The 57,671-nt window shown below is 65.2% G+C and carries 44 protein-coding genes (1 of these 44 running past the window's edge); 19 read left to right on the plus strand and 25 right to left on the minus strand.

The genetic code is table 11. The features are described from left to right. Nucleotides 1–230 precede the first annotated feature (230 nt). Genes G4Z14_RS04120 through G4Z14_RS04135 form a run of 4 tightly spaced genes read right to left on the minus strand, consistent with a single transcriptional unit; the run spans nucleotide 231 to nucleotide 6,297 of the window. Entirely contained in the window at nucleotides 231–3,620 is a 3,390-nt protein-coding gene (locus tag G4Z14_RS04120; RefSeq protein WP_164623522.1) for an error-prone DNA polymerase, read from the minus strand. Beyond that, nucleotides 3,617–5,107: a Y-family DNA polymerase gene (locus G4Z14_RS04125; protein WP_164623523.1), complete on the minus strand. Its 1,491-nt coding sequence runs from the start codon at nucleotides 5,105–5,107 to the stop codon at nucleotides 3,617–3,619. The genes G4Z14_RS04120 and G4Z14_RS04125 overlap by 4 nt, the downstream gene beginning before the upstream one ends. Beyond that, entirely contained in the window at nucleotides 5,034–5,630 is a 597-nt protein-coding gene (locus G4Z14_RS04130) for an ImuA family protein (protein WP_164623524.1), read from the minus strand. Before G4Z14_RS04130 ends, G4Z14_RS04125 begins: the two co-directional genes overlap by 74 nt. Continuing rightward, on the minus strand, nucleotides 5,620–6,297 hold the full coding sequence (locus G4Z14_RS04135) for an SOS response-associated peptidase (protein ID WP_164623525.1): 678 nt from the start codon (nucleotides 6,295–6,297) through the stop codon (nucleotides 5,620–5,622). The genes G4Z14_RS04130 and G4Z14_RS04135 overlap by 11 nt, the downstream gene beginning before the upstream one ends. A gap of 277 nt (nucleotides 6,298–6,574) precedes the next feature. Here G4Z14_RS04135 and G4Z14_RS04140 point away from each other — a divergent pair, with 277 nt between their 5' ends. From G4Z14_RS04140 to G4Z14_RS04175, 8 genes are all read left to right on the plus strand, one after another. Continuing rightward, the gene (locus G4Z14_RS04140) at nucleotides 6,575–6,808 is read left to right on the plus strand and encodes a hypothetical protein (RefSeq protein ID WP_164623526.1); all 234 of its coding nucleotides are present in this window, start codon (nucleotides 6,575–6,577) and stop codon (nucleotides 6,806–6,808) included. A gap of 227 nt (nucleotides 6,809–7,035) precedes the next feature. After that, nucleotides 7,036–8,205 carry a PAS domain-containing protein gene (locus G4Z14_RS04145; RefSeq protein WP_164623527.1) on the plus strand — a complete coding sequence of 390 codons (1,170 nt, stop codon included), beginning with the start codon at nucleotides 7,036–7,038 and terminating at the stop codon, nucleotides 8,203–8,205. After that, on the plus strand, nucleotides 8,202–9,596 hold the full coding sequence (locus tag G4Z14_RS04150; protein WP_164623528.1) for a sigma 54-interacting transcriptional regulator: 1,395 nt from the start codon (nucleotides 8,202–8,204) through the stop codon (nucleotides 9,594–9,596). The genes G4Z14_RS04145 and G4Z14_RS04150 overlap by 4 nt, the downstream gene beginning before the upstream one ends. Next, a complete protein-coding gene (locus tag G4Z14_RS04155) occupies nucleotides 9,593–10,642 on the plus strand; it encodes an ABC transporter substrate-binding protein (RefSeq protein ID WP_227751530.1) in 1,050 nt (349 codons plus the stop codon). The genes G4Z14_RS04150 and G4Z14_RS04155 overlap by 4 nt, the downstream gene beginning before the upstream one ends. 64 nt (nucleotides 10,643–10,706) lie before the next feature. Next, entirely contained in the window at nucleotides 10,707–11,813 is a 1,107-nt protein-coding gene (locus G4Z14_RS04160; protein ID WP_164623529.1) for an ABC transporter ATP-binding protein, read from the plus strand. Continuing rightward, entirely contained in the window at nucleotides 11,810–12,691 is an 882-nt protein-coding gene (locus G4Z14_RS04165; protein ID WP_164623530.1) for an ABC transporter permease, read from the plus strand. The genes G4Z14_RS04160 and G4Z14_RS04165 overlap by 4 nt, the downstream gene beginning before the upstream one ends. A 9-nt stretch (nucleotides 12,692–12,700) precedes the next feature. Next, a complete protein-coding gene (locus G4Z14_RS04170) occupies nucleotides 12,701–13,489 on the plus strand; it encodes an ABC transporter permease (protein WP_164623531.1) in 789 nt (262 codons plus the stop codon). Between the two features lie 22 nt (nucleotides 13,490–13,511). Then, entirely contained in the window at nucleotides 13,512–15,011 is a 1,500-nt protein-coding gene (locus tag G4Z14_RS04175) for an aldehyde dehydrogenase (RefSeq protein ID WP_164623532.1), read from the plus strand. Nucleotides 15,012–15,079: 68 nt separating this feature from the next. On the opposite strand, the gene G4Z14_RS04180 is transcribed toward G4Z14_RS04175, so the two are convergent. Then, a complete protein-coding gene (locus tag G4Z14_RS04180) occupies nucleotides 15,080–15,658 on the minus strand; it encodes a cupin domain-containing protein (protein WP_164623533.1) in 579 nt (192 codons plus the stop codon). 145 nt (nucleotides 15,659–15,803) lie between these two features. Between G4Z14_RS04180 and gabT the strand changes: the two genes are divergently transcribed. The 7 genes from gabT (at nucleotide 15,804) to G4Z14_RS04215 (ending at nucleotide 28,442) form a co-directional block, all read left to right on the plus strand. Then, nucleotides 15,804–17,090 carry a 4-aminobutyrate--2-oxoglutarate transaminase gene (gabT, locus tag G4Z14_RS04185; RefSeq protein WP_164623534.1) on the plus strand — a complete coding sequence of 429 codons (1,287 nt, stop codon included), beginning with the start codon at nucleotides 15,804–15,806 and terminating at the stop codon, nucleotides 17,088–17,090. Between the two features lie 71 nt (nucleotides 17,091–17,161). Further along, nucleotides 17,162–18,601 (plus strand): aldehyde dehydrogenase family protein, encoded by a 1,440-nt coding sequence (locus tag G4Z14_RS04190; RefSeq protein WP_164623535.1) that lies wholly within the window; start codon nucleotides 17,162–17,164, stop codon nucleotides 18,599–18,601. Nucleotides 18,602–18,604: 3 nt separating this feature from the next. After that, nucleotides 18,605–19,714, plus strand: a complete 1,110-nt coding sequence (gene buk, locus G4Z14_RS04195; protein ID WP_164623536.1) for a butyrate kinase — start codon at nucleotides 18,605–18,607, stop codon at nucleotides 19,712–19,714. After that, complete coding sequence (locus tag G4Z14_RS04200) at nucleotides 19,708–20,628, plus strand: phosphate acyltransferase (protein WP_164623537.1); 921 nt, start codon at nucleotides 19,708–19,710, stop codon at nucleotides 20,626–20,628. The genes buk and G4Z14_RS04200 overlap by 7 nt, the downstream gene beginning before the upstream one ends. Before the next feature lie 610 nt (nucleotides 20,629–21,238). Next, on the plus strand, nucleotides 21,239–25,126 hold the full coding sequence (locus G4Z14_RS04205) for a DUF5801 repeats-in-toxin domain-containing protein (RefSeq protein WP_164623538.1): 3,888 nt from the start codon (nucleotides 21,239–21,241) through the stop codon (nucleotides 25,124–25,126). 69 nt (nucleotides 25,127–25,195) lie between these two features. Next, on the plus strand, nucleotides 25,196–26,959 hold the full coding sequence (locus tag G4Z14_RS04210; RefSeq protein ID WP_164623539.1) for a type I secretion system permease/ATPase: 1,764 nt from the start codon (nucleotides 25,196–25,198) through the stop codon (nucleotides 26,957–26,959). Nucleotides 26,960–26,963: 4 nt separating this feature from the next. Continuing rightward, a complete protein-coding gene (locus G4Z14_RS04215) occupies nucleotides 26,964–28,442 on the plus strand; it encodes an HlyD family type I secretion periplasmic adaptor subunit (RefSeq protein ID WP_227751531.1) in 1,479 nt (492 codons plus the stop codon). Nucleotides 28,443–28,519: 77 nt separating this feature from the next. Here the strand turns inward: G4Z14_RS04215 and G4Z14_RS04220 are convergent, their stop codons facing one another. Continuing rightward, nucleotides 28,520–28,981 (minus strand): universal stress protein, encoded by a 462-nt coding sequence (locus G4Z14_RS04220; protein ID WP_164623541.1) that lies wholly within the window; start codon nucleotides 28,979–28,981, stop codon nucleotides 28,520–28,522. A 344-nt stretch (nucleotides 28,982–29,325) separates the two neighbouring features. Between G4Z14_RS04220 and G4Z14_RS04225 the strand changes: the two genes are divergently transcribed. Beyond that, nucleotides 29,326–30,879, plus strand: coding sequence for a FumA C-terminus/TtdB family hydratase beta subunit (locus tag G4Z14_RS04225; RefSeq protein WP_164623542.1), 1,554 nt, complete (start codon nucleotides 29,326–29,328; stop codon nucleotides 30,877–30,879). Between the two features lie 57 nt (nucleotides 30,880–30,936). Further along, complete coding sequence (locus G4Z14_RS04230) at nucleotides 30,937–31,884, plus strand: LysR family transcriptional regulator (protein ID WP_164623543.1); 948 nt, start codon at nucleotides 30,937–30,939, stop codon at nucleotides 31,882–31,884. Here G4Z14_RS04230 and G4Z14_RS04235 read toward each other — a convergent pair. The 5 genes from G4Z14_RS04235 to glmS are packed head-to-tail and all read right to left on the minus strand — an operon-like array spanning nucleotide 31,841 to nucleotide 37,037. After that, the gene (locus tag G4Z14_RS04235) at nucleotides 31,841–32,695 is read right to left on the minus strand and encodes an HpcH/HpaI aldolase/citrate lyase family protein (RefSeq protein WP_164623544.1); all 855 of its coding nucleotides are present in this window, start codon (nucleotides 32,693–32,695) and stop codon (nucleotides 31,841–31,843) included. The genes G4Z14_RS04230 and G4Z14_RS04235 overlap by 44 nt on opposite strands. After that, nucleotides 32,695–33,834: a CaiB/BaiF CoA transferase family protein gene (locus G4Z14_RS04240; protein ID WP_164623545.1), complete on the minus strand. Its 1,140-nt coding sequence runs from the start codon at nucleotides 33,832–33,834 to the stop codon at nucleotides 32,695–32,697. Before G4Z14_RS04240 ends, G4Z14_RS04235 begins: the two co-directional genes overlap by 1 nt. After that, complete coding sequence (locus G4Z14_RS04245) at nucleotides 33,834–35,078, minus strand: methylaspartate ammonia-lyase (protein WP_164623546.1); 1,245 nt, start codon at nucleotides 35,076–35,078, stop codon at nucleotides 33,834–33,836. Before G4Z14_RS04245 ends, G4Z14_RS04240 begins: the two co-directional genes overlap by 1 nt. Nucleotides 35,079–35,098: 20 nt before the next feature. Beyond that, entirely contained in the window at nucleotides 35,099–36,547 is a 1,449-nt protein-coding gene (locus tag G4Z14_RS04250; RefSeq protein ID WP_164623547.1) for a methylaspartate mutase subunit E, read from the minus strand. 10 nt (nucleotides 36,548–36,557) lie between these two features. Then, nucleotides 36,558–37,037 carry a methylaspartate mutase subunit S gene (gene glmS, locus G4Z14_RS04255; RefSeq protein WP_164623548.1) on the minus strand — a complete coding sequence of 160 codons (480 nt, stop codon included), beginning with the start codon at nucleotides 37,035–37,037 and terminating at the stop codon, nucleotides 36,558–36,560. 150 nt (nucleotides 37,038–37,187) lie between these two features. Between glmS and G4Z14_RS04260 the strand changes: the two genes are divergently transcribed. Continuing rightward, complete coding sequence (locus tag G4Z14_RS04260) at nucleotides 37,188–37,613, plus strand: carboxymuconolactone decarboxylase family protein (RefSeq protein ID WP_164623549.1); 426 nt, start codon at nucleotides 37,188–37,190, stop codon at nucleotides 37,611–37,613. A gap of 51 nt (nucleotides 37,614–37,664) precedes the next feature. On the opposite strand, the gene G4Z14_RS04265 is transcribed toward G4Z14_RS04260, so the two are convergent. The 12 genes from G4Z14_RS04265 to G4Z14_RS04320 form a co-directional block, all read right to left on the minus strand. After that, on the minus strand, nucleotides 37,665–38,798 hold the full coding sequence (locus tag G4Z14_RS04265) for a GlxA family transcriptional regulator (RefSeq protein WP_164623550.1): 1,134 nt from the start codon (nucleotides 38,796–38,798) through the stop codon (nucleotides 37,665–37,667). Nucleotides 38,799–38,928: 130 nt separating this feature from the next. After that, a complete protein-coding gene (locus G4Z14_RS04270; protein WP_164623551.1) occupies nucleotides 38,929–40,296 on the minus strand; it encodes a tryptophanase in 1,368 nt (455 codons plus the stop codon). Between the two features lie 212 nt (nucleotides 40,297–40,508). Continuing rightward, entirely contained in the window at nucleotides 40,509–41,024 is a 516-nt protein-coding gene (locus G4Z14_RS04275) for a hypothetical protein (protein ID WP_164623552.1), read from the minus strand. Further along, nucleotides 41,017–43,827 carry a 2Fe-2S iron-sulfur cluster-binding protein gene (locus G4Z14_RS04280; protein ID WP_164623553.1) on the minus strand — a complete coding sequence of 937 codons (2,811 nt, stop codon included), beginning with the start codon at nucleotides 43,825–43,827 and terminating at the stop codon, nucleotides 41,017–41,019. Before G4Z14_RS04280 ends, G4Z14_RS04275 begins: the two co-directional genes overlap by 8 nt. Further along, on the minus strand, nucleotides 43,824–44,081 hold the full coding sequence (locus G4Z14_RS04285; RefSeq protein ID WP_164623554.1) for a sarcosine oxidase subunit delta: 258 nt from the start codon (nucleotides 44,079–44,081) through the stop codon (nucleotides 43,824–43,826). The genes G4Z14_RS04280 and G4Z14_RS04285 overlap by 4 nt, the downstream gene beginning before the upstream one ends. Nucleotides 44,082–44,088: 7 nt before the next feature. Further along, nucleotides 44,089–45,342, minus strand: a complete 1,254-nt coding sequence (locus G4Z14_RS04290; RefSeq protein WP_164623555.1) for a sarcosine oxidase subunit beta family protein — start codon at nucleotides 45,340–45,342, stop codon at nucleotides 44,089–44,091. Beyond that, on the minus strand, nucleotides 45,339–47,741 hold the full coding sequence (locus G4Z14_RS04295) for a GcvT family protein (RefSeq protein WP_164623556.1): 2,403 nt from the start codon (nucleotides 47,739–47,741) through the stop codon (nucleotides 45,339–45,341). The genes G4Z14_RS04290 and G4Z14_RS04295 overlap by 4 nt, the downstream gene beginning before the upstream one ends. A 74-nt stretch (nucleotides 47,742–47,815) precedes the next feature. After that, nucleotides 47,816–49,390, minus strand: a complete 1,575-nt coding sequence (locus tag G4Z14_RS04300; protein ID WP_164623557.1) for an ABC transporter ATP-binding protein — start codon at nucleotides 49,388–49,390, stop codon at nucleotides 47,816–47,818. Continuing rightward, on the minus strand, nucleotides 49,390–50,196 hold the full coding sequence (locus tag G4Z14_RS04305) for an ABC transporter permease (RefSeq protein ID WP_164623558.1): 807 nt from the start codon (nucleotides 50,194–50,196) through the stop codon (nucleotides 49,390–49,392). Before G4Z14_RS04305 ends, G4Z14_RS04300 begins: the two co-directional genes overlap by 1 nt. 3 nt (nucleotides 50,197–50,199) lie before the next feature. Beyond that, a complete protein-coding gene (locus tag G4Z14_RS04310; RefSeq protein WP_321573002.1) occupies nucleotides 50,200–51,156 on the minus strand; it encodes an ABC transporter permease in 957 nt (318 codons plus the stop codon). A 35-nt stretch (nucleotides 51,157–51,191) separates the two neighbouring features. Continuing rightward, the gene (locus G4Z14_RS04315; protein ID WP_164623560.1) at nucleotides 51,192–52,727 is read right to left on the minus strand and encodes an ABC transporter substrate-binding protein; all 1,536 of its coding nucleotides are present in this window, start codon (nucleotides 52,725–52,727) and stop codon (nucleotides 51,192–51,194) included. A gap of 183 nt (nucleotides 52,728–52,910) precedes the next feature. Continuing rightward, entirely contained in the window at nucleotides 52,911–54,476 is a 1,566-nt protein-coding gene (locus G4Z14_RS04320; protein WP_321573003.1) for a trimethylamine methyltransferase family protein, read from the minus strand. Nucleotides 54,477–54,627: 151 nt separating this feature from the next. On the opposite strand from G4Z14_RS04320, the gene G4Z14_RS04325 reads away from it, so the two are divergent. Next, entirely contained in the window at nucleotides 54,628–55,260 is a 633-nt protein-coding gene (locus tag G4Z14_RS04325) for a TetR/AcrR family transcriptional regulator (protein ID WP_164623562.1), read from the plus strand. A 173-nt stretch (nucleotides 55,261–55,433) separates the two neighbouring features. On the opposite strand, the gene G4Z14_RS04330 is transcribed toward G4Z14_RS04325, so the two are convergent. Together G4Z14_RS04330 and G4Z14_RS04335 are read right to left on the minus strand one after the other, a co-directional pair. Continuing rightward, nucleotides 55,434–57,470, minus strand: a complete 2,037-nt coding sequence (locus G4Z14_RS04330; RefSeq protein WP_227751533.1) for an ABC transporter permease — start codon at nucleotides 57,468–57,470, stop codon at nucleotides 55,434–55,436. Between the two features lie 26 nt (nucleotides 57,471–57,496). Continuing rightward, nucleotides 57,497–57,671, minus strand: the 3' portion of a protein-coding gene (locus G4Z14_RS04335) for a quaternary amine ABC transporter ATP-binding protein (protein WP_164623564.1). The gene runs 887 nt beyond the window's last position; the window shows 175 of its 1,062 coding nt (coding positions 888–1,062); its start codon lies beyond the right edge, outside the window; the stop codon is at nucleotides 57,497–57,499.

Raw genomic sequence — 57,671 nt, forward strand, 5'->3', positions numbered from 1 at the left:
GGGAAGAAGGGCTGCAGCCGCGCTATCTGCGCCTCGCTCAGCCAGAAAAGGTTGCTCATTGATCGGTCTCCTTCCGGAGGCTGAATCACGGCACGAGCGGATAATCAATGGGTCCTGACCCTAGGGCCCAATCTTCTAAACCTGCCGGTTGGTCAGCGGTCGCGAACCAGCCAACCGCATCCGCCGTAGCGGACTTCTGCCGTCCTCCGCTTCGGCGCTATGTTTCTCCCTCAATGAAAATCCCGGCTCGGAAACAGCCGCTTCGCCTGTTCCCTCGGGTGATGGGCAGTGGTTCGCATACTTCCACCTGCCGGGCGTCTGGTCTCGTCCGCGCGACCATCATTTGCCTCGATCAGGACGGGACGGCCGAGGGTGGATAGCAGGAGGGAGACATCCTCGACCTTTTCCGCGATCAGATGGACAACCGGGCCATCGCGTTCGATGCGGCCTGTGACCCGCACAAGCCGCCCGGCGATCACGGCCTTGCGGAAGACTTCATAGACCCTGCGCCAGATCACGACGTTCGACACACCCGTTTCATCCTCCAGCGTCAGGAAGATCACGCCCGAGGCGGTGCCGGGGCGTTGGCGGGTGATGACGAGGCCGGTGACGGTGATGCGGCCTTTGGCTTGGGGCAGCCGGTCATGCGGCAGGCTTTCCGGCAGGCAGGGGCGCAGGAGTTCCATCGGATGGGCGCGCAGGGAGAGGCGCAGCGACAGATAATCCTCGATCACCTCCTGACCCAGGGTCATCTGCGGCAGGTGAACTGCGGGTTCCTCGCTGCCCTCGCCATCGGTTCCGAACAGGGGCAACGGTGCCGGGCCGCGCAGGGCCTTGGCGGCCCAGAGCGCCTCGCGGCGGCTCAGGCCCAAGGGGGTGAAGGCATCCGCCTCGGCCAGTCGTTCCAGAGTGTCGGGCTTGATCCCGGCTCGTCGCCACAGGCTTTCGACATCGGGATAGCCGTTGCCCCGCGCCGCCTTGATCCAGTCGGCGTCGTCCTCGCGCATCCCCTTGATCTGGCGGAAGCCCAGCCGCAGGGCCAGTTGTCCATCCGTGTGGGGTTCAAGGGTGCAGTCCCATTCGGAGTGATTGACCGAGACGGGGCGGACCTCGACCCCGCAATCCCGGGCGTCACGAACCAGCTGGGCGGGGGCATAGAAACCCATTGGTTGGGAGTTCAGGAGCGCGCAGGTGAAGACCGCCTGATGATGGCATTTGAGCCAGGCCGAGATATAGACCAGCCGGGCGAAGCTCGCGGCATGGCTTTCGGGGAAGCCGTAGGAGCCGAAGCCCTCGATCTGTGCAAAGCAGCGGGCGGCGAAATCCGCGTCATAGCCGCGTGCCAGCATGCCAGAGACGAAACGGTCCCGGAAATCGCCGATGGTTCCCATCCGCTTGAAAGTGGCGAGGGATCGGCGCAGGCGGTCAGCCTCGGAAGGCGTGAAGCCGGCGGCGACAACGGCAATCTGCATGGCCTGTTCCTGAAACAGCGGCACGCCATAGGTGCGGCCCAGCACCTCCATCATGGCGGGGCCGAGGTCTTCGACTGGTTCCAACCCCTGACGGCGCTTGATGAAGGGGTTCACCATACCGCCCTGGATCGGGCCGGGACGCACGATGGCCACTTCGCACACCAGATCGTAGGATTCCCGAGGGCGCATCTTTGGCAGGAAATTCATCTGCGCCCGGCTTTCAACTTGGAAGATGCCCACAGCATCGGCCCGGCAGAGCATGTCATAGACTTGTTCCCGCTGGATATATTCGGGGTTGTCCTGCGTCTCCTGCCCATGATCCGGCTTCAGTGTCGCCAGATCCATCCTGATCCCGCGATGATCCTGCAAAAGACCAAAAGCCTTGCGGATGCAGGTCAGCATCCCGAGGGCCAGAACATCGACCTTCAGCAGGCCAAGCGCGTCGATGTCGTCCTTGTCCCATTCGATGATGGTGCGGTCCTCCATCGCGGCGTTTTCGATGGGGCAAAGCTCATCCAGCCGCCCGCGCGTGATGACAAAGCCGCCGACATGCTGCGACAGATGGCGCGGAAAGCCGATGATCTGGCCGATGAGTTCCGTGGCGAGGCCGACCCGCCGGTCGGTCGGGTCCAGCCCGGCATCGCGCAGGCGGTCCGCACCGGGAGCGGAGGAGGACCAGCCCCAGATCTGACCGGCAAGGCGCGCGATCACGTCCTGGCTCAGGCCCATGACTTTGCCGACCTCACGGATGGCGGCGCGGCTGCGGAAATGGATCACCGTGGCGGTCAACCCGGCGCGTTCGCGGGTATAGCGTTTATAGATCCACTGGATGACTTCTTCCCGACGCTCATGCTCGAAATCGACGTCTATATCCGGCGGTTCGCCGCGTTCCTTGCTGATGAAACGTTCGAAGATCAGGGTGATGCTTTCCGGGGGCACTTCGGTGATGCCCAGCAGATAGCAGACCACCGAATTGGCGGCCGATCCCCGGCCCTGACAGAGAATACCCTCCCCTCGGGCAAAGGTGACGATGTCATGCACGGTCAGGAAATAGGGCGCGTAGTCGACCTCCCGGATCAGGGCCAGCTCCTTCTCGACGCGGTGGATGATCTTCGGCGGTGGTCCGTCGGGATAGCGCCAGTGCAGGCCGTCGCGGGTCAGCCGTTCCAGCCGGTCTTGCGCGGGTTCGCCGTCCTTTGCCTCGTCGGGATATTGATAGCGCAGGTCGGAAAGTTGGAAGGTACAGGCATTGGCGATCTCGATGCTCCGCCGGAGGGCAGCCGGATAGCGGTGGAAGAGCCGGGCCATCTCGGCGCCCGACTTCAACCGGCGCTCGCCATTGGTCAGACGATGCCTGCCGATATTGTCGATGGTGACGCCAAGGCGCAGGCAGGTCAGCACATCGGCCAGCGGGCGACGGGCGGCGCGGTGCATCAGCACATCGCCGAGGGCGACCAGCGGCAGGCCGGTGGATTGGGAGAGGGCAGAGAGCCGGTCCAGGCGCGGTTGATCGCGTCCGTCATATTGCGGGGCAGCGCCAAGGAAGCAGTCGCCGGGGAAGCGACGGGACAGTGCCAGCAGATCGGGTCGGGGGGAAGGACCGGGTTCCATCGGGTCTGGCGGCAAAGCGATGAGCATCATCCCCGCCCCCCATTCGACCAGATCGGCACGGGTCAGGTGGCAGTCGCCTTTCGGTGCCCGGCGCTTGCCAAGCGACAAGAGCCGGGTCAGCCGCGACCAAGCGGCAAGGTCGCGGGGCAGAGCCAGCCATTCGATGGGGCTGTCGGTCAGCACCAGCCGCGCGCCGGGAATCAGCCGGGGCAAGGGGGCAGGGTTCATCATCGGGGTAACTGTCTCGCCCGTGAAATGCGGCACTGTCTGTCGGCTGGAATGATCGGTCACCCGTTGGGAGCGGATCACCGGACCGTCCGGCACGGCCTGAGCCGTGGCGAGTGCCGCTTCCCGTATGCGCGTCAGTTCTTTCAGCGCGGAAAACGCCCGCACCACCCCGGCCACCGAATTGCGGTCGGTGATCGCAATGGCAGACAGGCCCAGTTCCGCAGCGCGGGTGACCAGTTCCTCAGGGTGGGACGCCCCGGTCAGAAAGGTAAAGTTCGATGTCACACAAAGTTCGGCATAGGGGGTCATGCGAACTCTCCTTGCGCGAACCAGTCGCCTATCATGGTCAGCCCACCAGCTTGCGGCGTGTGAAAGAGCCACAGACGTGGACCTTCACGCGTCTCGATCCGCCAGTAATCGCGCAGACCCGTGCGCCAGGCCGGATCATCAAACCACCATTCCGGGGTGATCCGCTCGGGACCGGTGGCGCGCAGGCTGGTCAGGGTCATCCGCCGCCAGCGAAAAAGGGCGGGGGGATTGCCCGCGCCTACCTGCACGGGTTCGGGCGGAAACAGGATCGCGGGGCGCATCGGACCGCCCCGCGGCGGTGATGGCATGGGCGCGGTATAGGCGACGGGCACCATGAGCGAGCTGCGCTCGGGAATGCAACTCTCGGCCGGGTGCAGACGCAGCACCCGGTCAAAGCCGATCCGGTTGCCAAGGCGCGAGACCAGATCAGCCATCGCATCCTCGCCCCGCTGCACCGGCCCCGCCCCCATCTGTTCCGGGGCCAGAGGTTCCGTGACAGGTGCCGTCAGACGCAGGGCGTCGATGCCAAAGCCAGCGTCGATCTCCTCCACGCCCCGCGCAAACAGGGCCGCGATCCGCGCCGCATCCCGCATGGGGCGCGCCAGACCGATCTCGACTTGGGCCGTGCCTCGGTCCACCCGGCACAGTTCAAGCCGAACCCGCCTTGCCCCCTGATGGTGCAGCGCCAGATGGGCACAAAGCCGATCCAGCAGGCGTCCCAGCCCCGCCATTACATCGGACTGCAAGCCAATCGGTTCCGGCAGGGTTATCCGCACCCCGAAATGCGGGGCCTCGGCTTCTGGCGACACGGGTTCCGGCTGCACGCCAAGCGCCTGATCCAGACGCAGGATCAGACCCTGACCAAAGCGCCTTGCCAAGGGCGCGCGGGGCAAGGGCAGCAGGTCAGCGATCCGGTTCAGGCCAACCCGCGCCAGCCCCTCCGCCGTCTCATGATCAATCCGCAGGGAGGCCACCGGCAACTGCCCGATGCCCTGCGTCAGTGCCCCGTCCGCGACAATGCCGCCGCCGTGCCGGGCAAGTGCATGAGCCGCCCCCCTGGTGCCCGCGATGGCGCTGGTGGCGGCCAAACCCGCCCGCTCCAGCCTTGCATGCAGATCGGCGCGCATCTCGGCCTCCCCCCCGAACAGATGTGCGACCCCGGAAATATCTGCGATCAGCCCGTCACTGCCATCGCAAGCCACTATCGGCGCATAGCGCAGCGCCCAACGGCGCAGGGCCGACAGTGCTGCCGCTTCCCCCGCCAGATCTGCAGGACGGGTCGCAATGTCGGGGCAGATCGCCCGCGCATCGGCCAAGGACATCCCCCGGTGCAGGCCCCGCGCCAGCGCGCCCGTATTCACACAATGCAGATGATCGGAATTGCCCGACCGCAGGGTCAGGGCAAAGGCCCCCTCAACGGGGCGTCTCCTGAGGCTGGTGTCGCTCGCCAGCCGCAGAAACCAGATGGAAAGCAGCCGACGCGCCATTCCAGTCGATCATCCAATCGCCAGTAGTTCCCTTTTTGTTCTTATTAAGGGACCACTGGTGCAGAGTCGAGTCCGGCGGGCCGCAAGCCGGTTCACAATGCCACCGGGTCTCGGTCGCAGCACAGCCTGTCCCGTCACGGATCAGCATCAATCCGACGGTCTGCCCCGCCTCGGCGGCCAGTTGCAATCGGCGGCCCTCGGTCAGCGACAGAGCCTCCCGAGGCTCGGCAATCACCAGACCAACGGGCATCGTGCGCAAGGCTTCCTCGACCGACCAGAGAAGATCGGTCTGACCTTTTGGCGTCAGCAGGATCAGCCTCTCCCCCAGGCCTTCCGGAAGCCCGGCAAGCAGCGGCCGTTCGGGAACATGGTCCGGCAGGATCCAGACCACCGGCCCGGCATGGCGCATCGCCTGAAACAGCGCAAAGGCCCGACACCCCCGCCCACCCGCCTCATGCATCCGGCGCGGGGCAAGGGTCAGCGGGTCAACACCCACGGGTCTATGGCGCAGGTCATGCAGCATCTTCACGCGCGCCTTCCGAGACGATCTCCAGCTCGCCATTCGGCAGGGGGCGCTGCAGGGTCAGGGCTTCCGCCATTGGTGCGATCAACCAGCGCCGCCAGTCCTCGGGCCGGGTCAGGATCACCGGCATCGCCTTGGGGTGGATGCGTTCCACCTCGCGGTTCGGCGCGCAGGTCAGGAAGCCGAACAGCGTTGCCGTCACCGGCCCTTCCTTCAGCTTGCGCACCGAGGTCCAATCGGTCCAGATGCCCGCGAAACAGGCAAGCGGCCGATCCTGCCCAAGTGCGAACCAGACCGGATGGTTGCGCGGCGCGCCCGGTCGGCTGTCGAATTCGGAAAAGCTGGTGAAGGGCACAAGGCAGCGCTGTTCCACCCCCAGCCAGCGCCGCCAGTGCGGCGAGGCCAGATTGCGAATGTTGGTGACGCCGGGGTCGGTCCGCTTGCCGTCCAGAAACTGCGGCGGCGTCGGCATCCCCCAGCGCGCCATGGACAGGCGCAGCCCGGTCGCGCTCCGTCGCAGGATCGGGGCGGCATGGTCAGGATAGATGCCGGGCTGAGATGGCAGATTGCCCGTCACATCCTCCAGCACCTCGCCGTCATCCACCAGATCATCAAATTCCTGACATATGGCGTCCTGCGACTTGGTCTGAGAGTAGATGTTGCACATGGCAGTACTCGGTATTCGCAAGCGGGCGCGTGAACATTACCGGAACTTCTGGCGTTGGGGAAGTGCCGTGTTTCGCGGCAATCATCGCGAACGGGACATAGACGCCGTTCACCTCGAACGTCACTGCTGCCACCCAGGTTCTTAGAGCGAAGCTTAGGGGCCCAGAGTACCGGCACGAGGTGAGCGGCACCACCACATGGGGACCAGGTAGGCTGGGCTTCGTACCATTCTCTGATCGCACGCGTAACCTTGCATTTCGGTCGAGCAACGAGACCGGTTGATCATTGTCGACGATGGCCCCCGGAGCGGCGGGCGGGACAAGGACGAAATGGGCTTTGAAGAAACGATCACGATTGGCAGCGTCGACGCCGGGCAAGTCGTGGCTGGCGATCCCCTCGAATTTTACGAAAGCACTCGGGCGCGTGTCGGACGATGGCCCCTGTTCCCGTCGACCGACACGGATGTCATCGGTGCCGGGCGTCCTGCCGTGCCGCCCGTATGTCGCGTCTGACCTTGCCAGTGCCTGATGTCGTGAGGCTGGACCGGGACTGACCATCGGCCCGGGATGATTCGGCCGCGCCCCTCGAGTTGACGGATCTGCAGGGCAAAAGCGCTGCATCGGCGCAGCAAATGCAGCGATCTCGCATCGAAATTCAGAAATTTTTCCAGCAAACTGTGGTTTCCCACGCCCGAGTTTCTGCGGGTGCCACTGTTCCCTTGCTTGGAGATCACCCCATCATGTCCCCCGTCGCGCCACCTTTCCCGCCGCAATCCGGCGGCCCGGATGCCACCGCCTTCACGGTCCTCGCACTGGCCGTGGATCTGGATGGCAGCATTCTTGAGACCGACGCCGGGCTCTGCCGGCTGCTGGACCGGTCGGCGGAAGCCGCGCACAGGCTGGAGACCCTGCTGCCGGAAGCGACTGCCCGGCTGATCCGCGACTTCCTCGACGGCACTGCCCAGACCGAAATCGCGCAGCACATGCTGCCGCTGCCGGGGCGGCCCGCCCTGCCGGCGATGGTGGTTCTGGCCCGGCAGGCCGGGCTGGTCGTGGTGCGTATCGCGCTGCTGGCGGCACCTTCCGGCGCCTATGCCGCCGAATTGATGGCGCAGGCGGAAATCCTGTCGGCCATGCTGGGCACCGCCCCCGAGGCCTTCTGGTGCATCGAATATCAGGAGCCGGTCGATCTGAGCCTGACCGAAGACTCGGTGATCGACCAGTTCTTCCGCAACGCCTGTTGCTGGCGGGCCTGCAATCCGGCGATGGCAAAGCTTTACCAACTGCCCGAGGGCGTCGACTTTCACGACCAGCCGGTGTCGCGTTATTTCCCCGAGACCACGGTGAACCGCGCGATGGTGCGCGATCTGGTGCGCGCGGGCTATACGCTGGACGGGGCGGTGGCCATCGACCACCGCCATGACGGTTCGGAAATGCTGGTGGTGAACTCGTTCCGGGCGCGGGTCGAGAACGGGCAGCTGCTGCGGATGTGGGGCACGGTGCGCGACATCAGCACCGAGCGCGCCCGCGAGGACAATCTGGCCAGTCAGGCTTCGGAGATGGAAAGCATTCTGACCGCCTTGCCGGACCCGGTCATTGTTGTCGGACAGGAAGCCAGGGTGCTGGCGGTGAACCCCGCGGCCGAACGGATGCTGGGTGCCGGTCTGCAACTGGGGCAGTCGCTGGAGGCGGCGGGCTTCTCGGCGGAAACGGTGCGACGGCTGCGCGAAATGGCGGTTCTTGGCAATGACGACATGATCCCGCTGCACCTGCCGAGCCAAGAGCGGCAGGGCGAAATCTGGCTCTTGCGCTCGGCCCTGACCGAGAGGGCAGAGGGGCGGCTGGTGATTTCCGCCTGCCGTCAGAGTGTGCAGGCGAAACCCCTGCGCCGGGTGGGGGGATCGAAATGAAATTCTATCCCGCCCAACGTGCCGACCGGCCCGGCACCTTCCGCAGTCGCCCGGTCTTTCTGGATGATCCGGGTTTCGCGCTGTTCCTCAATGCCTTGCCCGATGCGGTGGCGCTGGTTGAGCGGGACGGCCGCATCCGCATGGTCAATCTGGCGTTCGAACGGCTGGTGGCCGCCAGTCGCGCCGATCTGCTGGGAACCGAACTGTCGCGTCTGGCGCGCAGCTGCGGCGAGATCATGCGCGACACCGCCGCCGCGCTGGCGCGCTTGCAGCGCCATCAGGGGGAATTCATCACGCCTTCAGGCAAGCCCGCAAGCCTTGGCCTGACGCTGCTGCGCAGCGGCGACGGGCCGCCCTATGCCGGTCTGCTGGTGCTGCGCGAACAGGCGGCGGGCGGGGCCGAGCGGGAATTCCGCTTTGCCACGGCCAAAGTGGGCGCGGGCGATCTGGTCTTCGAGGGCGAATACAAGGTGGTGCGGGATCAGGCCCGCAAGGCCTTGGCGGCCGGGTTGGCGACCCTGATCCTGGGCGAGACCGGAACCGGCAAGACCGCGCTGATCAGCCATCTTCTGGGCAGCGACCCGACATTTCCGCTGGTACATGTGCCTTGCCGCCAGTTGACCGAACAGAATTTCGACCGCGACATGTTCGGCGGCCTGCCTGCGCCCGGCGCTGAAGCCTGGAGCCGCGGCTATGTCGCCCAGGCCGAGGGCGGTACACTGTTTCTGGACGGGGTCGACGATCTGTCGCCGGCCTTGCAGGCGCGGGTGCTGGCCATGCTGGAAGCGCCGGGGGCCTGGCGCGGGCCGGGGCCGGCAGCGCGGCCCTTGGCACTGGCGCTGGTGGCGACCTCCAGCCGACCGCTGGAAGCCACCGGCCCCGACCTGCCGCCCTTCCGTGCCGATCTGCGCTTTCGCCTGTCGGGCGCCACGCTGCACCTTCCGGCGCTGCGGGATGAACCGGCCATGCGGGAGGCGGTGATGCAGCGGCTGCTGTCGCGCCTCAACGCAAGGCGCGACCGCCCGCTGAGCCTGTCGCCCAGTTTCCTGGCGCGGATGCGGGCGCATGATTTCCCCGGCAACATCCGCGAGTTGGAAAACATTGTCGGTCAGGCGGGCGTTCTGGCCGAGACCACGGCCACCGCAGAGCATTTCACCGCGCAGTCGTCCCCGCCCGATCCCGCCCATTACCTGCGCGGGCCGGGTGCGGAACACACAGGCGCCTCGCTCAAGGAGCAAGTTCAGTCCTTCGAGGACTGGGTGATCGCAAGCGCGCTTGCGCTTCACCGCAGCAAGAGAAGCGCCGCCAGAGCGCTGGGAATCGACGTGGCGACCCTGATCCGGAAAACGTCGCGCAACCTCTATCCACCCAACAAGGAGACCGAAACATGAAAGCCGGAAAGCGCCTAGCCCCCTTTGCCCTTGGCCTCGTCGCCATGGCCCATGCCGCCGCCGCGCAGGATCTGAACATCCTGACCTGGGAAGGTTATGCCCCCGAAACCATCACCAGGCCCTTCGCCGAGGCGAGCGGCTGCAACATCACCGCGTCCTATGTCGGTTCGAACGACGATTTCGCGGCCAAGCTGGCGGCGGGCGGTGGCGTCTATGACATCATCACCCCCTCAAGCGACACCGTGCCGCTGTTGTCGCAGGCGGGCTTCGTCGATCCGATCGACCCGGCGGCAGTGGAAAACTACGCCGGGATCTATCCGGAATTCTCGCAAAGCCCGGCCTTGAACCTCGATGGGATCACCTGGGCGGTGCCGCTGATCTGGGGCTCGGTCTCGCTGATCTATCGCCCCGACATGGTGCCCGGCACCCCGGATTCGATCGCCGTGCTGTTCGATCCGGCCTATGCCGGCAAGATCTCGATGTGGGACGACAAGTCGGCAATCTATTGGGCGGCGCGCTATCTGGGCTATGAAAACATCTTTGATCTGACCGACGAACAGCTGGAGGCGGTGAAGGCCAAGCTGATCGAACAGAAGCCGCTGGTGCGGAAATACTGGGCCTCGGCGGGCGAGCTGACCGAGCTGATGGCCAATCAGGAGGTCTATGTCTCGAATGCCTGGACTGGGCTGACCTTCAAGGAGGTCAATGGCCTGAACAAGGGCTTCACCGTGGCCGAGTTCAACCCCAAGGAAAAATCCGAAGGCTGGATGGATTCGATGATGCTGGTCAAGGGCACGCCCAACCAGGAATGCGCGATGAAGTTCATCAGCTACATGCAGTCAGCCGAAGGCCAATGCGCGCTTGCCGCGTCGACCGGATACTTCCCGGTCAACCCCGGCGCAGTTGCGGCCTGCATGGACGAGGCGACCAAGAAGGAACGTCAGGTCGGCAACATCGACTTCGTGAAAAGCCTGGTGATGTGGCAGCAGCCCGCCCGGCTCGACAAATATATCGAGGTCTGGAACGCGGTGAAGGCCGCCCCGTAATCGCCGCCGAACCCGGACGACGGCTGGTTGCGCCGTCGTCCTCCAACGACAACGGGGATTTCCAATGAACAGGAAAGCTATCGTGGCGCTGGAAGGCGTCAGCAAATCCTATGGGGCGGTGCAGGCGCTGGGCCAGACCGACCTTGTGCTGAACGAGGGCGAATTCGTCACCCTGCTGGGCCCTTCGGGCTGCGGCAAGACCACGACCCTGCGCATGGTGGGCGGGTTCGAGTTTCCCTCGACCGGGCGCATCCTGATCGACGGTCGCGACACCACCTATGCCGCACCCTTTGACCGGCCGGTGAACACGGTGTTTCAGGACTATGCGCTGTTTCCGCACATGACCGTGGCGCAGAATATCCGCTATGGCCTGACCGTGCGCGGCGCGAACCTGTCGCCGGCCGAGGTGTCGAGCCGGGTCGAACATGCGCTGGCGTTGGTGGGCTTGAGCAAGTTCGCCGACCGCCGCCCTGCGATGATGTCGGGCGGGCAGCGCCAGCGCGTCGCCATGGCCCGCGCCATCGCCCGCCGTCCGCGCGTCCTGCTGCTGGACGAGCCGCTGTCGGCGCTGGACGTCAAGCTGCGCGAAGGCATGCAGGTCGAGCTGAAGCGGATTCACCGTGAATTGGGCATCACCTTCCTGATGGTGACACATGACCAGGGCGAGGCGATGGCGCTGTCCGATCGGGTTGTGGTGATGCAGGCCGGCCAGATCTGCCAGACCGGCAAGCCCGAAGAACTGTATGACAGCCCCGCCAACCCCTATGTCGCCGATTTCATCGGTGGGGCTAACCTTGTCAAAGGGGTCTGGAAAGGCCGCGACAGGGGTCGCGACCGGCTGGCGCTGGGTCAAGGTCAAGCGGAAGTGCAGCGCGAGGGTCACGCGGTGGCGGGCCTGTCCGAAGGCGCGGCGGTGCTGATCGGCCTCCGGCCCGACAACCTGCTTTTGGGCGATGGCCCGAATGCGATCAGTGGACGGGTGCTCGAGGTGCTGTTCCGCGGCGACCGCATCCGCATCGAATTCACCCCCAGGGGCATTGCCGCCCCGATCTTTGCCGAAGTGCCGCGGGCGGCGCTGCGCGATCTGCAAAACCTTGGACCGGGTTCGCCGGTAACCTTCCATATCGACGCCGCCGACATCCTGCTCTTTGCCGACGAGGTCGCGAAATGAGAGGCAAATCCGTCCTCGCGCGCCGCTCGGCGCTGCCGGTCCTTGGCCTTTTCGCCTTGCCGGTGGGCTGGGCCTTCCTTCTGCTGATCGTGCCCTACGGCATCATGGTGGCGATCAGCTTCTGGACGCGGCAATTCCCGCTGTTCGTGCCGGATTTCCAGTTCGGCAATTACTTGCAACTCTTTTCGGACCCGCAATATTACACCGTCATTCTGCGCACCGCGAAGATCGCGGCGCTGGTGACGCTGGCCGCCACCTGCCTGGGCTATCCCTTGGCCTATTACCTGGTCTTCGTGATCAAGACCGAGCGGCTGCGGGCCTTGCTCTACATGCTGGTGATCGTGCCCCTGTGGGTGTCCTATCTGCTGCGCACCTATACTTGGAAGACCATCCTCGGCACCGACGGGGCGCTGAACTCGGCGCTGAAATGGCTGGGGGTGATCGACCAGCCGATCAGCCTGTTTCTTTACAACCAATGGTCGATGGTCATCACGCTGACCTATATCTTCATCCCCTTCGTGGTGATGCCGGTGTTTGCCGCGCTGGAAAACATCCCGCGCAACCTGATCGAGGCCTCGGAGGACCTGGGGGTGCGGCCGTTCGGCACGTTCCTGCGGGTGATCCTGCCGCTGTCAGCCGGCGGCGTGATCTCGGGCGCCACCGTCACCTTCTGCCTGGCCTTCGGCGATTTCGTCGCTCCGGTTCTGGTCGGTGGCCCTGACGGCACCATGGTCGCGAACCTGCTGCAAAGCCAGTTCGGCGCGGCGCTCAACTGGCCGCTGGGCTCGGCGCTGGCGACCGTGGTCCTGCTGATCGTGATGGCGCTGCTGTGGCTTTCGGCCCGGCTTGACCGTGCCGGTCGTGTGGCCTTGGGATAGGGGGAAAACATGCGCAAACTTCTGTGGTGGCAAAAGGGGCTGTCCGGGCTGGCGCTGGCGGTGCTGGGCTTTCTCTACCTGCCGATTGTCGTGCTGATCATCTTTTCCTTCAACGACAGCCCGGTGATTTCCTTCCCGCTCTCGGGTTTCACGCTGGACTGGTATCGCGCCTTCCTGAGCAATCCCGAGATCCTGACGGCGCTGTGGAACAGCCTATATGTGGCGTTCTTCGCGACGCTGCTCTCCATCACCATCGGCACGATGGCAGCGCTGGCGCTTTACCGGCACGACTTTCCCGGCAAGCGGCTGTTCACCAATGTCATCTTGCTGCCGCTCAGCCTGCCGGGGCTGGTGACCGGTATCGCCATGCTGAACTTCTACAAGCAGATCGGCCTGCCACAAAGCCTGACGGCGGTGATCATCGGCCATGCCACGGCGCTGATGGGGATCGTGGTCAGTCAGGTTCTGGCCCGGCTGGTGAAGATGAACCCGCGCTTTCTGGAGGCTTCGGCCGATCTCGGCGCGCGGCCGCTGGAGACCTTCTTCCGCGTCACCCTGCCGGAAATCCGCAGCGCGATCATGGGGGCGGCGCTTTTGTGCTTTACCCTGTCGTTCGACGAAATCCCGGTGACCTATTTCCTGACCGGGCGCGACGTGACGCTGCCGATCTTCATCTATTCGACGCTGCGGCGCGGAATCACGCCTGAAATCAACGCCATCGGTACGGCGATCGTCGCCGTGTCCGTCCTGCTCATCATCCTGTCGGTCGGGCTTTTGCGCGACCGACCCAAGAAATGACATCACCCAACGGGAGAGAACCATGACCGAACATACCCGCGATTTCTGGACCAACCGGGCCAGGGCCGCCAAGCTGCGCACCCAGCATTTCATCGACGGCGCCTATGTCTCCTCGGCCAGCGGGCAAAGCTTTGCCACCGTCAACCCCGCCAATGGCGAGGTCATCACCACCGTCGCCCGCGGCGGGCAGGGCGAGGTTGACCTTGCCGTCGCCGTGGCGCGCAAGGCCTTCAAATCCGGCGTCTGGCGCCGCATGGCCCCGCGCGACCGCATGGCCGTGCTGGCCAAATTCGCCGATCTGATCGAGGCCCATGCCGAGGAATTCGCCGTGCTGGACAGCATGGACATGGGCAAGCCGGTCATGGACATGATAAACATTGACGTGCCCTTCTCGGCCACCTCGATCCGCTATTTCGCCGAGCTGGGCGACAAGATCGAAGGCACCGTCACCGCCACCGACGAGGCCGCGCTGCACTACATCCTGCGTCAGCCCTTGGGCGTGGTCGGCATCATCGTGCCGTGGAACTATCCGCTGATGATGGCGGCGTGGAAACTGGGTCCGGCGCTGGTCACCGGCAATTCGGTGGTCTTGAAACCGGCCGAGCAAAGCCCGCTGTCGGCCTGCCTCTTGGCGGAACTGTTCATCGAGGCCGGCGGCCCCGCCGGGGTGCTGAACGTCGTTCACGGTCTGGGCGAGGATGTCGGCAAGGCCTTGGCGCTGCATATGGATGTCGACAAGATCGCCTTCACCGGCTCGACCGAGGTCGGCAAGCTCTTGATGATCTATGCCGGCCAGTCGAACATGAAGCGGGTGTCGACCGAATGCGGCGGCAAGACCCCGCAGATCATCCTTGGCGACTGGGACGATCTGGAAACGGCGGCGACCTATGCCGTCAACGGCATCTTCGGCAATCAGGGCGAGGTCTGCAACGCCGGTTCGCGCATTCTGGTCGAGCGCGGGTTGCACGATGAATTCGTGGCGAAGTTCACTGAGATCGCCGCGAAGAACTTCGTCCTCGGCGACCCGCTGGACCCCGCCACCACCATGGGGCCGCTGGTCACCGCCCAGCACCGCGACCGGGTGATGAGCTTCATCCAGACCGGCAAGGCCGAAGGCGGGCGACTGGCCTTCGGCGGCGGTGCCCCGGCGGCGCTGGCCAAGGGCGCCTATGTCGAACCGACCCTGTTCACCGGCGTCACCCCCGCCATGACCATCGCCCGCGAGGAAATCTTCGGCCCGGTGGCGGCGATCATGCCGGTCGACGGGCTGGATCAGGCGCTGGAAATCGCCAACGACTCGATCTACGGCCTTGCCGCCTCGGTCTGGACGCGCGATCTGGCCAAGGCGCACCGGTTCGGTCGCGAAATGGAGGCGGGGGTCTGCTGGGTCAACTGTTTTGACCACGGCGACATGACCTCGATCTGGGGCGGCTACAAGCAGACCGGCAACGGCCGCGACAAATGCGCCGAAGCCCTGACGCAATACACCCAGACGAAATCGGTCTGGATCAATCTGGGGTGACTCTGGAGCGGTGCCTGCGCTGTGGCCGGGGCAGGCACCGACCGCCACCCAAGACGAAACGCCCCTGCTTACAGATAAGGCGGGGTGCAGGCCGAAACCACGATGGCTTCGCGGTCGCCGATGTTGCGAAAGCGGTGCGGCTGGCTGGAATCGAACAGATAGCTGTCGCCGGCCTTCAGGACCATGCAGGCCTCGCCCACCGTCACCTCGACCTCTCCGGCAATGACGATGCCGCCCTCATGCGAGGCATGTTCCAGCATCGCCTCGCCGGTATCGGCGCCGGGTTCGTAGCGTTCATGCAGGAGTTGCAGGTTATGCGCCCTCGCGTCGCCGACCTGCTGCAAGGTGATCTTGCCGCGCGGATCGTCGAGGGTGGAATAAAGCCGCGTCGTCAGATCGCGCAGTTCGTGCGGCTTGAAGAAGACGGCTTGGGAAAGCGGGGCGTCCGGCTCGAAAAACTCGGACATGCTGACCTTCAGGCCGCCGAGAATCTTGCGCAAGGATGCGACGGAGGGGCTGGAGCGGTTGGTCTCGATCATCGAGATCTGGCCGTGTGGCACGCCTGAAGCCTCGGCAAGCTGGCGCTGCGACATATCTGCGGCTTGCCGCATCTCGCGCAGTCTTTCTCCGACATTGAAGTCTTGCATGGGATTTCCTGAACTTTTCCCAAGATTACGGCCTTGGCCGCGGACAGGCAATCGCTGCGCGCAATCGCGCACTATTTAGAATCTTATTGCTCAATATATTGAGCAATGGTAAGCGCCAAAGAGGCACAGATCAATGAGGCATACCATGTCAAAATCCGCCCAGCTTTCCACCCGCAAATCCGCCGCCGTCGCGCGCGGGGTCGGCACCCGTGGCATCTATGCCCTCCGCGCCGAGAACGCCGAGCTGTGGGATGCGGACGGTCTCCGGTTCCTCGATTTCGCCGCGGGGATCGCCGTGAACAACACCGGCCACCGTCACCCGCGCGTGATGGCCGCCGTCGCCGAACAGGCGCAGGCCTTCACCCATACCTGTTTTCACGTCGCGCCCTATGAAAGCTATATTTCGCTGGCCGAGCGGCTGAACGCCGCCACGCCGGGGGATTTTTCCAAGAAAACCATGCTGGTAACGACCGGGGCCGAGGCGGTGGAAAATGCCGTCAAGATGGCGCGGGCCTTCACAGGGCGGTCGGGCGTCATCGCCTTTTCCGGGGCCTTCCATGGCCGCACCCTGCTGGGCATGGCGCTGACCGGCAAGGTTGCGCCCTACAAGAAGGGCTTCGGCGCCATGCCGCCCGAAATCGTCCACGCCCCCTTCCCGAACGCCTTTCACGGCGTGACCGAGGCCGAGGCGCTGGGCCATCTGGAACGGCTCTTCGCCTCGTCGGTGGACCCTGAGCGGGTGGCGGCGATCATCATCGAGCCGGTGCAGGGGGAAGGCGGCTTCAATATCGCGCCGTTCAGCTTCCTGCGCGCCCTGCGCGAGATTTGCGACCGCCATGGCATCGTTCTGATTGCCGACGAGGTGCAGGCCGGCATGGCGCGGACTGGCCGGATGTTCGGCTTCGACCATTCCGGGGTCGCGCCCGATCTGGTGACCATGGCCAAGGGGCTGGCAGGCGGCTTCCCGCTGTCGGCGGTGACGGGCCGCGCCGAGATCGTCGATGCGCCCAATCCCGGCGGGGTGGGCGGCACCTATGCCGGCAACCCGCTGGCGGTGGCCGCGGCCCATGCGGTGCTGGACGTGATCGCGGAGGAAGACCTTTGTGCCCGCGCCGCCGAGATCGGCGAGGCGATCCGCGCCCGGCTGACCCAGATCGCGGCGCGGCAGGGCATGGAATGCATCGGCGAGGTGCGCGGTCTGGGGGCGATGAACGCCTTCGAACTGGTGATGGACCGCGCCAGCAACGCCCCGGATGCGGCCCTGACCGCCGCCATCGTGGCCGAGGCCGAGGCGCGCGGGCTGATCCTCTTGTCCTGCGGGACCCGCTATAACGTCATCCGCCTGCTGCCGCCGCTGACCATTCCGATGGGGCAGTTGCACGAGGCGCTCGACATCATCGAGGCCTCGATCGAGGCCGCGACGATGAAGTAAGCGGCCTGACCACCCTGCGCCCCATGCCGCGCAAGGCGTGGGGTCTTCGCATTTTTCCGGGATTTATCGCCATGACGGAACCGCACCTGAACCTGATCGACGGCACCTGGCTGCCGGGGGATCACCTGACTGAGAACCGCAATCCCTCGGACCTTTCTGACCTGATCGGGCTATATGCAGCCGGCACGGCGGCGGATGTCGATCGCGCCACCGCTGCGGCCACTGCCGTTTTGCCCGGCTGGCAGCGGCAGGGGCCACAGGTGCGGGCCGACCTGCTGGAGCGGATCGCCACGCAGATCGAGGCGCGTGCTGCGGAAATCGGTACGATGCTCGCACGCGAAGAGGGCAAGATCCTGCCCGAAGCCATTGCCGAAACCCGCCGCGCCGCCCAGATCTTCCGCTTTTACGCTGGCGAGGCGCTGCGGATTCCGGGCGAGGCGCTGGCCTCGGTCCGCCCCGGTGTCGATGTCGAGGTGACGCGCGAGCCTTTGGGCGTCGTCGGCCTGATCACGCCGTGGAACTTCCCCATCGCCATTCCGGCCTGGAAGATCGCTCCGGCGCTGGCCTATGGCAATGCGGTGGTGATGAAACCCGCCGATCTGGTGCCGGGCACCGCGCATCTTTTGGCGCAGATCATCCACGACGCCGGATGCCCGGCGGGCCTGTTCAACCTGGTGATGGGGCCGGGTTCGGTCGTCGGGCAGGCCATCGTCGAGAACCCGGGCATCGCGGCGCTGTCTTTCACCGGTTCGGTGCAGACCGGCCGCGCCATCGCCCGCGCGGGGCTTGAGGGCATGAAGAAGCTGCAACTGGAGATGGGCGGCAAGAACCCGATGGTGGTGCTGGACGACGCCGATCTGGAAGTGGCGGTCGCCGCCAGCCTGAACGGCGCGTTCTTTTCCACCGGGCAACGCTGCACCGCGTCGTCGCGGTTGATCGTGCAGGCGGGGATTCACGATGCCTTCGTCACCGAACTCGGCCGCCAGATGCAGGCGCTGCGCGTCGGCCCGGCGCTGGAGGCGGCCAGTCAGATCGGCCCGGTGGCCTCGGCTGCGCAACTGCAAGGCAACCTGCGCTATGTCGATCTGGCGCGGAGCGAAGGCTGCGAGGTGATTGGCGGCGAGGTTCTGACCCTGCCGACCGAAGGCCATTTCCAGCGCCCCGCGCTGTTCTTGAATGCAACCAACCAGATGCGGGTGGCGCGCGAGGAAATCTTCGGCCCCTGTGCCGCCGTCATCCGCGTGCAGGACTTCGACGAGGCGCTGACCGTGGCCAACGACAGCCCCTTCGGCCTGTCAGCGGGCATCTGCACCACCTCGCTGCGCCACGCCCGCAATTTCCGCCGGGGTGCCCGCGCGGGCATGGTCATGGTCAATCTGCCCACCGCCGGGGTCGATTACCACGTTCCCTTCGGTGGCACCAAGGGCAGCTCCTACGGGTCGCGCGAACAGGGCCGTCACGCGGTCGAGTTCTATACCACCGTCAAGACCGCCTACGGCTTTGCGGGTTGAGTCATGGGCAAAGATCTGATCCTGACCATCAATCCCGGCACCACCACCACCCGCATCGGCCTGTTCGAGCCACAGGGCCCCGAGGTCATCGCGGTGCTGGACCAGACCATCGAGCATGACGAAACGCGGATGGCGCAGTTTCCCGACATTGCCGCACAACTGCCCTTTCGGGCCGAGGCGGTGCAGGATTTCCTGGATGCGATCCCCGGCGGGGTCCGGCTGGCGGCAGTCGCCGGGCGCGGCGGAATGCTCAGCCCGGTGCCGGCGGGCGCCATCGCGGTGAATGCCGAACTGGTCGATTTCGCCCTGCACCGTCCGTTGCATCACCACGCCTCGAACCTCGGGGCGCCGCTGGCCCACCGCATCGCCGGGGCTGCGGGCTGTCCGGCCTTCATCGTCGATCCGGTTTCGGTCGACGAACTGCCGCCGGTGGCGCGGGTGTCGGGCTGCCCGGAATTGCCGCGCTTTTCCTTTGTCCATGCGCTGAACATCCGCGCCTGCGGCCGCAGGCTGGCCGCCTCGCTGGGCAAGCCGTTCGAGCAAATCAATGCCGTTGTGGCCCATATGGGAGCCGGAATCTCGATTGCTGCGCTGAAAGGCGGGCGGATCGTCGACAGCAGCAACCGGATGGAGAACTCGCCCTTTTCGCCCGAACGCGCCGGGGGCCTGCCGCCGATGCCGCTGATCGACCTGTGCTATTCCGGCACCTACAGTCAGGCCGAGCTGAAACGCCGACTCTACGGTCAAGGCGGCGTGTTTGCCTATCTTGGCACCAAGGACATGCGCCGGGTCGAGGCGATGATCGCCGAGGGCGACGAAAAGGCCCGGCTGGTCTGGGAGGCGATGGTCTATCAGATCGGCAAGACCATCGGGGCGATGGCCGCCGTTCTGGACTTTCGCCCCGATGCCATCATCCTCACCGGCGGCATGGCGCATTCCGGCAGCATCGTCGCCGCCTTGACCCAGCGCTGCGCCACCCTCGCGCCGCTGGTGCTTTATCCCGGCAGCCACGAAAGCGCCGCACTGGCCGAGGGCGCCCTCCGCGCCCTGTCGGGGGCCGAACCTGCCCGCAACTGGCCGGTTTCGTCCGAGGTGGAGCCGCTGCCATGGTGATCCGCAGCTTTGCCGAACTGGCCGCCTCGCTGGCAGGTCGCGTGCAACTGCGCCCGGCCGTCGCCGGTGCCGAAGATCCTGCGGTGATGGAGGCGCTGGTTGCCGCCGCCGCGCAGGGGCTGATCGCCGGAGCGGTGCTGACCGGCGACGCGGAAGCGATCGGCGCGCTCATCCCGGCGCATCTGGCCGGGCAGTTCCAGATCGAACCGGCCCATACCGCTGCCGAAGCGGCAGGGCTGGCCGTCGCCGCGATCCGGGCGGGCCGGGCGGATGTGCTGGTCAAGGGCCAGGTCGACAGCGCCGCCTATCTGCGCGCCGTGGTGGCCCGCGACGGCGGGTTGCGCGCCTCCGAGGTTCTGTCGAACCTGACGCTGGCCGAAATGCCCTCGCTGCCCCGCCTGCTGGGCGCCACCGACAATGGCATCGTTCCGCTGCCGACGCTGGCGCAGAAACGGGCGATCATCCTGAACGCGGTGCCGCTGTTTCAGGGGCTGGGCATTGCGCCGCTCAGGGTGGCCGCCATCGCCGCTTCCGAGAAGGTGACGGCGACGCAGCCCGCGACGACCGATGCCGCCGCGCTGGCGGAGGAATCGCGGGCGGGCGGTTTCGGTCAGGCGGTGGTTGACGGGCCCTTCGGCTATGATGTCGCCCTCTCCGCAGCTGCGGCGGCCAAGAAAGGGCTGGCCGCCTCGCCAGTGGCCGGACAGGCCGATCTGATCCTGTTCCCCTCGATCGAGGCCGGCAATGCCACCGTCAAGGCCTGGAAACTGCATGGACAGGCGCGCACCGCCAGCATCGTGCTGGGTGCCACGGTTCCGGTTCTGCTGAACTCGCGCGCCGATGGCGTCGAGCAGCGGCAACTGGGCCTGCTTCTGGCCGCCGCGGTCAAGGCTGGACAAGCGGGGCGGCGGTGAGCCTTACCGGGGCCGCATGACCGAGCGGCGGCAGGGCCAGGTTGAACCGAGGGCGCTTCAGCCCCCGGGGTGAGTCGAAACGGTCGCCGAAGGATGCCGCGCCCGTCTGCGGGAAAGCGCTCCGAATGCCGCCTGTCGGGCGCGATCAACCCGGCGTTGCGGCACAACAAGATGTGGTCCTGGGCGGAAAGACCGGGCGAGGCATCCATATCTGGAAGCGTGTGCCTCCCCGTGTTGCAAAGCCGGAATCGTTGAAAAAATTGGCGAGTTGCTATATAAGCAACAGTGGGTGGAGGGAGTGTGACAAGTGGCAGCATCGATGGCATTCGGGAACTCGTAGAGTAGCAGACCGCCTGAAGGCACGGCCCACATCGCCTGACGACTTCCCGTTGACGCAGTTTCTTGATCCGCGCATTCCGCGCGGCAAATGCTTTGTTGCTATCGACTGCCGGTTTTACGGCCAATGGTCTTTTGCCGTTTTCTGCGGTGGCGACCGTTACGACCTCCACGAACATGCAAGGCTTATTTCGCTGGTCGGTGAGCGGCAACGCGGCACGGCATTATTGCCGGTTGGCCGTTCACGACCCTGTTTCGGGGAGGAGACAGAAAAATGGTCGAGACGCTTATTACGGTCACAGGAACAGACGTGACGCATGACGAAACCGATGGATTGCAGAACAGTGTGGCGACGCCGGCACCGGCGGGTGATGCGGACGACAGCGATGTGCTTTACTCGTCGCTCCCGAGTGCCTTCACCACCCTGCTCGAAACGCTTTTCCCTTCGGCAGAGGCGATCGGGGCGGCCGAAAGTGACGGCAATGTCGTCACCTTCAGCCCGACCGGAACTCTTGGCAACATTGCCCTCACCGACGCCGCCGGCGATCCGCTGGACGGCGATGACAGTGGTCTGACCACGACGAGCGGCGATGCGATCCTGCTTTATACCGACCCCACGAACGACAACGTCGTGATCGGCAAGACGGCGGGCGGTACCATTGTCTTTGCCATTTATCTCGAACCGACCGGCGGCACACCGACGACCGGGGCGAAGCTCTGGACCGTGCAGTATGAGGCGATCGATCATGGCGACGACGGCAACGACTTTGACAGTTCCGTGGATCTGACGGGGCTGGTTCATGTCACGGCCTCGGACGCGCAGACCTTTTCCTTTGCGAATGCGCCGTCGGGCAACAACCTGTTCATGATGTTCGGAAGTGCGTCGCAGGCGCTGCTGATTACGGGCGAGGATCCGGCCAACCATTCAGCGGGCGAAAACGTGTCCAGCGGCAGCACTGTCAACAGCAGCCAGGGTGGCGGGGGAACGACGCTTGGTACCGACGGGCAGCAGATCAAGGCGCAGAAGGCGATCGTCGTCACCTTCGTCTCGAACGTCAATCCCGACTACATCGCCGGACCGGGTGCCGGGAACAACCCCGGCGAGCCGCTGAGTTCGACCGAGGCCAAGGACGAAGCCAACATCCAGTTCGGCGGTTACGTCATGACCCAGGCCGCCGAGTTCACCATCTCGCAGATGGCGCCGCACAACGCGGCGGTGCGGGTGGAGATCGAGGCCTATCTGACAACCGATGGCTCCGGTAACAGCTATCTGGATGGCAATCCGATCACGCAGGGCGATACGGCAATCAACATCACCACCGGCTCGGTGCAGGTCATCCGTGGCGGTGTCAATGTGGTCGGCACCGCGGGCGTTACCGTGGATTACACCGGCAACGGGGCGGTCATCACCGGACTGCTGACGGATGACATCATCAGATATACCACCGATTCAGACCACAACCGGGTGCTGATCCGCAACGACCAGCCGGCATCCGGGGCCGGAAGCAACATCGCCTTTGACCTTGGCGGTTTCTCGCTGACCAACGTCGAGGGTGACACCGACGAGGTCGGCTCGCATATCTTTTTCGAGGATGATGGCCTGTCGATCACGGAGGGGCCGAATCCTGAGGCGCTCACGGTTGATGAAACCGACCTTGGGACCAACGCCACCGGCAGTTTCGCCGGTCTGTTCGATGTCACTTTCGGCACCGACGGCGAGGCGGCGACCGATGCGCTGGTGTATGAGCTGGGCATTGGTGCCGATGACAGCGGTCTGGTCGACACCGCCACCGGCAATGCGGTGTTCCTGTTCCTTTCCGCTGACGGCACGACGATCACGGGCAAGGAGGGCACCGGACTGGCGGATGCCGAAACGGGCGAGACGGTGTTCGTCATCACGGTCGATGCCGAAACCGGAGAGGTTACGCTTGACCAGCAACGCGCCATCGTCCACCCGACCACGGATCCGGACGAGGCGAAGGCGATGGCCGACGATGTCATCACAATTACCTTGCGGGCGACGGATGGCGATACCGATTGGGACGATCACACCGTGAACGTCGGGGACCGCTTCGTGTTCGAGGACGACGGACCCAGTGCCGGGGCGAACAGTGCTGTGCAGTTTGACGACGAGACGGCACAGGTCACGGCGGATGTGGCCAATCCGGGCGGCACCGGCGATGCGGCGGGCACTTCGGCTACGGCCTCGGGGACGCTGAACCACGCCTTCGGCAATGACGGCGCCGGGACGGTGCTGCTGACGGATGCGACGCTGCCGCAGGTCGGCGATTTCAGCCAGAGCCTTTCGGCGGACGGCACCGAGCTGATCATCAGCCAGATGCAGAACGGCGTTTCGGTCGATGTGCTGAAGGTGGAGGTGACGAACCCTGCCACCGGGGCCTACACGATCACCCATCTGGCGCAGATCTTCCATCCGACACCGGGCACCAGTGAAGAAGATGTCAGCTTCACCATCAACTATCAGGTGACGGACGAGGACGGCGACGAGGCAACGTCGTCGATCACCGTCAATGTCGATGACGATACGGCCACAGTTACGGCGGGCACCAGCCCTACGGCTCTGACGGTCGATGACAGTGACCTGACGACCAATGCGCAGGGCGATTTCTCGAACCAGTTCACCGTCTCCTTCGGCGCGGACGGCGCGGCGCAGGCCGAGTCGCTTGTCTACACGCTGGGCATCGGGGCAGGCGGGCCGAACAGCGGGGTTCTGGACACGGCAACCGGCAACGCAGTGTTCCTGTTCCTGTCGACCGACGGCACGACGATCACCGGCAAGGCGGGAACCTCGCTTGCAAATGCGGAAACCGGACCCGTGGTCTTTGAGATCGCCGTCGATCCCGACACAGGGATCGTCACATTCGACCAGCAGCGCGCGATCGTGCATCCGGACGATACCGACCCGGACGACGCGGTGACGCTGGCAGATACTCTGGTGACGCTGACGGCCACGGCCACGGACGGCGATCTTGACGTTGCCAGCCGCACCGAAAATGTCGGCGACCGCTTCATTCTGGAGGATGACGGCCCGGCGATGACCGTCGGCGACGCGACGGGGAGCTATACCGCCGGCGCCTCGGGCGCCTGGAATCCCACCCCCGGCGAGGACGGGTTCAAGTCGCTCGAGGTGTCGTTTGACGCCTATGAAATCGACGCCGATGGTTCACAGACCACAACTGCGGCCAACAGCAGCTTCACCAAGACGGGTCCGTACAGTTTCGAAGGCTCGATCACCGACGACTTCAACGGGGATGGGATCGACGACACCGTCGAATTCACGCTGGAATTCGATCCCGACGATCTGGATTCCTATGATCTGCAGGTGACGGTGCCGCCATCAAGCGTGATCGTCCGCGACTCGTCGCAAGGCGCGCTGAAGGCGAGCGGGCCGAATCCGGTCCGGACGCTGCTGTTCGGCGGCAGCGAAGCCGGGCAGGATGATGTGTTGTTCTTCGGTGTCGTCGCCACCGCGCCGGCAAGCGGGCTTGCAGGCGGAGACGCGCTTGCCAATCCGGTGCAGGTGCCGAATGACCTGCGCGATCTGATCTATCCGGGGGCCACCGACCTGAACGAAGCCCAGGTTCGGTCCTTCCTTGCGCCGGCGAACCAGATCCCGACGCTGATCAACGCGTCAACGCAGATGAATGTGTCGACCTCGGGCATCGGCATCAACAACAACAACCTTGACGGCTCGGGCGCCGGTATCCAGTCCGGCGACGAGAGTTTCGTCTTCAATCCCGAAGAGGAGGCGGACTCTGTCCGGGTCTACATCGACAACTCCGTCGGCGGCTACACCACCGGAACCGAAGAGCTTTACTACCGGATCTTCTACAGCGATGGCACGGTGTCCGATCAGATCCTTGTGACGGCGGCGATGCTGTCGGATGCCCTTCGCACCGACCCGACCGTGCCGCAGGCGGCCCGGGGCGGCAAGTATTTCGATATTGACGAAGGCGCGAAGATCGACGCGGTCCAGCTGACGATGGGCAGCGGGACCATCAAGATCCCGGTGATCCAGTGGACCATCGAACAGACCTTCGACCCGGAGGACTTGCATCTGGACTTTACGGGAACGCTGTTTGACGGCGACGACGACGGCAGCGTGCCGGATGCGTTCTCGGTCGATCTGGACGCGGCCTGACCCTGGCCCGCGCGGACCCGCCTGCTGCGGGCGGGTCCGCTGCCTTCCTCAGCTAGAAGGATGCAGATCATGACGGCACCTTCGGGAATGGACCGGTTTTCCGGCGCGATGCGCGCGGTCAGGGGGCAGTTCCCGGCGCTCGTGCTTCTCAGCTGCATCCTGAATCTTCTTCTGCTGGTGACCAGCATCTACATGCTTCAGGTCTATGACCGCGTGCTGTCGAGCGGTTCGCTTGACACGCTGCTTTGGCTGACGCTGGTCGCGGTCTTCGCAATTGTGATCTATGGCGTGCTGGAGCAATCGCGGCGCAAGACGCTGGCGCGCATGTCCGGATGGCTTGATGCCGAGCTTACGGTGCCGGTGCTGCGCCGGGCCATGGAAACCCGTCTCGCCGGCAAAAGCGGCGGCGCCGGCCCGCGCGAGGTGGCCGACCTGCGCAGGTTCTACGGCGGAGACACGGTTCTCGCCTTTCTCGATGCGCCGTGGAGCATCGTTTTTCTTTGCTTCATCTGGTTGCTGCATCCCGCGCTGGGCCTGTTTGCTACGTTGGGCGCAATTGCGCTTCTGGGCCTGGCAATTGCCAACGACTCCCTGACGCGCGAGGGGCAGCTGAAGCTGGCCAGGGTGCAAAAGGTCCAGCAGGACAACGCCACTCATTTCGTCGGTGCAGGCGAGACCATCGGGCCGCTTGGCATGGCGCGCAACGTGTTCGGGGCCTGGGGCCGGGTTCAAAGCGAGATCGCCGCCAGCCAGCAGGGCCTTGCGGACAAGACCACGGTGATCCTGTCTGTCGCGCGGACCCTGCGGCAAGGCTTGCAGATCGGCATTCTCGGCCTCGGGGCCTATCTTGTGCTGGGCGGCGAAGCCACGGCCGGCGCGATGATTGCCTCCTCGATCGTGATGGGGCGCGCACTCGCCCCGATCGAGCGGGCGACAACGGCCTGGCGCAGCTTTGTGGCGGCCCGGGCGGCCCGGGCCAGTCTGGCGGAGCTGTTTGCCGATGTCGCCCGCGCCGAAACCGCGCGGGTTGCCCTGCCGCGGCCCACTGGTCAGTTTGCGTTCGAAAACGTCCTGTTTGCCCCGCCCGGCAGCAGCGAGCCGTTGCTGCAAAACCTGAGCTTTTCGTTGGATCCCGGGCAGAACTGCGCCGTGCTTGGCCCTTCGGGGGCGGGCAAGTCGACCCTGTGCCGGCTTGCCGTGGGGGCCTGGCCCGCCAACCGGGGCCATGTCCGCCTTGACGGGGCGGATGTGTTCGACTGGAATCCCGAGGACCTGGGTCCGCATATCGGATACCTGCCGCAGCAGGTCGAGTTGCTGCCCGGAACCGTGGCCCAGAACATTGCCCGCTTCCGCGACATCGAAAGTGCTGCGGTCGTGCAGGCAGCCAGGCTGGCGGGTGTCCACGAGTTGATCCTGTCGCTGCCCAATGGCTACGAGACCGAGATTTCGTTGCATTCCCAGCGCGTCTCTCTGGGGCAGAAACAGCGCCTTGCCTTGGCCCGTGCGGTCTACGGCAATCCCGCCTTTGTGGTGCTTGACGAGCCGAACGCCAATCTTGACGAAATCGGCGACCGGGCCCTGATCGAGACGCTGGGCGCTCTGAAACGCGCAGGTACGACCGTCCTGATCGTGACGCATCAGGCGTCGGTGCTGAAATGCGCCGACATGGTGCTTGCGATCCGCGACGGCACGGTGGCGGCCTTCGGACCGCGCGACCAGATCCTCAAACCCGTGCGGCGCGTCCTGCCGATGCTTCCGGCCAGTTCCAAGATCGGCATTCGGGAAACCGCGGCGCTTGATGAGGGGCAAGACAACATCAGTGTTGGAGAATAGGCCCATGGCCGAGGTGATCGACTTCGGGGGACTGTGGAGCGCGGCGGCGCTCGCGGCCAGCCAGACGGCATCCAAGGGCGTGGCGGATACCCAGGCGCTGCTGCGCTGGGAGCTGGTGTTTCTGGCCGCCCTGTTTGCCGGAATGATCTGGATCGCCCGGCGCAGGGACCGCAGCGCGCCTGCGACGCCGCCCACCGAGCTTGCACTTCTGACGCAAGGGTCGCAGCGCCTTGGCCTGCTCGCGGCGGCCGTGTTCGTGCTGGGCTTCAGCGGCTGGTCGGTCTATGCGCCGCTGGCCAGTGCGGCCCTCGCACCGGGGGTCATCAGCCCGGACGGCTACCGCAAGACGGTGCAACATCTGGAGGGCGGCATCATCCGCACCATCCATGTCCGCGAAAGCGACGAGGTGGCCGCTGGCGACCCGCTCATTACGCTGGACGACACGGCGGCGCGCGCGCAGGACGCCGAGATCCGGGAGCGGTATCTGCATGTGCTTGCAGCCGAGGCGCGGCTGGAGACCGAACAGTCAAACGCCGCCGAGATCGTCTTTCCGCCCGAGCTTCTGCGCGCGGACACGCCCGACCTGCAGGAGATCACCGAAAGCCAGCGCCAGCTGTTCCTCAGCCGCAAGGCAACGCTGGCAAACCGCATCGCCATTCTTGAGGCGCGAGTCCTGCAGCTGGGAGAACAGAATGCGGGCTTCGAACAGGTGATCGCCGCCGAGGGCGAGCAGCTTGCACTGGTCGACGAGGAAATCACCATGGTCGAAACCCTGCTCGCGCAGGGGCTCGGACGCAAGCCCGAGGTTCTTGGCCTGCAGCGCACACGGACGCAGATTGCCGCCTCGCGGGCGATGAACCGGGCGCGGATTGCCGAGAATGCCGAGGCGATCGGTGAGGCGCAACTGCAACTGATCGCCCTGACCGAGCAGCGCAGTGAAGAGGTCGCAGAGGAACTGGCGAACATCCGGCGCGTCATTTCCGAGTTGCGGGCGCAGATGCCATCGCGCGAGGACATCCTTGAACGGACCGTCATCCGGGCGCCGATCAGTGGCACGGTGATGAACCTGAAAGCCACGACCGAAGGCGGGGTGATCAGGCCGTCGGAAGCGATTGCCGAGATTGTTCCGGCCAAGACGCAGCTTGTCATCAATGCCCGGGTTCAGCCGAATGACATCGACCGGATCGTGCCCGGCATGTCGGCGCGGGTGATCCTGACCGCCTACAATCAGCGAAACCTGCCGATCATGCACGGCCGGCTGCAATCGATCTCGGCGGATGCGCTTGTCGATGAACGGACGGGCGTTGCCTATTTCCTGGCGAAAGTTGAAGTCGATCCGAAGGATTTGGACCGCAATGCCGAGGTCCGGCTCTTGCCGGGAATGTCGGCCGAGGTCATGCTTTTGCAGGGCAATCGAAGCGCGTTCGACTACTTTCTTGGCCCGATCCTGCAAAGCCGACGGCGCAGTTTCCTTGAGGGATGACGCGTCTCAGCCGGGATTCCTGTCCGGGGGGGATCAGTGGCGATGCCCTGCCTGCCGGGGCCGTCGTGCGGGGCACCTCATGCGGTCTGGCCGAACAGCGTTTCGTCGGATATTTCCATGTGTCCCGACAGCACACTGCAATCCAGGTTCTCGATCAGCGAGGTGGTCACGGATTCATGCAGCCAGCGCGCCAGCCGGCCGGACTTGTGATGGCCAATGACGACCAGATCGGCGTGGGCCTCTTTTGCAGCATCGACGATGCAGGTCGCCGGGTCGCCCATCTGCAACTTGGTCTTGTGGGCCAAGCCCAGCTTGTCCAGCCGCGTGGAGCCTTCGGCGAGGACCTTCTCATATTCCTCCCGCTGGTCGCTGGTGACAAAGCCCACCCCGGCGTCCATCGCGATCGGGACATAAGTCGGCTCGACAACCGCCAGCAGAACAACCTGCGACTGAAACAGCTTTGCCAGCAGCGCCCCCTCGCGCAGGGCCAGCCGCCCCTCGCGCGTACCGTCATAAGCCAAAAGGATTGTCCGATACATTGCGGCCCCTTTCCTTCATCAGAAGGATCCAGATGTGCACAGTGTACCTGACACCGGCCCCTCGAGCAAATTTTCTTCCAGAAACGGCCAGATGGGCACAATGTGGGGTCAGCAGTTGTCTTGTGGCGGCGGCTTGCCGCATTTGCGGTGCCGGTGAGCCAGAAGAAACTCTGATGCCCAACTGCGCAGATATGGCCCGGTTGTGGCGAAATGCGCGCCCGAGCGTCATTTCGAGTCCGTTAAAAGGTAACATGTGCTTAACGGATACTAAGTTAAGATAAGCGTTGTTGAGTATTTCTCTGGGTCAGGTCTTATGAGCCGACGACACATGCAGGGAACCCGGAATGCTGACCAAGCTGCTGATCGCTGGCCCCGAAGTGGTGGGCCTGTCCGGCGCGCATTTCCTTCGCGTCGACGCGTCGTCCTTGACCGCGCTGACCGAACAGGCGTTTGCCGATGTCTCGCACCTGTTGCGGACCGGCCATCTGGAACAGCTGCGCGCTATTCTGGATGATCCCGAGGCCTCGCAGAATGACCGTTTCGTGGCGCTGGAGCTGATCAAGAATGCGGTGATCGCGGCCGAGCGCGAGTTTCCCAGTTGCCAAGACACCGGCACGGCCATCGTCACCGGCAAGAAGGGGCAGAACCTGCTGGTGAACGGCCCGATGCGGGCGGCGATCGAGGAAGGCATCCGCACCACATGGGCCAGCCGCGCCCTGCGCTATTCGCAGATGGCGCCACTGACGATGTATGAGGAGAAGAACACCGGAACCAACTTGCCCGCGCAGATCGACATCGAGGCGGTCGAGGGCGAGGCGCTGGATCTGATCTTCATGGCCAAGGGGGGTGGGTCCGCCAACAAGACCTTCCTCTATCAGGAAACCCGCCGCCTGCTGGAGCCCGATCGCTTGCTCGCCTTCTTCGACGAAAAGATCCGCACGCTGGGCACCACTGCTTGCCCGCCCTATCATCTGGCCATCGTCATCGGCGGACTGTCGGCCGAACAGTGCCTGAAAACGGTCAAACTCGCCTCGGCCCGGGCGCTGGACGACCTGCCTGGGGACGGCGACATCACCGGGCGGCCCTTCCGCGACCGCGGGCTTGAGGCACAGATTCTGGACCTGACGCGCAAGATGGGCATGGGTGCGCAGTTCGGCGGCAAGTATTTCTGCCACGATGTGCGGGTGATCCGCCTGCCGCGTCATGGCGGCAGCCTGCCGGTCGGCATGGGGGTAAGCTGTTCGGCCGACCGCCAGATCAAGGCTCGCATCGACCGCGAGGGCATCTGGCTGGAGGCGCTGGAGCGCGACCCCGCCCGCTTCCTGCCGCAAGTCCAGACCGCGCCAGAGGCCGTCAGAATCGATCTGAACCAGCCGATGACGGCGATCTGTGCCGCGCTCTCGAAGCTGGCGGTTTCGACGCCGGTGCTCCTGTCGGGCACCATGATCGTGGCGCGGGATCTGGTCCATGCCGAACTTGGCCGGATGATGGCGGCAGGCCAGCCGCTTCCGGGCTACATGACCGACCACCCGATCTATTACGCCGGCCCCGCCAAGACGCCCGCCGGCCATGCCTCGGGATCGTTCGGGCCGACCACGGCCGCACGGATGGACCCCTATGTGCCGGAGTTGCAGGGCAGGGGCGCCTCGCGCGTGATGATCGCCAAGGGCAACCGCGCCGCCAGCGTCGTGCAAAGTTGCAAGGCGCATGGCGGCTTTTATCTCGGCTCGGTCGGCGGGGCAGCGGCCAGCCTTGGCCGGGACGTGATCCGCAAGGTCGAACAGATCGACTTTCCGCAGTTCGGGATGGAGGCGGTCTTTCGCATCGAGGTGCAGGATTTCCCCGCCTTCGTGATCATCGACGATAAGGGCGGCGACTTCTTCGCACGCCCGCAGTGATTGACAGGGCCGATGCGGCTCTGGCAGATCGGGAGCGCGGCTGCGAATGGGGTGGGCTTGGACGATCTGGGCGAAAAAATCACGCTGCGGCAGATGCAGATCTTCCTGGCCGCCGTCGAAAGCCGCAGCTTCATGCGGGCGGCCGAACGGCTGTCGCTGACACCGCCCGCCGTCTCGATGCAGATGAGCCGGCTCGCGGAATGCCTTGGCGCGACTCTGTTCGAAAAAGAGGGGCGCACGGTTCAGCCAACCGAGGTGGCCACCGCGCTTGTCCCCTATGCCGAACGCATGGTCGAGACGCTGAAGGATGCTGTGCTGGTGGTCGAGGCGTTGCAGGGCCGGATCGACAGTCAGGTCCGCGTGGCGATGGTGTCGACCGCGCGCAATTTCGGGCCGCAGCTGATGCAGGAATTCCGCAAGCGCCACCCCGAGGCCGACCTGCAGATCAGCATTGCCAACCGCGAAGGGGTGATCCATGCGCTGGAAACCGGCAAAGCCGATGTCGCGCTGATGGGCCGCCCGCCGGGCCGGGTCGAGGTGACGCAATACCAGTTCGCCAAGCATCCCTATGTGCTGATCAGCCATCCCGACCATCCGCTGGCCCGCGCCCGCCGCATCCGCAGGGCGGACCTTGTGCGCATGCCGTTTCTGGTGCGCGAAAGCGGCTCGGGGACGCGGATGGTGCATGAGTATTTTTTTCGGGAAGCCGATCTGCCGCTGCCGCCCGCGCAGGAGATGGACAGCAACGCCAACATCAAGCAGGCCGTGATGGGCAACATGGCGCTGGCCTTCATTTCGGCCCACACCATCGGGCTGGAGCGTCAGGCGGGCAAGCTGAGCGTGCTGAAGGTCGACGGCATGCCACAGATCCGCGACTGGTACGTTCTGCATTTGAAGCGGCGCAAGCCCGGCCCCGCCGCGCAGCAATTCGTCGATTTCGTCCGCAGCGAAGGGCCGGACATCATGCGCGGGCTTTATGGCCCGGACTTTGGCGCAGAAGCCTGACCGCCCGCGCCACGATTGGCGGGTCCACCATACGGCCCTCGAAAAGCACTGCACCGCGCCCTTCGGCTTCTGCCGCGGCCGAGGCCGCGACAAGGCGGCGGGCATGCTCAAGCGCTGCGTCAGACGGCGCGAAGATCTGGTTGACGATCTCGACCTGTCGGGGGTGGATGCACAGCGCCCCGTCAAAGCCCAGCCGTTGGCCCAGGGCGGCCGCGGCGGCAAACCGCTCGGCATCAGCCACATCGGCGATGCTGCCGGGCAGTCCCAGGGCGGCAAGCCCCGCCGCCCGCGCCGCCCAGATCAGATGCTGCGCCGGATGGGTCAAGCTCTCTGGGGTCGGGTCAAAGCCACAGTCGGCGCTGAAGTCCTCGGTCCCGAAGGCAAGCGCCGTCACACGGGGAGCCCGGGCAATGGCCGGGGCGTGCAGCAGCCCCTCGGCGGTTTCGATCAGGGCAATGAGGCCAATCGGAGGCTGCCCCGCTGGCTCGCAACTGGTCAGATGATCGGCAACCAGCCGCAGGACTGCGGCCGAGGCAACCTTCGGTACCATCAGCGCCTCGACACCGGGCAAGGCCGCCGCCTCGATGTCGCGGGCGAGATCGCCCAACCCGGCATTGACCCGCACCGCAACCCGCGCGCCATGGCTGGCCAGCGCCGCGACCGCTGCCGGCAAGCTGGCCCGTGCCTCGGCCTTCCGGGCCGCGGGTACGCTGTCTTCAAGGTCCAGAAGCACCACATCCGCCCCCCGCTCATGCGCGCTGGCAACAAGGCGCGGTTGATGGGCGGGGGTGAAAAGATAGCTGCGGGCCATCAGGCGAACTCGGCCCGGATCGCGGTGGAATGCTCGCCCACCTTCGGCACCCGGCCAAGCTGCGGGATCTCCGGCTCGAAGCTGTGGCGCACCGGCGGGGCGACCAGATCGGCCTCTTGCCCGTCCTCCAGCGTCACTGGCGCACGGCGCAGCGCCGGGTGGCTGGCAAAATCGGCCACGGAATTGACCGCGCCATAGGCGATCGAGGCAGCGCGCAACCGCGCCTCCATCTCCGCCCTCGTGCGTTTGGCAAAATAGGCCGCAACCATCATGTCGGTGTCCGGCCGGTTCTTGACCCGGGCGGCGGCGTTGCAGAAGCGCGGGTCGACGGCAATTTCCGGCCGCTCGAAGACGTCGGCGCAAAGCTTGACCCATTCCCGCTCATTCTGGATCGAAATTGCCAGAACCTGCCCATCCGCGGTGGTGAACCCGCCATAAGGCGCGATCGAGGGGTGGTGCAGCCCCACCGGCTGCGGGGCTTTCCCGGCATAGACCGTATGCATCAGCGGCACGGTCATCCAGTCCGCCGCCGTATCGAACAGCGAGAGTTTCACCGCACTGCCTTGCCCGGTGATGCCGCGCGCGATCAGCGCTTTTTGCAGGCCGATGATGGCATTCATGCTGGCCCCGATATCGCAGACCGAAACCCCGATCCGCCCCGGATGGCCCGGCGCCCCGTTCACCGCGACCAGCCCGCTTTCGCATTGCACCAGAAAGTCATAGGCCTTCATCTCGGCAAAGGCGCCGCTCTCGCCGTAGCCCGAGATGTCGCAGGTGATCAGGCGCGGATATTTCCGGCGCAACGCTTCCGAACCGAAGCCGGCCCGGTCAATCGCACCGGGGGCAAGGTTCTGCAGGAAGATGTCGGCCCGCGCCAGCAGCCGCTCCAGCAGCGCGGCGTCCTCGGGCCGCTTGATGTCCAGACACAGGCTTTCCTTCCCGTGGTTCGCCCAGGCGAAATATGACGCCGTGCCCTTCACCGCGCTGTCATACTTGCGGGCGAAATCCCCCTCGCCCTCGCGCTCGATCTTGATGACCCGCGCCCCGCCCTGGGCAAAGTGGCACGAGGCAAGCGGCGCCGCGACCGCCTGCTCCAGCGAGACGACCAGCAGGCCCGCATAGGGCTTCAACCCCTGCATCACGCCACCCTGCGGTTGCCGACCGCCAGAATGCGGTTCATTTCGTTCGCGACAATCGTCATGCCTTCGTCAAACCCCATGCCGGGCTTGACCAGCACCCGTTCGGGCCGCGTGGCCATGGCGGCATGCAGGCAGGCGCGGGCCGAGATGTCGGTCTCGTTGCAGGTGCCGCCCTGATAGGCCTCGACCCCGTGCGCCTTGCAGTACAGCACTGCGTCGATCGTGTTGTGCAGGCTGCCCAGATCGGGCGTCTTGATCTGCACCATGTCGCAGCAGCCCGCATCGACGAAATCGACCACATCCTGATAGGTGTTGCACCATTCGTCGGCCACGATCCTGACCTTGGCGCCGCGCTTGGCCAACTCCGACCTGATGGCCGAAAGCAAGGCGATCTGGCCGTCTTTCGCGCCGGCATCGGCCGGGCCTTCGATGTAGAGCGAAAAGCCGTCGGCCCGCTTTTCCAGCGTAGCCAGATACTCGGCGATGCGCGCAGGATCATTGTCGAAGATCGTGCCAACGGTGCCATAGACATCAATGTGAAGCACCGGGTTATAGGCGCGGCTGCGGCGCAGGCTGCGAATGCGATGGGCCAGCCACGAGACATATTCGGCCAGTTTCCCCCCGGTCTCGCCCAGCTTTTGCGGCACGTTGTTGATCAGCCCGTGCGGCAGCGCGGCCACCTGTTTCAGGATCATCTTGTCGACCGCGTTATAGCGGTCATCGCCGCTTTGCCCGAAGAGTTGCAACGGCGCGGCGCTCCGCGGCAGGCCCCATTCATCGGCCACCACCTGATATTTCTGCCGCCCGGTCGCCTTTGCCGTGGCATCCAGCAGCGCCTGGCTTAGCCCATAGCGGATGGCGGTGTGCAAGGGCGCGCCGTCGATGGTCAGGGCATCGAACGTCGCCGCATTGTCGCGAAAGCGGGACACATCAAGACCGACAAGCCTTGGAACAAGATGGGCTGCAATCAGCGGCATGAAACGCTCTGCCGTGAACAGCGGGTCACGACCGCCTGCGCCGGAATATTGCACAGCCGCGCAATCGCCTTCGGCAATCTGGCCGTTTTCCAGCTCCAGCAGGATCGAGATGCTTTCCCCGCATTGACGCACCTGATCAAAACCCGGCGTCAGCGGCGTGCCGGTGTAGACAAAGCTGTCCTGCCGGGCGCCAGCCTTGATCGCGGCCTGGTCGTCGAAATAGAAGGCCGAATATCCCGGCGCGAGATGGACGTGTGTGATCTTCATGGGGTTCCTCATGCCAAGGCTCAGGCGGGCCGGCCGACAAGTTTGCTGGCCGAGATGGCGCGCACGTCATCGACAACCATGTTGAAGGAAGGGTCGCGGCGTTCGGCCCGCGCACGTTCGGCGATCTTGTCGCGGTGGAAGGCCAGCACATCGGCCGGCAGCGGCACATTGCCCACATCGAACAGCCGGATTGCGCCGTGATTGTCGCGGACGGGGGTCAGCTTGCCGAGATTGGCCTTGGCAGGGGCGAAAGGCACATCCATCACGCCCGCGGCAAACGCCAGCACAGCGCCCCTGGCGACATCGCCGCCACCCAGCCGCAGGATTTCCCGCATCACGGCGTGGACTTCAGCCTCGATCACGTCGATTTCCATCTGGATGTCCGGGCTGTCCACCCGGTTCTGGTCCGAGATCATGTTGACCATCTGCCGCGTCGCCTTCAGCCCGGCCTGATTGGCCTCCAGCGTCGGCACCCCCGATGCCTCGTGCGGGGTTTTCACGATGATCTTGGTCGCCCGGGCCTGCCGCGCCACCAGCGCGCCAAGGCAGATCACGGCGGTCGCTTGCGATTCATCCTCGGGAAAGCCCCCCATCCACTGATGAAAGACCGTCGTCAGCCGGTAATCGGTGAAGCCCGCGTTCAGGAAATAGTGGTTGGCCAGCCGGCGCAGCGACCGCAGGGCCGCGATGTCCTGCGCCACATTGCCGGCCTGGCCATAGCCCAGGGTGATGCACTTCACCCCTTGCTCCAGCGCCAGAAGCCCTTCGAGAATGGCGACGACATGGCTGACAAAGGGCGGTACCAGCGTGCCCGTCAGCGGCCCGAACGGCTCTCGGTTGATCGAGATGCCCGCTTCCTCGAACCGTCCGACCAGCCGGTCGCAATATTGCCAGTGCCGGATAGACCGTTCCAGCGGCACATGCTTGGCATAGGGAATGTTGTAGGAAATCCCGCCGCCCTCGAAGCTGGAAAAGCCTGCTGCCAGCGTGATCTCGGCCAGCAGTCGCGCGTCCGGCGTGCCGTGGCGCACCTGAACCGGCTTTTCCAGCGCCTCGACCAGACGGCGGCAGCCCTCGACCCCGTGGTTCACCGCCGGGAAGCCGTTCAACAGCGAGGTGCCCGCCGCGCGCGACCGGTCGATGCCCTCTTGCGCCTCGGCATAGCGGTTGTGGCGGGTGTAGGCGTCGATGGTCGTGGGCAAGACATCGCAATAGGGCGAAAGCCCGTTCAGAAGCGCCACATGCTCCCGCACCAGCGCCACCCCGGCACGGGGTTGCAGAAGCGTGTGCCCCTGCGCATCGGCTTCGGCCAGCGCCACGGCAAAGCGCTTTTCCACAGGCAGCGCTTCCTGCACCCGGAGCGCATCGGCAAAGCAGACACCCGCGCCCGTGGCCCAGCCCTGCAGCACCTCGCCCCGTTCGGCGTCGAAAGCGGCAGCGTCCAGACGGCGGTTGTTCAGATCGGTCATGGCACGCTCCTCAGGCCGACAGGCGTTCGGCGGGCAAGGCGCGCGAATTGCGCAAACCTGCCGGGCGCCGCTGGTCGATATCCGATTTCAGCAGGGCGATAACCTCGGCCAGATCCACGGTCGGGCGGAACACCCGGTCAAAGCCCATATCGCGAAACTGCGCCTCGACCGCCGCAAACTCCTGCTTGCCGATCACCAGATTGCCGCCGACATACAGCACGATGTCGCCAAGCCCCCGCTCCTCGCAGCGGGCGCGAAAATCCTGGCAGTCCAGCTCGCCATGCCCATAGATCGACGAGACCAGAATTGCGCCCGCCTGTTCGGCCCGAGCGCAATCGATGAATTCGTCCTGACTGACCATGACGCCAAGGTTCACCACCTCGATCCCGCCCTGCGTCAACACCGAGGTCAGGATGCGATTGCCGACCGCGTGACAATCCGCCCCGATCACACCCAGAACAACCTTGTAGCCCTGCGAATCCCCGGACATCTGCACTCTCCCGTTGCGCTGCGGTCCTGATAGGGGGTCAGGCAAAAGTGGTCAAAACTATTTATTTGTTTTGAAGTAATGGTAAGTATCAATTATCTATTGATTTCCGGGGTGCAGCGGAGAAAATGCCGTCAGCTCAGGAGGCCCAGCATGACACAGATCCCAGACCCCAAAGCCGAAGCGCAGGCCTATATTGACGAGATGGTCCGGGTGCGGGGCTATGTGCTGCCCTATCACAAGCTGATGGCGGGGGCCGATTTTCCGGTGCTGAAGGCGGCGAACCAGATGGTCGCCGCCGCTTATACCGATCAGCGCCGTCTGAGCCGGGCGACGAAAGAGCTGATCTTCATCACCAGCCTGACAGTTCTGCGCGCCGCGCCCGGCCATATCGAAAGCCATATCCGGGTGGCGCTGGATCTGGGCGTCAGCCCGGAAGAGATTCTTGAGGCGCTTGAAATCGCGCTGCCCGAGGCGGGGGTGGTCGCCTTCCAGCATGGCTTTGAAGTCTGGGCCAAGGTGGTGGGCGCAAAGCCGCTGGAGCCGTCAGTGCCGACACACGATCCATCGCAGGCCTGACGGCTCCCGCAGTGGCATTCGACCCGTTGGCGCGCCGCGCGCCGGGCCGATTCACCCGCGCTCCACGCTGCCCGGCGCTGAACTTCGGGATCTGCCCCTCATCTCTGTCGGGCTGACAGCGAACAGTGCCCTGAATTTGCGAGACAGGGTAGAGCTTGAGGTGAACCCTGTTGCAAGGGCGATTTCGGTGATGGGCAGATCCGTCTGTTCGCAGAGTTGCCAGGCGACACCCAATTGCAACTGAAGGTAAAACCGCCGCGGTGACACCTCGAGATAGCGCAGAAAGAGGCGCTCAAGCTGGCGCTGCGATATGCCGGCTTCTGCCGCGAGGCAGTCGATCCGAACCGGGTTTTCAAGGTTCTGGCCCATGCGCTTGGCAACCGCCTGAACGACGGGGGGCGCGTAGCGCAACAGGCTTGCGGATTGCTTTGGTTGATCGGCCTCCGGGCCGCGGGGCCGGGAAACCAGAAAGCGGTCGCAAACCATATCCGCGATCGCTTTGCCGAAGACCTGGTTCACGAAATGGATCGTCAGATCCAGCGTGGCCAGCTCCCCGGCGCAGGTTGTAACCCGTGGGTCGGGCGCGAACAGTTTCGACAGCGGATCAATGGCGATGTTGCGCTCTCTGAAGGCAGAGAGCGAAGACCAGTGGACGACACCGGATCGGTTCGGCAAAAGCCCGGCCTCGGCAAGGGCCCATGTGGCCGAGCCGATGCCGTAGATCGGGATTGCCTTGCGCCGGGCCTGACGCATCAACCGGCGAAGCGGCTCGCGCACCTCTGGCATTACATCAAATCCGCAACAGAAAAAGATCGCGGTGGCAGCGGGAAGGTCTGACAACCGGGCGTCCAGCGCCTCGACGGACCCCGCGCCGGTCACTCTCAGCGCGTCGTTGCCGGCCAGCTCTGGCTTGCCGAGATCATAGACCGAGATCTGGGTCTTTCCGGGGGGCCTCAGACTTTGTGCGTAGCGGAGCGGCTCCAGCAGGCAGCCCAGGCTAAGGAACGAGCACCCCGGCGCAACCGCCAGGATGATATCAAGCGCCGGAACCTCGACGTTGGTCGGACGCAGGCCGCGCCCGAGGGCCATGATCCGGCTTGCGGCCGGCCGGGCCGAAAGTGACCCGGAGGGTCGGCTTACCAAAGAGGCATTCGGATTGAGGCGGTTCAACGGGGTGTTGTCCATCACTTGCCAATTTGAACGCGCCGCAGGACGAAGCGCGTATGTACACTAATGTACATCTCCTGCCAAGTCAACCCGGCAAGGGATGTGCTGCGCCACAAGCCCTCTGGCGCAGCACATCCGGCGCGAAGCGTCAGGCGATCCGCGCGAACTTCGCCGTGAAATGCCGCATCAACCTGGGTTGCTCGACGATCTGGAAGCCTTTCAGATGGTCTTTCCTCCGGGCGACCTCTTCAAAGGCCTCGGCGATGTAGTCTGCATGCGACTGGGTATAGACCCGCCGCGGCAAGGCAAGCCGCACAAGGTCCATTGCCGCCGGCGCCTCGGTTCCATCGGGTTTGGCGCCGAACATCACCGTGCCAATCTCGCAACTCCGGATCCCTGCGACCTCGTACAGCGCCACTGCCGCCGCCTGCCCGGGATAGGCCAGCGGCGCAATGTGCGGCAACCATTTGCGCGCATCGACAAAGACCGCGTGGCCGCCCGCCGGACGCATGACCGGAACGCCAAGCGCATGCAGCTTTTCCGTCAGATAGGCCGTGGTCCGCACCCGATAGCGCAGGTAATCCTCGTCGACGATCTCTTTCAGCCCCTGCGCCAGCGCATCCAGATCGCGCCCGGCCATGCCGCCATAGGTCGGAAAACCTTCGGTCAGAATCAGCCGGTTCCGCGCCTTCAGGGCAAGGTCGTCGTCGTTCAGCGCAAGCCAGCCGCCGATGTTGCCGAAGGCGTCCTTCTTGGCGCTCATGGTCATGCCGTCGGCTTCGGCGAACATGTCGCGCACGATGTCCTTGACCGGCCGCTCCGACTGGCCCGGCTCGCGCGCCTTGATGAACCAGGCATTTTCGGCAAAGCGGCAGCCGTCGATCAGGAAGGGCTTGCCATGCTTGCGGGCCAAGGCCGCGACGGCGCGGATGTTTTCAAGGCTGACCGGCTGGCCGCCGCCGGCGTTGTTGGTGATGGTCAGCATGACGCAGGGCACGTCGGCACCGTGTTTCACCAGAAAGGCTTCCAGCGCTGCAAGGTCCATGTTGCCCTTGAACGGATGCTCGCGGTCGGGATGGCGACCATCCTCGATCAAAAGGTCATGGGCTTCGGCGCCACCGGCTTCGATATTGCCGCGGGTGGTGTCGAAATGGGTGTTGTTCGGGATTTTCCGACCCGGCCCGCCGAGGATCGAGAACAGGATCGCCTCGGCCGCGCGGCCCTGATGGGTCGGGATGACATGCTTGAACGGCATCAGTTCCTTGACCGCCGCCTCGAAGCGGAAGAACGACGGCGATCCGGCATAGCTTTCATCGCCCTGCTGGACGGCAGCCCATTGGGCCGCGCTCATCGCCGAGGTGCCGCTGTCGGTCAGCAGGTCGATCAGCACGTCATCGGATTTCAGGGCGAACAGGTTGTAATGGGCCTGCCGCAACAGCGCTTGGCGTTCTTCGGCCGTGGTGAAGCGGATCGGCTCGACAGTCTTGATGCGGAAGGGTTCGATGATGGTCTTCACGGGGATGCTCCTTTGGCAATACCCCGTCCGGACATTCGATACGGGGCCAAGCACCGCGGTTGTCTCTGGCTTGCAGATGACCGCGCTCAGCGCCCTGTAATTGCAGCGTATTTCAGGACATTTCGCCCTGTCAACGCGCGCAAGCGACCATCCTTCGGGATCGGGGCGCAAACCGCCGCGGTCAAGTGTCGCAGGCTCTCTGATGCCAATCCTCAGCCGGCAAGATCGCGAAAGGCGGCGGCAAGCCAGGACCAGAGATAGGCCAGAAGGCCGCGTTCCACATGCAGGCGCAGGATCTCGTCCGCGTGGTCCAGCACGGCCGGCACACCGGCAAAGGTGATGCTGGCCGAGGGGCCGGGGTCTTCCGACCGGGTGGTCGTTGCCATGGCGACAAGGGCCGCGAGCCCCGGTCCGGCGAGCTCGACCATGGCCAGCCCGGCGCTGATGTCGGACAGGGCAAAGCCCTCGGTGTGCCAGCCGGGCGCAAGGCCGGGCAACGCCCCCACCACAAGCAGACGGTCGCGGGCCAGTCGCAAGGCGCGCGCGCCCTGTTTCTGGTCCGCAGCATCAATGCCGCTGACCCGTGCAAAGGCCGCCAGATCGCCGCTGACCAGCGTACGGTCAGTGCAAGCGGCCACATGCGCCGCTACGCCCGGCCCCTGCAATGTCGCGCCCGGCTCGGGCTGGGCTGCCCATTTGTCGGCATGGTTCAGCTCGGTGTCAGGCATCGAGAAGCCTCCCTTCGGGGTCCAGCGCACAAACCGGCGCGACGCGCGCCTGCACCTCATGGCCAAGATGATACAGGGTCACGATCTCGCCCATGCGGGTATTGCCGCCTTCCAGCAGCCCCATCGCGATGGGACGGTTCAGGTTCGGGCTGTAGTGGCTGGTGGTCACAAAGCCGCGGCTGCGGCGCTTGCCGGCGACAGTTTCCACCACATGCGCGCCTGCCGGCAGGGGCAGGGGTGTCAGGCTTTCAAGCCCCACCAGATCGCGCGCCTGAGCGGCCACTGCCGGCAGGTGCAATGATCGGCGGCCCAGATACTCGCCCTTGCGCTTTTCGAACGGGCCGCGCACCCCCAGGTCCATCGGGCGGGTGCGGCCGTCGGTGTCCTTGCCGACGACGATATAGCCCTTCTCGGCCCGCAGGATCATCAGCGCCTCGCCACCGAGCAAAACCGCGTCAAAGGCCCGGCCTGCGTCTTTGAGCCGCCGCCACAGGCCAAGCGCACGGTCGGCGCGGATCGACAGTTCGTAAGACCGGTCGCCGGTGAAGCTGACCCGGGTGATCCGCACCTCGTCGCCTTCGAACTGCCCATAGCTCAGCGCCATGTGTGGCAAATCGTCCAGCGTCCCGAACCCCACCGCTTGCAGCAGATCGCGCGACTTCGGCCCAGTCACGGTCAGCGTGGCGTAATTCGCCGTCGTGTCGTGAATCACCACCCGCGACCGGTCGAAACTGTCCTGCCGCCATTCCTCCAGCAAAAGCGCCATGCCCTGCACATGGCTGGACGAGCAGGAGACGACAAAGCGGTTTTCCTCCAGCCGCACCAGCACGCCGTCATCAAAAACCGCGCCGCCCTCGGTCAGCACAAAGCCATAGCGGCAGCGGCCCGGCTTCAGCGTGGACATGGTGTTGTAATAGATGAAGTCGAGAAACTTCGCCGCATCCGGCCCGATCACCTCGATCTTGCCAAGGGGGGAGCCGTCGAAGAGGCCCACACCCTGACGCGCGGCGCGCGCCTCGCGCTGGACCTCCGCCGTTTCGCCGCCCGTGCCATACCAGGCGGGGCGGAGCCAGCCGCCATATTCGCGGAACAGCGCCCCGTCGGCGCGGTGTTCTGCCTCCAGCGGCAGGCGGCGGACCGGGTTCATCAACTGCCCGCTGCGCAGGCCCGCGAAAGAGGCCAGCGGTACAGGGGTGAAGGGCGGGCGATAGGTGGTCGTTCCGGTTTCAGGGATACTGCGGCCCGTCAACTCGGCCATCAGCGCGAGGCCGGGCAGGTTCGAGGTCTTGCCCTGATCGTTGGCCATGCCAAGGGTGGTGTAGCGTTTCAGATGCTCGACCGAGGTCAGGTTTTCCCGGTGGGCAAGCTCAACATCCTTGGCGGTGACATCGTTCTGCAGGTCCAGCCAGATGCGGCCCTTGGCTCTAGGCCTGGGCCAGAGGGCCAAGGTTCCGCCATGGGCCGCCGCCTCGACGCCCTGACCCGGCAGGATCCGTGCCAGATCGTAGACCCCGGCTGCCGCGCCGATGACGCGCAGGCCCGCGACCGGAGCGCCGGGCAGGAAGGCCTGCACTCCGTCGTCCCAGCGCAGTTTGCCTTGCGCCTGCGAGTAGAGATGCACGCTTGGCGTGTGCCCGCCCGAAACCAGCACCGTATCTGCGTCAAGCCGTTCGCCCGATGCCAGCCGGACCGCCTCAACCTGACGCCGCCCAAGCGCGGTTTCAATCGGCTGGCCCGTGATGACCCGGAACGGATGCTTGCCCGCCTCCGCCCCGCCACGCAGATCCAGCAGCGTGACCACGGCCCCGACCTCATGCAGCGCGCGGGCGGTGTCATAGGCCGAGCCATTGGTCGTGGCGATCACCACGCGGCGCCCGACCGCGACGCCGAAGCGGCTGAGATAATGCAGCCCCGCTTCGGCGGACATGACCCCCGGCAAGTCATTGTTGGCGAAGGGCAAGCTGCGTTCGATGGCCCCGGCGGCAAGGATCGTCTCGGTTGCCCGGATGCGCCAGATGCGGGGGGCCGCGCCATTCGCCTGCGCTTCGGCCAGCCCGGTCAGCCCGTGGTCATAGCGGCCAAAGGCGGTGGTGCGGCTCAGGACGCGGACGCCAAGCGCGCGCAGTTCGCCGACCACCGCCGCCGCCCAGTCGCGGCCTTCTTGGCCGTTGATCCGGGCCGGGCGGAACAAGAGACTGCCACCCGGAAGCGCGCCCTCATCGCACAGGATCACCTTGCGGCCCGCCTTGGCCTCGGCCCGTGCAGCAGCAAGACCGGCAGGCCCTGCGCCCACCACCAGCACATCGCAGGTGGCATTGACCGGCGCGCTGGGGCCAAAGCCCTGTGCGGCCGGGTCCAGCCGGCCCAGCCCGGCCATGGCACGGATGCGGGGTTCAAACAGGTGCCAGTCGGGCAGCATGAAGGTCTTGTAATAGAACGCCGCCGGGATGAAGCGCGCGAAGCGGTCAAGGAAGGCCATGCGGTCATGCTCGGCTGTGGGATGGCCGTTAATCGACCGCAGGCGCAGCCCTTCGGTTGCCGGCTCCAGCGTCATCTGCACATTGGGGCGGTGCTGCGTACCCTGAACATCCGCGATGCCGTTCGGCTCCTCGCTGCCCGCCCCCCAGAAGCCGCGCGGGCGGTGATACTTGAAGCCGCGCCCGACGATGCGGTTCCCCGAGGCCAGCAGCGCCGAGGCCACCGTGTCGCCCGCCATCGCCGGGATGGTCTTGCCGTCGAAGGTGAAGCTGAGGGACTGGTTGCGGTCAACCGCCCAGCCGCTTTGGGTGCGCCAGCCGCTCATGCCTCACCCCCAAGGGCTTCGGTCGCGGAAACCTCATGGCTGACGGTATCGCGCGCCATCAGGAACACCTCGCGGCAGGTCAGATGCATCCAGATTTCCCGTGTGGGGCCTTTGCGGTTGTGCTTGAAGAACAAGTAATTCGTCCAGTCGCTGTCACTCGCCGCCGCATCGGGGCGGGTGTTGCCGGCATCGCCGCCAAAATGGAACTCGGTTTCCGGGCGTGGGCCGCAGAAGGGGCAGGGGAAAAGCTGCATCGGGGCCTCAATGCGCAATGCCCGCGCCGGCGGCTTCATCCAACAGATGCCCGGTGCGGAAGCGGTTCAGATCGAAGGGGCGGCTGATCTCGTGATGGCCGCCGGTGGCGAGGATATGGGCAAAGACAGTGCCGCCGGCCGGAATGGCCTTGAAACCGCCGGTGCCCCAGCCGCCGTTCAGGTACAGGCCCGGAAGCGGGCTTTCGCCGAAGATCGGCGAGCTGTCGGGCGTCACATCCACCGTCCCGCCCCATTGCCTGAGAAGGCGTAACTGGCGGAACACCGGAAACATCTCCAACAGGCCCGACAGCACGGTTTCGAGTTGCGGCAGGTTGCCGCGCTGGCCGTAGGACGGCACGCGGTCAAGGCCGCCGCCGATCACCATCTCGCCCTTGTCGGACTGGCTGACATAGGTGCCGGTCATGGGCGAAACCAGAACCGTATCGAAGATCGGCTTCACCGGCTCGGACACGCAGGCTTGCAGCGTATAGGAGGTGATCGGCAGCCGAAAGCCGGCTTTCGCCGCCAGCACGCCCGACGATCCGGCCACCGCCATGCCCACCCGCTCGGCCCGGATCTCGCCTTTCGAGGTAGCGACGCCCACACAGCGCCCGCCTTCGGTCAGGAACTCCTGCACCTCGCATTGCTGGAGGATGTCCACCCCCAGCGCATCGGCGGCGCGGGCATAACCCCAGGCCACGGCATCATGCCGGGCCACCCCGGCGCGTTCTTGATAGATCGCGCCGTAAACCGGATAGCGGGCGTCCGGGGCAAAGTTGAAGATCGGCACCCGGCGCTGCACCTCGCTCCGGTCCATCAGCCGCGCCTCGACACCGTTGATCTGCATGGCATTGACCTGCCGGGCGGCCATTTCCATCTCGCCCGGCGAGGAGACGATCTGCATCATGCCGCGCTGCGACAGCATGATGTTGTAGTTCAGCTCGCGCCCCAGCGTTTCGTAAAGCCGCAGCGACAGGTCATAAAGCGCTGTGCTTTCCGGGTAGTAATAGTTCGACCGGATCGCCGTGGTGTTGCGCCCGGTGTTGCCGCCGCCGAGCCAGCCGCGCTCGATCACCGCGACGCGCTTCACCCCATGGGTTTTCGCCAGATAATAGGCCGTAGCCAACCCCTGCCCGCCGCCGCCGATGATGACGACATCATACTGTTTCGCGGGCTTCGGGCTGCGCCATGCCGGAGCCCAGCCCTTCTGGCCGTTCAGGCCTTCCTTGATGACCGAAAGTGCCGAGTAATGCCGGGTCATGCGCGCATCGCCCGGCCTTGGGGGTCGTAGGGCGAGGCGGCGATCACCACGGCGCGGCATTCCTCGCCGATGATATGGGTTGAAAGCACCGTGCCTTCCGCCGCATGGGCGCGGTCGACCATGGCGATCGCAAGGCTTTTGCCCACACAGGGCCCATAGCCGCCCGAGGTGACATAGCCGATCAGCCCGCCGTCTGCCCAGATCGGCTCATAGCCGCTGCAATCGGCGTCCTTGGCGAAAACCTCCAGTGTGACCAGCACCTGCGCCGAAGGCGCAAGGCGGGCGGCGCGGGCGGCAGCTTCGCCGATGAAGCCCTGCTTTTCCCAGTCGATGAAGCGGTCCAGCCCGGTCTGGCTCGGCGCATAGCCTTGGGTGAACTCGCGGTTCCAGATGCCGAAGCTTTTCTCCAGCCTGAGCGCATTGCCCGAGGCGAACCCGAATTCCACCAGCCCCAAGTCCTTGCCCGCCTCCAGCAGCATCCGCCGCAGTGTGGCATGTTCCAGCGCCGAACAGTTGATCTCATAACCCAGCTCGCCAGTGATCGACATGCGGGCGACGCGGGTGCGGAGCAGCCCGAGGTCCATCTGGGTGCAGCCCAGCAGTGGCAGGGCCGAGACATCCTGGTGCGTCAGCTTTTGCAGGATCTCGCGCGATTTCGGCCCGGCGATGGCAAAGCCGGTGACCTGATCCGACAGATCGCGCAGGGTGACACCTGCATCCATGTGATCCTCGAACCAGCGCATGTGCCATTCGCGCAGGTAGTAAGACCCCATCAGCCAATAGCCGTCGCCCCAGTTCAGCACCGTCAGATCGCCCTTCAGCCGACCGTCATGGCCCAGCATCGGCGCAAGCTTGGCCCGACCGGGTTTCGGCAGGCGGCAGGCCAAGAGCTGGTTCAGCCACGCTTCGGCACCCGGACCTGTCACCTCGTAGCGCGAAAAGCCGGTGATATCGAGGATGCCGGCGCGGTCCCGTACCGCCCTTGCCTCGGCATTGACGATGTCGAAGGCGTTGGAGCGGCGCAGCGAGGGCTTTTCCTCGAACCCATCGGGTGCGAAGTACAAGGGCAGTTCCAGCCCCCAGCCGCCCGCCCATTTCGCGCCCGCAGCCGTCATGCCGTCATAGGCGCCGGGGGTTTTCAGCGGCCGCCCGGCGGGCAGATGCTCGTTCGGATAGGTCATGATGAAGCGGCGGGAATAGAACTGACCGGTGGTCTGGCGGATGAATTCGCGGTTGGCGGCAAATTCGCCGTAGCGGGCGATGTCCATGCCGAAAATGTCGGCCTCGGCCTGACCGTGGACCATCCATTCGGCCAAGGATTTGCCCACCCCGCCGCCTTGCAGGAAGCCCGCCATCACGCCGCAGGCCACCCAATAGTTGCGCATACCGCGCACCGGGCCGACCAGCGGGTTGCCATCGGGCGAGAAGGTGAAGGCGCCGTTGACCCAGCGCTTGATGCCCGCCCGTTCCAGCACCGGATAGCGGTGGAAGGCCATGGCGAGTTCGTCGGAAATCCGGTCGGGGTCTTCCTGAATCAGATCCATGCCGTAGTCCCACGGCGCGCCATCCATCTGCCAGTGCTTGTGGTTGATCTCGTAGACCCCCAGCAGCATGCCCTTCTGTTCCTGCCGCATGTAGGAAAAGCCGTCGAGATCGACGATCGTGGGCATTTCGGCGGGCAGGGCGGCCACTTCGGGGATGGCTTCGGTTACAAGGTAGTGGTGCTCCATCGGGGTGACGGGCAGTTCGACCCCGACCATGCGGCCAAGTTGCTTGGCCCAGAGGCCGCCGGCATTCACCACATGTTCGGCCAGAATTGTGCCCTTTTCGGTCTCGACCTGCCATTCGAGCGAAGGAAGCCGTTTCAGCGCCAGCACCCGGTTATGTTCGATGATGTCAGCGCCGCGGTTCTTGGCGGCGCGGGCATAGGCATGCACCACGCCCGAGGGATCGACATAGCCTTCACGCGCCGAAGTCATGCCGCCCAACAGGTCATCTGTGTTCACCAGTGGGCAGAGTTCCTTGATCTGCGCCGGTGTCACCAGAGCAGAGTCGTCGATGCCCATCGACTGCATCACGCGGTAGCTGCCCTTGAGCCAATCCCAGCGGTCGGGGTCGCGCGCCATCAGGATGCCACCGGTCATGTGAAGGCCGATGTTGATGCCGGATTCCTTCTCGATTTCCGGCAGAAGGTCGATCGTATAGGCCTGAAGCGCCGAAATGTTGGGATCGGCGTTCAGGGTATGGATGCCGCCCGCCGCATGCCAGCTGGACCCCGCCGTCAGAACCGACCGTTCCAGCAGCGCGATATCCGTCCAGCCCAGCTTGGTCAGGTGATAGGCAATCGAGGCGCCGACGACGCCGCCGCCGATGATGACAACACGATAGCGCGATTTCATGGGGAGCCTTTCTTTCTTGGGCGGTTGTCACACCGTAACATAATGTACAGTTATGTACAGGAGAATCTTGCGACCTATAGCCGTGCTTCCAGCCAGCCGCGTTCCATCACCGGCGTCGCATCCAGCAGTGTGCGGGTATAGGCCTCGCGCGGGGCGGCGAAGATGGTTTCGGCCGGGGCGAATTCGACAATCCGCCCCGCCTGCATCACCGCCACCTCATGGGCAAACCGCCGGGTCAGGCCGAGGTTGTGGGTGATGAACAGCAAGGTCAGCGGCCGCTGTTGCATCAGCCGCAGCAAAAGCTGGATCACGCTTTCCTCGACCAGCGGGTCCAGCGCAGAGGTCACCTCGTCGCAGATCAGCACTTCGGGATCGGCGGCCAGGGCGCGGGCGATGCAGATGCGCTGCTTCTGCCCGCCGGAAAGCGAGCCGGGATAGCGGTCGAGAAACTCTTCGGGCAGTTCCACGTCGCGCATCAATTGCCGCAGCCGCGCCTCTGCCGCGGCACCCGTCACCCCGGCAAAGAAGGCCAGAGGGCGCCCGATGGCCTCACGCACGGTCTGGCGCGGGTTCAGCGCAAGGTCGGGAAGCTGATGGATATACTGCATCCGACGCCGGGCGTCGCGGGGGCGATCCTCGAGGCGGGGAACCAGCGGCTTGCCCTGAAAGGTTGCCGTGCCGCCATGCACATCGACCAGCCCGGCAATGGCGCGGGCCAGCGTGGTCTTGCCGCTGCCGGATTCGCCGACCAGACAGGTGATGTGCCCGGCCGACAGGTCCAGCGAGATGTCCTGCACCAGGGACACCCCGCCATAGCCCGCCGCGAAGTCGCGCAGGGCGATGATCGGCTGGGCCGTCCTGGCCTGCACTGCCGGGCTGGTCGTCGTCTTGTTGGCGACAAGGGCGCGGGTGTAGTCCTGTTGCGGCGTCTCCATCAGCGTGCGGGTTGCGCCGGTCTCAATCACCTTGCCATGCCGCAAGACCATCAACCGGTCGGCAAGCTGCGCCACGACCGCAAGATCATGGCTGATATAGATCGCACCACACCCGCGCGCTGTGACGATCTTGCGGATCAGCCGCATCACCTCCAGCTGCGTGGTGACGTCCAGCGCGGTCGTCGGTTCGTCGAAGATGATCAGATCGGGGTTGTTGATCAGTGCCATGGCGATCATCGCCCGCTGCAACTGCCCACCCGAAACCTGATGCGGATAGCGCGCGCCGAAGGTTTCTGGGTTCGGCAATTGCAACTCGCGGAACAGGTCGGCGGCCATCTTGCGGCGCTCGGCGGCCGGGGTGCCAAGCTCCAGCGCGGCCAGTTCCGTCACCTGGTCGCCGAGCCGATAGAACGGATTGAACGCCGCCGCCGCGCTTTGCGCCACATAGGAAACCTTGCGCCGCCGGACCTGTTCCAGCTGCGGCTGGGAAAGGTCGAACAGGCTTTGGCCGGACAGCGTCACCTTGCCCGCGACCCGCCGGCACCCGGCGCGCAGCAGGCCGACCATGGCCATGGCAAGCGTGCTCTTGCCCGCCCCGCTTTCGCCGATCACGCCGAAGATCTCTCCGGCGCGGACCGCCAGACTGATGTCTTGCAAGATCGGCGCGCGGGCGTCGATGCAAAGGCCTTCGATGCTCAGGACGGTGTTTTCCATCAGCCCAGCTCCGCCCGGATCGAGTATTTGTGGATGAACCAATCGACGATGCCATTGACCGACAAGGTGATGAGCGCAATGCAGGCGGCAGGGGCCAGCGGCGACAGTTGGCCGACCGAAATTGCCAGCGCATTTTCCCGCACCAGCCCGCCGAGGTCCGCCGCAGGCGGCTGCACGCCGACCCCCAGAAAGCTGAGCCCGCTGATGAAAAGCACTGCATAGGCGATGCGAATGCCGAATTCGGCAATCAGGGTCGGCGCGGCATTGGGCAGGATCTCGCGCCGCAGATACCAGCCCAGACCCTCACCGCGCAGCCGGGCGACCTCGACGTAATCCATGGCGACGATATCGGCGGCCACGGGGCGGATGACCCGATAAAACAGCGTCGCTTCCAGCACAGCCATAGTCAGGATCAGCGTGGTCAGCGACACGCCCGCCACTGCCAGCACCACAAGCGCAAAGATGATCTGCGGCACCGACATGATGGCATCGACCAGACGGCCCAGAAGGATATCGGTCCAGCCGCGGCGAAACGCGGCCAGAAAGGCCAGCGAGACGCCGGCACAAGCCGCCAGCACCGCGACCGTCAGCGAAATGCCCAGCGTATAGCGCAACCCGTAAAGGATGCGGCTGAACATGTCGCGCCCCAGCGAATCCGCGCCCAGAAGCCCGCCGTCTCCCGGTGCGGCATAGGGGGCATGCACCGGCTCGCTTGGCAGATAGGGCGCGATCAGCGGCGCAAGGAGTGCCGCCAGGATCAGCACCGCGAAGGCCGCAAGCGACAGAAGAAATCCAAGGTTTCTCATGGCTTACGCTCCTCTTGCCGGCACGCGCTGGCGGGGGTTGACCAGAAGCGCCAGCAAATCGGCGAGAAAGTTCATCCCGATGAAGATCAGCGCGAACAAAAGCCCGCAGGCCTGCACTACTGTCAGGTCACGATAGGCGACCGAGTCCACCATCAGCTTGCCAAGGCCCGGATAGGAAAAGACAATCTCGATCACGACTACATCGACGATCAGATAGGCCACAGTCAGGATCGAGATCGACAGGATCGCCGACAGCGCATTGGGCAGCGCGTGGCGCAGGATGATGCGGCGGCGCGAGATGCCCTTGACCTCGGCCATCAGGACATAATCGGTCGCCAGCACTGCCAGAATGGCGGTCCGGGTCAGCTTCATCGTATGCGCCTGCCCGATGATGACCAGCGAAATCACCGGCAGCGCAAGGATCTTGGCCCAGGCGGAAGCGCCGCCGAACAGCGGAGCCACCGACATCGACGGGAACCACCCCAGCCGCACCGCAAGGACATAGATCAGGATGTAGCCGACCAGAAAGGCGGGCATGGCCAGAAACAGCATGGAAGTGAAGCCGAGAACCCGGTCAAACCAGCTGTCCTGCCAGATGGCGGCCGCGATGCCGCCACCAATGGCGAAAGGCAGAAGAAGGACGGCGGCCACCGAGGCGAGAAGCAGCGAATTGCCCAGCCGTGGCAGAAGCACTTCTGCCACCGGGCGACCGCTGGCCAGCGACTGGCCGAAATCGCCCTGCGCCGCGTGGCCAACCCAGGCCAGATAGCGCCAGATCAGCGGCTGATCGAGGCCAAGATTGCGCCGGATTGCCTCCAGCGCCTCGGGTGTTGCGTTCTGCCCCAGAAGTGCGCTGGCCGCATCACCGGGAAGAAGTGCCGTGCCGGCAAAGACCAGCAATGTCACAATGAAGAGCGATACGGCCCCGGAAATCCCGCGCGAGACGATGAAGTCCCGCACGGGGGCCGGCCGCCTGCGTGGCGTGCCGGTCATTTTCAGGCGAACCAGACCTGTTCGGCCGCGCGGTAGTTGGCCAGCGGCTGCGTGCCGGGCACATAGCCCTCAACCTCGGCCGCCACGCCTTCGACCACGTCGCCGAAAACCGGGATGATCGCCCCGCCATCCGACGACAACAGCGCCTGCGCCTGGGCATAGATCGTCTTGCGCTTGGCCTCGTCCGGTTCCACCCGCGCCGCCGCGATGGCGGCATCAAACTCGGCGTTGCCCCAATGCGTGTCATTGCCCGGCGAGGCCGCCGAATAGGCGGTGGTCAGGATCATGTCCGCCGTCGGCCGCGCGCCCCAGACGGTGGCATGGAACGGCGCCTGTGCCCAGACATTCGCCCAGTAGCCATCGGCGGGCTCGCGGATGATCTCGATCTCGATCCCGGCCTTGGCGGCGTGTTCCTTGAACAGCGCAGCCATGTCGACGGCGGGCACGGTCGCCGCGTCGGAGGTATGCAGTTGCAGCGGCCCGGTGATGCCGGACTTCTTGAAAAGTTCGGCTGCCTTTTCCGGATTGTAGCTGTTCTGCACAATGTCGGCGGCAAACAGCGGGTCGTTCGGCGGAATTGGCGTGTCATTGCCGATCCGGCCCATGCCACCATAGACGCGGCGAAGCACATCTTCGCGGTCGATTGCCAGCTTCATCGCCATGCGCAGGTCGGCATTGTCAAAGGGCGCGATGTCGGCCCGCATGTTGAAGCCGACGAATTGCGAGGACGAGAGCGTCACCAGCCCCTTGCCCGGCATCGCCTTGATGAGTTCCGCCGTCCGGGTGTCCAGCATCGAGGCGATCTGCACTTGCCCGCTCTGGAAGGCACTGGCGCGCGCCGCAGGATCATTGGCGGCTAGGATCACCACCTGATCGACCCAGGCCGCATCGGTCTTGAAGTAGCCGTCATGCCGGGTCAGCTCCAGCACTTCGCCCGGTGAGAACCGGCTGATCTTGTAGGGACCGGACCCGACGCCGTCAAAGACGGTCGTGCCCTCGGGGATGATGCACAGCGGATAATTCGACAGCATGGCCGGGAAGAAATAGTTGCCCTCGGCCAGGTCGATGGTCAGCCTGGTGGCGCTGTCGGCGGTCATGCCGGCAATGCCCGCCGCGATGGCGCGCGAATTCGACCGGCTGTCTTCGGCGTTGTGGATCTGCAGCGAATAGATCACGTCGGCGGTGGTCACCGGCTTGCCATTATGGAAAGTCGCGCCTTCAACCAGATCGAAGACCCAGGTCTTGCCGCCGTTGCTGCCTTCCCACGATTTCGCCAGACCGGGCTTCAGGTCATTCGCCGGCCCCTGAACTTCTACCAGCGTGTTGAAGATCGACCCCGCCGCCACGGCCCAATAGGGCGAGTTGAAGGTGCGCGGATCCAGCGTGTCGCCGGTCGAGGCGCCTTCGATGCCGATGGCCAGCGTACCACCGCGCTTGGGTGTGCCTTGCGCAAAGGCGGGCGCTGTCGCTGCAAAAAGCCCCAAGGCTGCCGTGCTTGCGATGAAGCTCCGACGAGAGATGCCGGTGCGATGTTCCATAGTTCTCTCCCTGATTGGTCTGACCGGCGGTCCCTGTCGCCGTGTCTGTACATTAATGCACACATAGGCAGTTATGTACATAATTTCTTCGGGCCGAAAGATTCTTCGGTGCCTGCCAGCACTGCATTGTTCTTGCGTCACTTTTCGCGAAACAGCTCAGCGCGGCGCGCGACTGGCAGTGCGTCAATCTTCCGGCTTTGCGCCACCCGATTCGCTCGCTTGCTGGACAAACGCGTCCAGCCGGTCGGCCACGCCCGCGCAGGTTTCCGGTGCCACGAAATCCGCCAGCTTCTGCTTCCAGATTGCCGTTGCCCTCTGCGCCGCCGTCAGGCTGCCCGCTTCCACCCAGGAGCCATGGTTCGACAGATCCGCAACCAGGGGCCGGTAGAAGGCGGTCTGATACCGCTCCATCGTATGGGCGGTCGAAAAGAAATGGCCGCCCGGCTGCACATCGGCAATCGCATCGAACCCCAGCGCCGCCGCATCGGCCGGGGCCGGGGTGGCCAGTTCGGCGATGGTTTGCAGGTTTTCGATGTCGAGGATGAATTTCTCGTACCCAAGGGTCAGCCCGCCTTCCAGCCAGCCCGCGGAATGAACCGTGACCGTGGCGCCGCCCAGCACGGCGCCCCAGAGCGCCATGATCGTTTCGCTCGCCGCTTGGGAATCCGCGACGTTGGAAGCCGCCCCGGTCGCCGACCGCCACGGCAACCCGATATGTCGCGCCAACTGCCCGGACCCGATGCAGGCCCGGATATGTTCGGGCGTGCCAAAGGCCGGAGATCCCGACTTCATGTCGACATTCGACAGGAAGCCGCCATAGGACACCGGCGCCCCGGCCTGCGTGATCTGGGCCAGCGTGATCCCGGCCAGCGCCTCGGCATGTTGCAGCATCAGCGCGCCGGAAATGGTGATCGGCGCCATGGCCCCGGCCAGACAGAACGGGGTGATGATCGTCATTTGCCCCGCCCGGGCAAAGTCGATGATCCCGCGTGACATCGGCAGATCCAGCTGCCGCGGCGAATTGGAGTTGATGACCGTCGTGGCCCAAACCCCGTCGCGGAACCCCGCATCGTCCAGCCCACGCGCCAGCCGGATCATCTCGAAGCTTTCCTCGACCTGCTGGCGGCCGCGGGCATAGACAAAAAGCGGCTTGTCGCAGTTCTCCAGCTGGCCTTTCATCATCGCATAGTGCCGCAGATGGATCGGCACGTCCTGCGGCTCGACCGAAGGGCCATGCATGTGGATCACATCGAAGGACTGCTGCAAGCGCAGCGTCTCCAGATAGCCGGTCAGGTCGCCTGGCCTGCGCCCGCGTTCGTTGTCAAAGGCATTCGGGCAACCCGCCCCCGCCATGAACAGCATCGAGCCGAGTTCATAGACCTGCTCGCGCGCCGGATTGGCCGCGCGCAACCGGATGGACCTTGGCGCCGTCGTCAGGGCCGCCGTCACGATCTCGCGCCCGATGCGGACCATCTGGCTGTCTTCGTCGACCAAGGCGCCCGCCTTGCGGAACAGGTCCCGGGCTTCGTCGAGCAGCACCTTGATGCCAAGCTCCTCCAGCACACGAAGCGCGCCGTCGTGCATGGCCGCCACCTGATCGGCCGAGAAGGCCTGCTGCGGCGCAAAGGGATTGCGCATCCGGACATAGGCCGTGTTCACGTTTGCCATGGGGGGCACGGCACCTCGGCGGCCCCGCCCGCGACCGCCCCGCGTCTCATCCTGGTTTTCCATGCGTGCCTCCTGCGCCATCGAGTCGGGTGAATCTTACATCAATAGACATTTATGTACAGATAAATTCTTGCGAACGGGCGACCGACTGGGCGGCAGGCGCGCCTGCGACCCTGTGCAAACCGGCGTCAACTGGCTAAGCTGCCGCCGAAACCACCCAAGGGCAGAGCGGATGCTATCCACAGATGAACAGCCAGAAGCCGAGGCACAGGGAAAGTCGACGCGGGAGGACTGGCTGCAGCTGGCCCTTGAAACGCTGATCCGGGACGGCATCGACCGGGTCAAGGTGCAGATCATGGCCAAGCAGCTGAACGTCTCGCGGTCCAGCTTCTACTGGTTCTTCAAAAGCCCGCAGGACTTGAACGACCAGATGCTGGATTATTGGCTGACCAAGAATACCGGCCCCATCATCCAGCGCGCCTTGCGTCCGGCGCAGACGATCACCGAGGCCATCCTGAATGTCTTCGAGTGCTGGGCGAATGCGGATCTTTTCGATCCGCGCCTCGACATCGCGGTCAGACTCTGGGCGCGTCGGGACGCGAATGTTCTGGCCGTCGTCACCGGCGCGGACCAGCAACGGCTGGATGCGCTGACCGGTATGTTCACCCGCCACGGTTTCCCGGCCGACGAAGCCCTGGTCCGCGCGCGGGTTCTGTATTTCACGCAGGTAGGCCAGTACACGCTGGACATCAAGGAAGACATGGCGCTGCGCTTCTCGCGCACCCGCAACTTCGTTCGGGCGTTTTCCGGTCAATCCCCGACTGACGCTGAAATCGAACATTTCAAGACAGCGGCCTTCGGCTGAGGGTGTTCAGGGCCAAAGGCCACACGGCATTCGGCCAGCCTTAAAAGGAATTATGAGGGCGCCGAGCCCGCAAGCTTGACGGCCCCGATGCCGCGTTTGCCAAGCAAATCGCCAAACTCTGTTCCACGGGCGCGCAAAACGCCGTGGCAGCTGCCCGAGCGCGAAGGCCCGGCTTACAGCCCCAAGGCAGCCTTCTGTGCAGCGGCAAAGGCTTGCAGCAACCGGTCGGCCAAGAGCGCCAGCATCACCATGGCCGCCCCGGCCGCCAGTCCCAGCCCGACGTCGCCCTGACCCAGCGCCAGATAGATCTGCTGGCCAAGGTCGGTGGTGCCGATCAGCGCGGCAATCACCAGCATGGAAAAGGCGTAAAGGATGGTCTGGTTCAGCCCGAGCAGGATCTGCGGCACGGCATAGGGCGCGCGCACCTCGCGGAAGGTCTGCCAGCCGGTCGCGCCGGAGGCGACCGCCGCCTCGATCATCTCGTCCGGGGTCGAGACCAGCCCGTGTCGGGTGTAGCGGATCATCGGCACCACGGCATAGGCGCAGATGGCAAGGAAGGCCGAGAATTCGCCGATCTGGAAGAACATCAGCACCGGGATCAGAAAGACGAACATCGGGATGGTTTGCAGAAAGTCGCAGACCGGCAGAACGACGCGCCACAGCGCCGGGCTTGCGGCACTGGCCAACCCGAGCGCCCCACCGACCAGCGCGCAGGCAATCACGGCGGCTCCCGAAAGGTAAAGCGACAGCATGGCGGGTGCCCAGAGGCCCATCAGCAGGATCGGCATCAGCATCGCCAGCGCAAAACCGGCCAGCCGGGGGCCACCGCCCACCCAACCCATGGCCCCGGCGGCAAAAAGCACAAAGGGCCAAGGCAGATCGACGATCCCGGTCTCAACGATGCCCGTTGCCAGCAGCAGCGCCACGGCCCAGCCAAAGCGCCCGCGCCAGAGCAGCCCGGCGGCGGCAAGGCCGGCAGCGGCGAACAGCGCCGCGCTGGCCAGCGGCGTCCATTGCACGCCCCAGGTCATCGGTAGCACCGCTTGGTCCAGACCGATGCGCAGCGGCAAGAGCCCGTAGAACATCGCCCCGTTGCGCAGGGCGTCGAGCGCCGGGCCATAGGCGGCGGTAAAAGCCCCGAGCCGGGCATCGGTGGCGGCGGCCAGCCCGTTGAACAGGGCAAGATCGCCGGCCGGCGGCAGCAGCCCTCCGACGAGGAAGGACAGCGCAAACCCGGCCAGCAGGATGATGAACGCCCCGTAGAGTCGTGTTCCGGGACGGTCGTCGGCCAGCGCGGCACTCAAGCGGTCGATCACGACGGCGAAGATCACGATGACCATGCCGGAAATCAGGCTGTTGCCGAAATCGGCCTTGCGCATGGTCAGCAGGACCGCCCAGCCGATATCGTCAAAGCCGCCGATCACCGCCGCGATGATGACCATCGACAGGGCGGCCATGATGGTCTGGTTCACCCCCACCATGATCTGCCGCTTGGCCGCCGGAAGCTCGATCAGGAACAGTTGCTGGCGCCGCGTGGTGCCCGCCATCACGGCGGCCTCGCGGATATCCGGCTCCACCCGCTCCAGCCCAAGCAACACGTTGCGCGCCATTGGCGGGGCGGCATAGATCGCCGAGGCGATCAGGCCGACCACCGGGCCAAAGCCGAACAGCACCAGAAGCGGCGTCAGATAGGCAAAGGTCGGTACGGTCTGCATGACATCAAGGCAGGTCTGCACCGGGCGGCGCAGGCGGGGCCGTTCATAAGCCGCGATGCCGATTGCCGCGCCGGCGAAAAGCGCCAGCGGCACCGACACCACCACGAGCGCCAGCGTGTTCATCCCCGGCTGCCAATAGCCGGAGGCCAGCACGAAGCCGAGACCCGCCAGACCCCCCGAAGCCATGCGCCAGCCGCCCAGGTAAAGCCCGAGCGCCACCGTTGCCGCGATGGTGGCCGGATAGGGCAAGGCTGTCAGCGCCCATGTGGCCCAGCCCATCGGATAATCCAGGAGGTCGGCCATCAGCCGCGCGGCCGGCTTCACCGCCTCAAGCCCGGCGGTGACGATTGCACCGATCCACTCCGTTGCCGGCAGAGTCCAGCCGGCGGGCCATTTGGTGACCCAGGGTGCGACAGGGGCCAGCATCAGGCAGATCGCCCCGCATGCCAGCGTCAGAACGGCGGCCAGTCGGGCCGGGGGAAGCGTGCGCAACATCATCGGGCTCGGAGCAAGGGGAATGGTTATGGGGTGTCGGCGGTCAGCGCGCCGGCAAGGTCGCGCGGATGGACCACGCCCGCCATCTTGCCATTGCTCGCCCAGACCGGCACCGGCTGATAAAGCGCCATGCAGGCGGCCAGCGCGGCGTCAATCGTCATGCCCTCCTGCAACTTCGGATCGTCGGGCATGCGCGGCAGC

Source organism: Tabrizicola oligotrophica (genome assembly GCF_011008935.1).
Lineage (GTDB): Bacteria > Pseudomonadota > Alphaproteobacteria > Rhodobacterales > Rhodobacteraceae > Tabrizicola_A > Tabrizicola_A oligotrophica.

Coding starts and splice junctions, on each gene's coding strand:
- G4Z14_RS04120 (WP_164623522.1), bottom strand. CDS start 3,620: ATGACCCCCTATGCCGAACTTTGTGTGACATCGAACTTTACCTTTCTG.
- G4Z14_RS04125 (WP_164623523.1), bottom strand. CDS start 5,107: ATGGCGCGTCGGCTGCTTTCCATCTGGTTTCTGCGGCTGGCGAGCGAC.
- G4Z14_RS04130 (WP_164623524.1), bottom strand. CDS start 5,630: ATGCTGCATGACCTGCGCCATAGACCCGTGGGTGTTGACCCGCTGACC.
- G4Z14_RS04135 (WP_164623525.1), bottom strand. CDS start 6,297: ATGTGCAACATCTACTCTCAGACCAAGTCGCAGGACGCCATATGTCAG.
- G4Z14_RS04145 (WP_164623527.1), top strand. CDS start 7,036: ATGTCCCCCGTCGCGCCACCTTTCCCGCCGCAATCCGGCGGCCCGGAT.
- G4Z14_RS04150 (WP_164623528.1), top strand. CDS start 8,202: ATGAAATTCTATCCCGCCCAACGTGCCGACCGGCCCGGCACCTTCCGC.
- G4Z14_RS04155 (WP_227751530.1), top strand. CDS start 9,593: ATGAAAGCCGGAAAGCGCCTAGCCCCCTTTGCCCTTGGCCTCGTCGCC.
- G4Z14_RS04160 (WP_164623529.1), top strand. CDS start 10,707: ATGAACAGGAAAGCTATCGTGGCGCTGGAAGGCGTCAGCAAATCCTAT.
- G4Z14_RS04165 (WP_164623530.1), top strand. CDS start 11,810: ATGAGAGGCAAATCCGTCCTCGCGCGCCGCTCGGCGCTGCCGGTCCTT.
- G4Z14_RS04170 (WP_164623531.1), top strand. CDS start 12,701: ATGCGCAAACTTCTGTGGTGGCAAAAGGGGCTGTCCGGGCTGGCGCTG.
- G4Z14_RS04175 (WP_164623532.1), top strand. CDS start 13,512: ATGACCGAACATACCCGCGATTTCTGGACCAACCGGGCCAGGGCCGCC.
- G4Z14_RS04180 (WP_164623533.1), bottom strand. CDS start 15,658: ATGCAAGACTTCAATGTCGGAGAAAGACTGCGCGAGATGCGGCAAGCC.
- gabT (WP_164623534.1), top strand. CDS start 15,804: ATGTCAAAATCCGCCCAGCTTTCCACCCGCAAATCCGCCGCCGTCGCG.
- G4Z14_RS04190 (WP_164623535.1), top strand. CDS start 17,162: ATGACGGAACCGCACCTGAACCTGATCGACGGCACCTGGCTGCCGGGG.
- buk (WP_164623536.1), top strand. CDS start 18,605: ATGGGCAAAGATCTGATCCTGACCATCAATCCCGGCACCACCACCACC.
- G4Z14_RS04200 (WP_164623537.1), top strand. CDS start 19,708: ATGGTGATCCGCAGCTTTGCCGAACTGGCCGCCTCGCTGGCAGGTCGC.
- G4Z14_RS04205 (WP_164623538.1), top strand. CDS start 21,239: ATGGTCGAGACGCTTATTACGGTCACAGGAACAGACGTGACGCATGAC.
- G4Z14_RS04210 (WP_164623539.1), top strand. CDS start 25,196: ATGACGGCACCTTCGGGAATGGACCGGTTTTCCGGCGCGATGCGCGCG.
- G4Z14_RS04215 (WP_227751531.1), top strand. CDS start 26,964: ATGGCCGAGGTGATCGACTTCGGGGGACTGTGGAGCGCGGCGGCGCTC.
- G4Z14_RS04220 (WP_164623541.1), bottom strand. CDS start 28,981: ATGTATCGGACAATCCTTTTGGCTTATGACGGTACGCGCGAGGGGCGG.
- G4Z14_RS04225 (WP_164623542.1), top strand. CDS start 29,326: ATGCTGACCAAGCTGCTGATCGCTGGCCCCGAAGTGGTGGGCCTGTCC.
- G4Z14_RS04235 (WP_164623544.1), bottom strand. CDS start 32,695: ATGGCCCGCAGCTATCTTTTCACCCCCGCCCATCAACCGCGCCTTGTT.
- G4Z14_RS04240 (WP_164623545.1), bottom strand. CDS start 33,834: ATGCAGGGGTTGAAGCCCTATGCGGGCCTGCTGGTCGTCTCGCTGGAG.
- G4Z14_RS04245 (WP_164623546.1), bottom strand. CDS start 35,078: ATGAAGATCACACACGTCCATCTCGCGCCGGGATATTCGGCCTTCTAT.
- G4Z14_RS04250 (WP_164623547.1), bottom strand. CDS start 36,547: ATGACCGATCTGAACAACCGCCGTCTGGACGCTGCCGCTTTCGACGCC.
- glmS (WP_164623548.1), bottom strand. CDS start 37,037: ATGTCCGGGGATTCGCAGGGCTACAAGGTTGTTCTGGGTGTGATCGGG.
- G4Z14_RS04260 (WP_164623549.1), top strand. CDS start 37,188: ATGACACAGATCCCAGACCCCAAAGCCGAAGCGCAGGCCTATATTGAC.
- G4Z14_RS04265 (WP_164623550.1), bottom strand. CDS start 38,798: ATGGACAACACCCCGTTGAACCGCCTCAATCCGAATGCCTCTTTGGTA.
- G4Z14_RS04275 (WP_164623552.1), bottom strand. CDS start 41,024: ATGCCTGACACCGAGCTGAACCATGCCGACAAATGGGCAGCCCAGCCC.
- G4Z14_RS04280 (WP_164623553.1), bottom strand. CDS start 43,827: ATGAGCGGCTGGCGCACCCAAAGCGGCTGGGCGGTTGACCGCAACCAG.
- G4Z14_RS04285 (WP_164623554.1), bottom strand. CDS start 44,081: ATGCAGCTTTTCCCCTGCCCCTTCTGCGGCCCACGCCCGGAAACCGAG.
- G4Z14_RS04290 (WP_164623555.1), bottom strand. CDS start 45,342: ATGACCCGGCATTACTCGGCACTTTCGGTCATCAAGGAAGGCCTGAAC.
- G4Z14_RS04295 (WP_164623556.1), bottom strand. CDS start 47,741: ATGAAATCGCGCTATCGTGTTGTCATCATCGGCGGCGGCGTCGTCGGC.
- G4Z14_RS04300 (WP_164623557.1), bottom strand. CDS start 49,390: ATGGAAAACACCGTCCTGAGCATCGAAGGCCTTTGCATCGACGCCCGC.
- G4Z14_RS04305 (WP_164623558.1), bottom strand. CDS start 50,196: ATGAGAAACCTTGGATTTCTTCTGTCGCTTGCGGCCTTCGCGGTGCTG.
- G4Z14_RS04315 (WP_164623560.1), bottom strand. CDS start 52,727: ATGGAACATCGCACCGGCATCTCTCGTCGGAGCTTCATCGCAAGCACG.
- G4Z14_RS04320 (WP_321573003.1), bottom strand. CDS start 54,476: ATGGCGCAGGAGGCACGCATGGAAAACCAGGATGAGACGCGGGGCGGT.
- G4Z14_RS04325 (WP_164623562.1), top strand. CDS start 54,628: ATGCTATCCACAGATGAACAGCCAGAAGCCGAGGCACAGGGAAAGTCG.
- G4Z14_RS04330 (WP_227751533.1), bottom strand. CDS start 57,470: ATGTTGCGCACGCTTCCCCCGGCCCGACTGGCCGCCGTTCTGACGCTG.